The 45,441-nt window shown below is 36.0% G+C and carries 44 protein-coding genes (1 of these 44 cut by a window edge); 22 read left to right on the plus strand and 22 right to left on the minus strand.

Annotated elements, in window-relative coordinates; translation table 11 throughout:
* Both FY049_RS09995 and FY049_RS10000 read left to right on the plus strand, forming a co-directional pair.
* Window positions 1–122 carry the 3' portion of a DUF1311 domain-containing protein gene (locus FY049_RS09995; protein WP_419278946.1) on the plus strand. The gene continues 913 nt to the left of window position 1, outside the view, so 122 of the gene's 1,035 nt are visible here — the last part of the coding sequence; the start codon falls outside the window, past its left edge; the stop codon is at window positions 120–122.
* Window positions 123–213: 91 nt separating this feature from the next.
* A complete protein-coding gene (locus FY049_RS10000; RefSeq protein WP_333665036.1) occupies window positions 214–993 on the plus strand; it encodes a Rossmann-like and DUF2520 domain-containing protein in 780 nt (259 codons plus the stop codon).
* A gap of 42 nt (window positions 994–1,035) precedes the next feature.
* Here the strand turns inward: FY049_RS10000 and FY049_RS10005 are convergent, their stop codons facing one another.
* Both FY049_RS10005 and FY049_RS10010 read right to left on the minus strand, forming a co-directional pair.
* Window positions 1,036–1,194 (minus strand): hypothetical protein, encoded by a 159-nt coding sequence (locus FY049_RS10005; RefSeq protein ID WP_004721086.1) that lies wholly within the window; start codon window positions 1,192–1,194, stop codon window positions 1,036–1,038.
* A 129-nt stretch (window positions 1,195–1,323) separates the two neighbouring features.
* Entirely contained in the window at window positions 1,324–2,727 is a 1,404-nt protein-coding gene (locus FY049_RS10010) for an aminotransferase-like domain-containing protein (protein ID WP_446083658.1), read from the minus strand.
* 155 nt (window positions 2,728–2,882) lie between these two features.
* On the opposite strand from FY049_RS10010, the gene FY049_RS10015 reads away from it, so the two are divergent.
* Complete coding sequence (locus FY049_RS10015) at window positions 2,883–3,737, plus strand: hypothetical protein (protein WP_056510576.1); 855 nt, start codon at window positions 2,883–2,885, stop codon at window positions 3,735–3,737.
* Between the two features lie 111 nt (window positions 3,738–3,848).
* On the opposite strand, the gene FY049_RS10020 is transcribed toward FY049_RS10015, so the two are convergent.
* Window positions 3,849–4,733, minus strand: a complete 885-nt coding sequence (locus FY049_RS10020; RefSeq protein WP_004721080.1) for a LysR family transcriptional regulator — start codon at window positions 4,731–4,733, stop codon at window positions 3,849–3,851.
* Between the two features lie 435 nt (window positions 4,734–5,168).
* Here FY049_RS10020 and FY049_RS10025 point away from each other — a divergent pair, with 435 nt between their 5' ends.
* From FY049_RS10025 to FY049_RS10050, 6 genes are all read left to right on the plus strand, one after another.
* Window positions 5,169–5,855, plus strand: coding sequence for a hydrolase (locus FY049_RS10025; protein ID WP_004821006.1), 687 nt, complete (start codon window positions 5,169–5,171; stop codon window positions 5,853–5,855).
* Window positions 5,856–5,894: 39 nt separating this feature from the next.
* Window positions 5,895–7,769 carry an amidohydrolase gene (locus tag FY049_RS10030; protein WP_446083659.1) on the plus strand — a complete coding sequence of 625 codons (1,875 nt, stop codon included), beginning with the start codon at window positions 5,895–5,897 and terminating at the stop codon, window positions 7,767–7,769.
* A gap of 57 nt (window positions 7,770–7,826) precedes the next feature.
* Window positions 7,827–7,991 (plus strand): DUF1427 family protein, encoded by a 165-nt coding sequence (locus FY049_RS10035; protein ID WP_004721074.1) that lies wholly within the window; start codon window positions 7,827–7,829, stop codon window positions 7,989–7,991.
* Between the two features lie 35 nt (window positions 7,992–8,026).
* Window positions 8,027–8,707 carry a YoaK family protein gene (locus FY049_RS10040; protein ID WP_004721072.1) on the plus strand — a complete coding sequence of 227 codons (681 nt, stop codon included), beginning with the start codon at window positions 8,027–8,029 and terminating at the stop codon, window positions 8,705–8,707.
* A gap of 48 nt (window positions 8,708–8,755) precedes the next feature.
* Window positions 8,756–9,466, plus strand: a complete 711-nt coding sequence (locus FY049_RS10045; RefSeq protein ID WP_333665027.1) for a YoaK family protein — start codon at window positions 8,756–8,758, stop codon at window positions 9,464–9,466.
* A 263-nt stretch (window positions 9,467–9,729) separates the two neighbouring features.
* Window positions 9,730–10,992: a carbohydrate porin gene (locus FY049_RS10050; RefSeq protein WP_446083660.1), complete on the plus strand. Its 1,263-nt coding sequence runs from the start codon at window positions 9,730–9,732 to the stop codon at window positions 10,990–10,992.
* Window positions 10,993–11,181: 189 nt separating this feature from the next.
* On the opposite strand, the gene FY049_RS10055 is transcribed toward FY049_RS10050, so the two are convergent.
* Genes FY049_RS10055 through FY049_RS10075 form a run of 5 tightly spaced genes read right to left on the minus strand, consistent with a single transcriptional unit; the run spans window position 11,182 to window position 15,584 of the window.
* Window positions 11,182–11,892, minus strand: coding sequence for an aspartate/glutamate racemase family protein (locus tag FY049_RS10055; RefSeq protein ID WP_004721068.1), 711 nt, complete (start codon window positions 11,890–11,892; stop codon window positions 11,182–11,184).
* Between the two features lies 1 nt (window position 11,893).
* Window positions 11,894–12,916: a D-cysteine desulfhydrase gene (locus FY049_RS10060; protein ID WP_056510583.1), complete on the minus strand. Its 1,023-nt coding sequence runs from the start codon at window positions 12,914–12,916 to the stop codon at window positions 11,894–11,896.
* Between the two features lie 17 nt (window positions 12,917–12,933).
* Entirely contained in the window at window positions 12,934–13,725 is a 792-nt protein-coding gene (locus tag FY049_RS10065) for an ABC transporter ATP-binding protein (protein ID WP_446083661.1), read from the minus strand.
* Window positions 13,725–14,504: an ABC transporter permease gene (locus FY049_RS10070; protein WP_056510591.1), complete on the minus strand. Its 780-nt coding sequence runs from the start codon at window positions 14,502–14,504 to the stop codon at window positions 13,725–13,727. The genes FY049_RS10065 and FY049_RS10070 overlap by 1 nt, the downstream gene beginning before the upstream one ends.
* 9 nt (window positions 14,505–14,513) lie before the next feature.
* Window positions 14,514–15,584, minus strand: a complete 1,071-nt coding sequence (locus tag FY049_RS10075) for a taurine ABC transporter substrate-binding protein (RefSeq protein WP_056510594.1) — start codon at window positions 15,582–15,584, stop codon at window positions 14,514–14,516.
* Between the two features lie 668 nt (window positions 15,585–16,252).
* Here FY049_RS10075 and FY049_RS10080 point away from each other — a divergent pair.
* Complete coding sequence (locus tag FY049_RS10080; protein WP_446083662.1) at window positions 16,253–16,810, plus strand: TetR/AcrR family transcriptional regulator; 558 nt, start codon at window positions 16,253–16,255, stop codon at window positions 16,808–16,810.
* A 44-nt stretch (window positions 16,811–16,854) separates the two neighbouring features.
* On the opposite strand, the gene FY049_RS10085 is transcribed toward FY049_RS10080, so the two are convergent.
* From FY049_RS10085 to FY049_RS10095, 3 genes are all read right to left on the minus strand, one after another.
* Complete coding sequence (locus FY049_RS10085) at window positions 16,855–18,054, minus strand: multidrug effflux MFS transporter (RefSeq protein ID WP_224965358.1); 1,200 nt, start codon at window positions 18,052–18,054, stop codon at window positions 16,855–16,857.
* A gap of 607 nt (window positions 18,055–18,661) precedes the next feature.
* Entirely contained in the window at window positions 18,662–19,378 is a 717-nt protein-coding gene (gene trmB / locus FY049_RS10090) for a tRNA (guanosine(46)-N7)-methyltransferase TrmB (protein ID WP_446083663.1), read from the minus strand.
* A gap of 139 nt (window positions 19,379–19,517) precedes the next feature.
* Entirely contained in the window at window positions 19,518–20,441 is a 924-nt protein-coding gene (locus FY049_RS10095) for a LysR family transcriptional regulator (RefSeq protein WP_446083664.1), read from the minus strand.
* A 93-nt stretch (window positions 20,442–20,534) separates the two neighbouring features.
* Between FY049_RS10095 and FY049_RS10100 the strand changes: the two genes are divergently transcribed.
* The 3 genes from FY049_RS10100 (at window position 20,535) to FY049_RS10110 (ending at window position 23,496) form a co-directional block, all read left to right on the plus strand.
* Entirely contained in the window at window positions 20,535–20,957 is a 423-nt protein-coding gene (locus FY049_RS10100) for a PACE efflux transporter (RefSeq protein ID WP_004821026.1), read from the plus strand.
* Window positions 20,958–21,456: 499 nt separating this feature from the next.
* Window positions 21,457–22,716, plus strand: coding sequence for a putative DNA modification/repair radical SAM protein (locus FY049_RS10105; protein ID WP_151957965.1), 1,260 nt, complete (start codon window positions 21,457–21,459; stop codon window positions 22,714–22,716).
* Window positions 22,717–23,496 (plus strand): TIGR03915 family putative DNA repair protein, encoded by a 780-nt coding sequence (locus FY049_RS10110; protein ID WP_446083665.1) that lies wholly within the window; start codon window positions 22,717–22,719, stop codon window positions 23,494–23,496. It abuts the gene before it with no gap.
* A gap of 266 nt (window positions 23,497–23,762) precedes the next feature.
* Here FY049_RS10110 and FY049_RS10115 read toward each other — a convergent pair whose 3' ends face one another.
* From FY049_RS10115 to FY049_RS10125, 3 genes are all read right to left on the minus strand, one after another.
* Entirely contained in the window at window positions 23,763–24,572 is an 810-nt protein-coding gene (locus FY049_RS10115) for a siderophore-interacting protein (protein ID WP_446083666.1), read from the minus strand.
* A 152-nt stretch (window positions 24,573–24,724) separates the two neighbouring features.
* Window positions 24,725–25,240, minus strand: coding sequence for a GNAT family N-acetyltransferase (locus FY049_RS10120; RefSeq protein ID WP_056510607.1), 516 nt, complete (start codon window positions 25,238–25,240; stop codon window positions 24,725–24,727).
* A gap of 196 nt (window positions 25,241–25,436) precedes the next feature.
* Window positions 25,437–26,030: a TetR/AcrR family transcriptional regulator gene (locus FY049_RS10125; protein WP_446083667.1), complete on the minus strand. Its 594-nt coding sequence runs from the start codon at window positions 26,028–26,030 to the stop codon at window positions 25,437–25,439.
* Window positions 26,031–26,164: 134 nt separating this feature from the next.
* On the opposite strand from FY049_RS10125, the gene FY049_RS10130 reads away from it, so the two are divergent.
* Window positions 26,165–27,391, plus strand: a complete 1,227-nt coding sequence (locus tag FY049_RS10130; RefSeq protein WP_446083668.1) for an MFS transporter — start codon at window positions 26,165–26,167, stop codon at window positions 27,389–27,391.
* A 262-nt stretch (window positions 27,392–27,653) separates the two neighbouring features.
* Here the strand turns inward: FY049_RS10130 and dctA are convergent, their stop codons facing one another.
* Window positions 27,654–28,937 carry a C4-dicarboxylate transporter DctA gene (gene dctA / locus FY049_RS10135; protein WP_446083669.1) on the minus strand — a complete coding sequence of 428 codons (1,284 nt, stop codon included), beginning with the start codon at window positions 28,935–28,937 and terminating at the stop codon, window positions 27,654–27,656.
* Window positions 28,938–29,226: 289 nt separating this feature from the next.
* On the opposite strand from dctA, the gene FY049_RS10140 reads away from it, so the two are divergent.
* Entirely contained in the window at window positions 29,227–29,766 is a 540-nt protein-coding gene (locus FY049_RS10140) for a type 1 glutamine amidotransferase domain-containing protein (protein ID WP_154130725.1), read from the plus strand.
* A 46-nt stretch (window positions 29,767–29,812) separates the two neighbouring features.
* On the opposite strand, the gene FY049_RS10145 is transcribed toward FY049_RS10140, so the two are convergent.
* A complete protein-coding gene (locus FY049_RS10145) occupies window positions 29,813–30,085 on the minus strand; it encodes a putative quinol monooxygenase (RefSeq protein ID WP_446083670.1) in 273 nt (90 codons plus the stop codon).
* Between the two features lie 837 nt (window positions 30,086–30,922).
* Between FY049_RS10145 and atzF the strand changes: the two genes are divergently transcribed.
* Genes atzF through FY049_RS10160 form a run of 3 tightly spaced genes read left to right on the plus strand, consistent with a single transcriptional unit; the run spans window position 30,923 to window position 37,066 of the window.
* Entirely contained in the window at window positions 30,923–32,755 is a 1,833-nt protein-coding gene (gene atzF, locus FY049_RS10150; RefSeq protein ID WP_446083671.1) for an allophanate hydrolase, read from the plus strand.
* Window positions 32,756–32,767: 12 nt separating this feature from the next.
* Window positions 32,768–36,370 (plus strand): urea carboxylase, encoded by a 3,603-nt coding sequence (uca, locus tag FY049_RS10155; protein ID WP_446083672.1) that lies wholly within the window; start codon window positions 32,768–32,770, stop codon window positions 36,368–36,370.
* 3 nt (window positions 36,371–36,373) lie between these two features.
* Entirely contained in the window at window positions 36,374–37,066 is a 693-nt protein-coding gene (locus FY049_RS10160; RefSeq protein ID WP_004721035.1) for a GntR family transcriptional regulator, read from the plus strand.
* 571 nt (window positions 37,067–37,637) lie between these two features.
* Here FY049_RS10160 and FY049_RS10165 read toward each other — a convergent pair.
* From FY049_RS10165 to FY049_RS10185, 5 genes are read right to left on the minus strand one after another with little or no spacing between them, the layout of a single operon-like run.
* Window positions 37,638–37,967 carry a hypothetical protein gene (locus FY049_RS10165; protein ID WP_446083673.1) on the minus strand — a complete coding sequence of 110 codons (330 nt, stop codon included), beginning with the start codon at window positions 37,965–37,967 and terminating at the stop codon, window positions 37,638–37,640.
* Window positions 37,949–38,272 (minus strand): hypothetical protein, encoded by a 324-nt coding sequence (locus tag FY049_RS10170; protein WP_446083674.1) that lies wholly within the window; start codon window positions 38,270–38,272, stop codon window positions 37,949–37,951. The genes FY049_RS10165 and FY049_RS10170 overlap by 19 nt, the downstream gene beginning before the upstream one ends.
* Window positions 38,273–38,291: 19 nt before the next feature.
* The gene (locus FY049_RS10175) at window positions 38,292–40,061 is read right to left on the minus strand and encodes a DEAD/DEAH box helicase (protein WP_446083675.1); all 1,770 of its coding nucleotides are present in this window, start codon (window positions 40,059–40,061) and stop codon (window positions 38,292–38,294) included.
* Window positions 40,058–40,495 carry a hypothetical protein gene (locus FY049_RS10180; RefSeq protein ID WP_446083676.1) on the minus strand — a complete coding sequence of 146 codons (438 nt, stop codon included), beginning with the start codon at window positions 40,493–40,495 and terminating at the stop codon, window positions 40,058–40,060. Before FY049_RS10180 ends, FY049_RS10175 begins: the two co-directional genes overlap by 4 nt.
* A 53-nt stretch (window positions 40,496–40,548) precedes the next feature.
* Window positions 40,549–40,824, minus strand: a complete 276-nt coding sequence (locus tag FY049_RS10185) for a hypothetical protein (RefSeq protein ID WP_446083677.1) — start codon at window positions 40,822–40,824, stop codon at window positions 40,549–40,551.
* 985 nt (window positions 40,825–41,809) lie between these two features.
* Between FY049_RS10185 and FY049_RS10190 the strand changes: the two genes are divergently transcribed.
* The gene (locus tag FY049_RS10190) at window positions 41,810–43,093 is read left to right on the plus strand and encodes a tyrosine-type recombinase/integrase (protein WP_446083678.1); all 1,284 of its coding nucleotides are present in this window, start codon (window positions 41,810–41,812) and stop codon (window positions 43,091–43,093) included.
* The gene (locus tag FY049_RS10195) at window positions 43,086–43,745 is read left to right on the plus strand and encodes a hypothetical protein (RefSeq protein WP_446083679.1); all 660 of its coding nucleotides are present in this window, start codon (window positions 43,086–43,088) and stop codon (window positions 43,743–43,745) included. The genes FY049_RS10190 and FY049_RS10195 overlap by 8 nt, the downstream gene beginning before the upstream one ends.
* Here FY049_RS10195 and FY049_RS10200 read toward each other — a convergent pair.
* Window positions 43,742–43,960 carry a helix-turn-helix domain-containing protein gene (locus tag FY049_RS10200; RefSeq protein WP_234623910.1) on the minus strand — a complete coding sequence of 73 codons (219 nt, stop codon included), beginning with the start codon at window positions 43,958–43,960 and terminating at the stop codon, window positions 43,742–43,744. The genes FY049_RS10195 and FY049_RS10200 overlap by 4 nt on opposite strands.
* Before the next feature lie 349 nt (window positions 43,961–44,309).
* On the opposite strand from FY049_RS10200, the gene FY049_RS10205 reads away from it, so the two are divergent.
* Together FY049_RS10205 and FY049_RS10210 are read left to right on the plus strand one after the other, a co-directional pair.
* Window positions 44,310–45,149, plus strand: a complete 840-nt coding sequence (locus tag FY049_RS10205) for a DNA adenine methylase (RefSeq protein WP_446083680.1) — start codon at window positions 44,310–44,312, stop codon at window positions 45,147–45,149.
* Window positions 45,146–45,441 (plus strand): helix-turn-helix domain-containing protein (locus FY049_RS10210; protein WP_446083681.1); only part of this gene is annotated, 296 nt, incomplete at its 3' end. The genes FY049_RS10205 and FY049_RS10210, both read left to right, overlap by 4 nt.

The following is a 45,441-nucleotide window of genomic DNA, read 5'->3' on the forward strand; positions in this document are numbered from 1 at the left end:
AGCAACAACGTCAATATTGGGATGATGCGATGTCTCAACAAAACAAAGAGATGCAATATACCAAGTGTTTTAATAAACGTACCGCTGAGCGAATTATTTACTTAAACAATGCATTAAATTGATGTAGTCATCAAAATAATCTAAGAGGGATGAATTGATTCATCCCTCTTTTATTGGCATGCTGTAACTATATTTAAAGTTTTAGATGTCGATATGCGTATTAGTATTGTTGGTTCAGGTCGTGTTGCTACACATTTTGCAAAAGCACTGTCAAAACAACATCATATTGTTCAGATTTATAGTCGTAATTTAAACAATGCACACAGCTTAGCCCAGCAGGTGAATGCTCAGGCAATTGATGCTGTGCATTGTATAGAACCTGAAATTGATTTATTAATTATTGCGGTAAGTGACCAAGCCATTGCTCAAGTCATCCAAACGATTCATTCACAACTTTCGGATGTTTTGATTGTTCATACTTCTGGCAGTACCAATCTCAATATATTGACTGAACACCATGTAAAATCTGGGGTTTTTTATCCCTTACAGACTTTTAGCTTTGAACGTGAAGTGGATTGGCAGAATACCCCGTTGTTTATTGAAACGGCTTTGCAAGAAGATTTGCCTACTTTAACGACGCTAGCAAATAGTCTAAGTAATCAGGTTTATCCATATAATTCAGCGCAGCGGCTGAGCTTACATCTGGCAGGAGTATTTGCCTGTAATTTTACAAATTATTGTTATGACATGGCTAAACAAGTGGTCGATGCACAGCAGGTCGATTTTAATTTACTGTATCCATTAATTTTGGAAACAGCAAAAAAAGCCACCCAAAATGATCCTGAAACTATGCAGACGGGTCCTGCAAGGCGTGGAGATGTGAATATTTTAGATATGCATCAGCGTATGTTACAGGATATGGGGCGGGAAGATCTTAAAGATGCCTATACACTTTTAAGCCAACAGATACAGAAAAAACACTCACTTGATTAAGTGAGTGTTTTATCAATCGTATCTTTTGAAATCAATTGAGATCTAATTTAAAGCAGCGTGATCTGCACCGATTGTGACAATAACACCAATACAAAACAGGCTACAGTAGATAAAAAACCAGATGATCATGCGTTTAAAGGCTTTGTCTGAAATCGAGCTATCAGCATATTGTGGTTTTTTAGGGCTTTTGTCATCATTCATCGCAAAATCTCTTTCTGCTTAATATAGATTCATTATGGATAGAAAAGTGTTCACACTGTAGATACAAAAAATTAGAAAAAAACTATAACAGATAAGTAAGCAATGATGAATCTGTTATAAAAATTCAGCTTATGTCGTCACTGATTTACCAATAATATAAATCAATTGGTTTAATGCATTTTGAATCTTTTCATTCATTTCAAATGAACAATTCATCCGAATAAAGTGATTTTGTTGATTGCTAATATTAAATAAGCTGCTCGGCGCGACACTAACACCGTGTTCTAACATGTGCTGATAGATATCATTACTATCGACCTGTTCAGGCAATTCAATCCATAAAAAGTACCCGGAAGGATAATAATTGACATGGCATTGCTCAGGTAAATGGGTTTTTAAATAATTAAAATATTGTTTTTTATAGCGTTGTAAGGTGGAACGTAAAGTTTTTAAATGTTTTTCATAATGACGATGGGAAAGATATTCAACCAAGGCATTTTGGATAAATGAGTTGACTGAAAGGGTACTCATAAGTTGGGTGTGTTGAATATGTTCAGAGAATTTACCTGCATAGACCCAACCGATACGAAAACCGGCACCTAATGTTTTTGAAAAAGAAGAACAATGTAGCACCCAATTTTGTTGATCAAAATACTTCATCGAGAGGGGTTTTTTCTGATCATAGTAAAGTTCTTCATAGACATCATCTTCAATCAAATAAATCTGATATTGGTTGAGTAGCTTCGCCAATTTTAATTTAATTTCATCACTCACAGTAAAGCCAATTGGATTCTGACCATTTAACATCATCAAACACACTTTAATTGGATATTTTAAAATGGCATGTTCGAATGCGTCTAAATCAATGCCATGTTCAGGGTGCTCTGGGATGGTAATTACTTTTAATCCAAGTCGTTCAGCCGCTTGCCATGCCCCATAAAATATCGTTTGTTGTAATAAAATATAGTCCCCAGCTTGTGTAAGTGCTTGCAATGAAAGATTTAATGCATCTAAACCTCCAGACGTAATCACAATATCAGATGGATCAGTGGGGATGCCTTGCATAGCATACTTTTGAGCAATAATTTTTCTCAGTTGATAATTTCCGGGTGGGAGGCTGGGTGTTTGTTCATAGCTACGCCGTTGTCGAGCAAGTTGTCCAAGCGTTTGTATCAGTTTAGCGGAGTAGAGCAACTGGCTATTGGGAAAGGCAGAACCTAAAGGGATAATGTGTTCAGATTGTGTTGATTTTAAATATTTAAAAACAACGGAGTTAATTTCAACTGTTTCATTAATAACATGTAATGTAGTGGGGTGACCTGAGCTTTGTTCTACAACAAAATACCCAGACTTTTCTTTTGAATAAATCAGGCCTTGCGCTTCGAGCTCTTGATAAGCATTCATCACCGTAATCAGGCTTAAACCTGATTGTTCAACCTGTTGACGTAGTGAGGGTAACTTTTCATGTGCTTTCCACGTCCCATTTTCAATCAATAATTTTAGGCTATGGGCCAGTTGTTCAGATTTATACATAGGTCAATGCAAGTGGGTATTTAAAATAACTATAACAGAAGCAATCAGTACAGCTCTATCTGTTATATATTTTTTCTAAAATTTTGTGGCTATATTTCTTTTTGATTTCTTTCCAAAATAGTCGCACGCGATGCAGTATAGAATGAGGCAGGGATATGTTTGTGACGACTCAGTTGAATGTGCTCACACAAGTTTTATGTGAGCATGGTTGCTCTGAAAATGTGATAGAGCAACTCAATCAAAGATTTGTAAACTTAGAAGCAACATTGTTGCGTGCCAAAGTCTTACGTGAATTTTCAAAAAAGAAAAGTACAGTGATTATTCAATCTGCAATTACTTCAAATCATTTGAGTTTGGCTTATTTGTTTTCACCGTTTATTTTGGCGAATTTAAATCAAACAGTGCTTTACTCAACGCTTCTGACTGCACAAGTTCAAGATATTTTAAAACCTTACTATCAGGTGGAAAAAACCATGAACTTGACCAAGGATGATGTCGTTCTAGAAAGTTTAAATCTATTTTTAGACCTACAAGATCAAACATGGGATGCACAGGAATTTGTTTATTTTCAGTTGTTCAAAGCACTGACTCAGGCAGAAATTTATCGTATCTTTTTAATTACAGATCAACCGATCAATCCAGATTATTTGTTTGAAATAGAATGTTTTTTTAAGGTTCGAATTTTCTTGGTAAATCCCGAAAATGATCAAGATGGTCTAAATCTGCAATTAGATCATCATGATCATAAATTAAACATGCAGAAGCTTTTGTTTAAATATAAAGATGATTTTCATGTGGCTTTATGTCGTAAATTTTCAGAAATGAATGCTAAAATTTTAAATTTATCAGGTCTTTATGATTTAGCTCAAGCGCAAAACCTAGTCGAAGATATGTTTTATTCTGAACATATTTATGAAAAACTATCGGTTTATGCTGAATATATGCAAACACGATTACAGAACAATGTGTTTAGTCCAAAATTCAAATCTGTGTCAAGCTTGCAAGCTTAGATGCTGAATAATTGCATAAACAACACTTTGTTAAATTGCTATCTATAAAGATATGACATGAGCAGTGAATACTTAGTTATTAGGTTAAAGTCTAGTCTAAAGCTTTATATTTTAGCGATCAGATAAGTGTTTTTTGAGATGATCTAAAAAGAGCTTCACTTTTTTTGGAATCTTTTGTTGAGATGGTGTGATTGCATAAAAATAAAGTTGCTTTGAATGATAGTCTTCTAAACAGCGAACAATTTTTCCAGCATCTTGATCTTTTTTTGCTAAAAAATCGGGTAAAAATATAATGCCTTGATCTTGTTTACAAAAATCTAAAAGGAAATCGCCACTATTGCATGTCAATTTCGGCGTACAGTAAATAGTTTCTTCTTTTTTATTCTTATTCAGCACAATTTTAGTACTTGAATCGGTTTGTGAATACAACAATAAACTGTGCTGTTTTAACTCATCAATTGTATTGGGTACGCCATATTTTGCAAAATAAGCTGTAGTTGCATAAAAATGTCGATGATAGGTACTAAACAGGTGAGCATTACGCTGATCAATATCCTGACTGATTCTGAGAACAATATCATATTGATCTTCACTGATATTTAAAAACTTATCTGAAAGTAACAAGTCTATTTTGATGTTGGGATACTGTGTCATAAATTTAGAAATGATCTCGGTAAGATGCGCATGTCTAAATGAATGAGGTGCATTGATTCTGAGTTTACCCTCGGGATATTTCTGGTCGTGGGTAAAGTCACTGGTTGCCCATTCAAACTCACTCATAATGACTTTAGAGTGTTGATAAAATTTTTCACCTGAATGAGTTAAATCCATTTTGCGGGTATTGCGGATGAACAGGACCGTATTAAAAATAGTTTCCAAATGGCAAATTCTTTTCGCAACTTGATCTCTAGTAATGTTTAAGTGACGTGATGCACTGCTGAAATTTCCATATTCAACGACACTAATAAAAGTATTGATACAGTCTAATTTATCCATTTAATTTTAAAGTACTCTTCACTTGAATGATGAGGGGCTGTTGACATTTCATAAATGGCTTGCGTTGTAAGCTAAAATTGAGCAGACAAGGCATGAAACGAAAAGAATAGCGAGACTATTTTCGAGTTTCATAACGTAGGCTGAGATAATTTTAGCCACAACCCTTCGGGACTAGTGTGGTTTTTGCCGCTACTTCGTTACGAACTATTCATTTAGAATGACTAAATTTCATATTTCGTGCCTTGTATCATCTAAAAACCACTCGAAGTCGCAAACATAGACGAATTGTCAACAGCCCCTAAAGTAACGCATCATCCTACGCTGATCAATCATTGTATCTTTTTAGGATACAGTTTGTATTTAAAATAGTGTCTAGTGGTTTACGTGTATTTTTGCTTTTATATAAATTCCTTTATAAATGTGTTGCGAATCAAAATGAATAAAGCATTTTTAGAACAACTTACACCTCAAAACTGTCAAATCATCTTTATTGATCAACAACCACAAATGGCTTTTGGCGTACAGTCAATTGATCGTCAAACTTTAAAAAATAATGTGGTGGGATTGGCTAAAGCCGCTCAGGTTTTTAATATTCCAACCACCATTACAACAGTAGAAACAGAAAGTTTTTCGGGACACACTTTTCCAGAATTATTAAATGTGTTCCCTGAAGCACCTTTGCTCGAAAGAACCTCTATGAACTCATGGGATGATCAAAAGGTTCGTGATGCATTGGCAGCCAATCATCGTAAAAAAATTATCGTATCTGGTTTATGGACTGAAGTTTGCAATATTACATTCGCTTTTGGTGCAATGCTGGAAGGTGATTATGAAATTTATATGGTTGCCGATGCTTCAGGTGGAACTTCAAAAGAAGCACATGATTATGCGATGCAACGGATGATTCAAGCAGGTGTGGTTCCTGTAACCTGGCAACAAGTTTTACTTGAGTGGCAACGTGATTGGGCACATCGTGAAACTTATGATGCAGTGATGGACATTGTGCGTGAACATTCGGGTGCATACGGTATGGGCGTAGATTATGCATATACCATGGTACATAAAGCGCCAGAAAGAACCACAACGCAGCATGAAGTTATTGCACCTGTGTCAGCAAAATAAACCTTATGGATATAAATATTCATCTACATGGAGATGATCATGACAGATGTACAGTTAATTCTTAAGAACGGCAAAATTACTACGCTCGACCTGAAACAACCAGAAGTAGATGCAATTGCGATCGTTGACGGAAAAGTGTTTGCCACGGATGATGAAAATAGCATCATGAAGTTGGCCAAAGCCTCGACAAAAGTGATTGATTTAAATGGTCGTCGCGTTATTCCCGGTTTAAATGATAGCCATCTCCATATTATCCGTGGCGGGCTTAACTATAATATGGAGTTGCGTTGGGAAGGGGTTCCGACGGTTAAAGATGCTTTAAGCTTACTCAAAGAGCAGGCAGAAAATACGCCAGCACCACAATGGGTACGTGTTGTCGGTGGGTGGACTGAATTCCAATTCGCAGAAAAGCGTTTACCAACTTTAGCTGAAATCAATAAAGCTGCACCTGATACCCCTGTTTTTATTCTGCACTTATATGCAAGTGCAATGCTAAACAGAGCAGCATTAGATGTCTTAGGTTTTAATAAAGATACTCCTGATCCACCCGGGGGCAGAATAGAACGCAATGAAAAAGGCGAGCCAACAGGTTTATTATTGGCAACGCCTTCTGCTGCAATTTTGTATTCAACACTGGGTAAGGCACCCAAATTACCCGTCGAAGATCAAGTGAATTCTACTCGACATTTTATGCGTGAGTTAAATCGACTCGGTGTCACTTCTGCGATAGATGCCGGAGGGGGTGGGCAAAACTATCCAGATGATTATGCAGTCATCAATCAATTGCATGAAAAAGATCAAATGACCGTTCGTATTGCTTATAACCTCTTTGCACAAAAAGCCGGTGAAGAGTTAGAAGATTATCAACGATGGACAGAAATGACGTTTCCTGGTGATGGTGATGCATTATTGATGATGAATGGTGCGGGTGAAAACCTGACTTGGTCAGCTGGTGATTTTGAGGATTTTTATGAACCTCGCCCAGATCTTCCAGAAAAAATGGAAACTGAATTAGAAGCTATTGTTGAACATTTGTCTGAGAAGAAATGGCCGTTTCGAATTCACGCCACCTATGATGAAAGCATTAGTCGATTGCTCAATGTTTTTGAACGTGTCAATGGTAAAAAGCCATTTGAAACCCGTTTTATTATTGACCATGCAGAGACGGTTTCAGAAAAAAACATAGAACGGATTGGTGCCCTCGGTGGAGGAATTGCCATTCAACACCGTATGGCGTATCAAGGCGAAATCTTTGTTCAGCGTTATGGTGCCGATGCAGCCAAAGACACGCCTCCGGTAAAAAAAATGCTTGAGTTGGGTGTACCAGTGGGCGCTGGAACAGATGCGACGCGTGTTGCATCATACAATCCTTGGGTCTGTTTGGCATGGTTAACCACAGGTAAAACCGTGGGTGGTTTTACTTTATATGATGAGAAAGACTTACTTGATCGTCAAACAGCGTTAAGACTATGGACCAAAGGATCTGCTTGGTTTTCATGCGAGCAAAACCATAAAGGCGCTTTAGTCGCAGGGGAACATGCGGACCTAGTTGTACTCTCAGATGACTATCTCACTGTTGAGGGCGATGAAATTCAATTTATTGAATCAGTCATGACGGTGATGGACGGTAAAGTGGTCTATGCGGGTGCCGAATTTAAGCAACAAGATCCACCGATTCCACCCGCATCGCCTGATTGGTCACCAGTCAAGCGATTTGGCGGGCAGTGGCGCCACTCTGAAAATCGTAATGCGCCTTCCTTACAACCCTTACAAAAAGATTCAGCAGTGTGTGCATGTTCTAGCAGCTGTGGCATGCATGGACATTCGCATGCATGGATGCTTGATGTTCCTATCAATGATCAGGATAAAAAATCATTTTGGGGCGCATTAGGCTGTTCTTGTTTTGCTTTTTAAAACCAACCTAAAAAATTCCATCTGAAACTAGGTGGAATTTTATTGGGGGAGAAATTTATGAAAATCTATCTGATCTCTTTGGCCGTTGGGTTGTTGGTTGGCGTGTTGTATTACCTATTAAATGTGAAATCTCCAGCCCCTCCTTTTGTGGCCCTATGCGGTTTATTGGGGATGGTTATTGGTGAACAACTCATGCCAATGATTAAAAACTTATTATCCTAACGATAGGGTGATGCAATAACAGGAGAAAGGGGCAAATGATGCAATTCAGACTAAGTAAGTTATTGAGCTTCAATGCAGGCTATGTCGATACTGCAAGCTTTCTCGCATTGCATGGCTTATTTTCTGCCCACGTGACAGGTAATTTTGTAACATTAGGCGCGGCTTTAGTCTCCGAGAGTCAAACAGGTGCTTGGGCTAAATTGGCAGCACTACCGATGTTCTGTATTACAGTTTTATCGGTCAAATTGTTGGATCAAAAGTTTATCCGACATCAAAACAGTTCATATGCGTTTTTTCTAAAACTGATGTTTTTGCTTTTTAGTATAGTCGCCGTATGTTCCTACTTTTATTTGCCTTTTCCGAAATACGATACCATCATGAGTTTCACTGTAGGCATGTTGTTGGTGGCGGCTATGGCGATTCAAAACGCGATGCACCGTATCCATTGGACGAAAGAATCACCAACAACCGTGATGACGGGTGCTACAACACAATTGATGTTAAATATTGCTGAGCTTTTTTCCAAACCTTCTCAGGAAAAAAGACTGCAAATTCGACAGAGTATTGTTGCAATTTTTCCAACCATGTTGAGTTTTGCACTGGGATGCGCAGTTGCCGCAATCGTATATAAATTTGCACTACTGTGGTTATTTTTGCTTCCCCCAGTTTTATTGCTGATGATTTACATCAATCGGGATAACTATAAAAAAGCTTAGGTTTTGACAGGTCCTAATTCTAATTAATTATTGAATGACGAGTAGAACATGGAAAATATACAAACGACGCCGCCGAGTGGGTTTTGGAAAACATGTCGAGATCCTTTGTTATTGACAATTGTGGGTGGCGCAATTGATACCATTGGCTTTATCGCACTGTTTGGTTTTTTTACTGCGCATGTCACAGGAAACTTAGTCTTAGCTGGTGCTGCTTGGGTCAAAGGTGGGCCTGGGATTTGGATTAAGCTTGGGGCAATTCCCTTATTTATTCTGACTGTTGCCATCACCAAATATTGGATTGATCGTAGTGTACAAAAACATACCACCTTAAGTTATTTATTTTTGGGGGAAGCAATTTTTTTAATTGGGTTTATGCTTGCGGGTTTATATTTTGAACCGTTTAAAGATGCCAATAGTGTCACTGTCGCAATTACAGGTGGTTTAGGGCTGATCGCCTTAGCTATTCGTAACACTTCAAGTAAAACCTTAATTAAACATATTAGTCCGAGCACCATGATGACGGGAAATACAACACAGTTAGGTATAGATATTTCTAATTATTTAAGAGATCGGAACCATAGCAATATGCAAAAATTACAGCACAGTTTCAGCATTGTGGTGGGTTTTGTGATTGGCGCATTTTTAGGTGCTTTTTTATATGTGTATCTAGATTTCTGGAGTGTCGCTTTCTTTGTGGCACCCGTGTTGTATCTGTCTTATCTCGCAGCCCAGCAAAGATTTGTCCAACCAAGCCAGTGACTCAATGATGAATAAACGTCAATGAGTAATCATGCTTGATGGAGTTTTGTCATAATTATTGTGACCACGTAGGTGCTTAAAAATTCCCTAAAATATTTATTGGAACAATCGTCTTTTAGTTAAATCAAGCCTTGATTGATTTAACTCGCATTCATCATTCACATTTTTGAGAAATCCAAAAATTAAACCATGTTTTGTCGAATAGCAAAACCAGCATCTGTCATTTATTTAAATTATGGACTTTGCAAAATTAAGGTAAACCTATGTCAAATTTGATTAAATTTACAATTTCTCTTGTTTCATTGCTCAGTATACAGTTACATGCTGCTCAATACAGCTTAGACAAAAATAGCCCTTATTTGTTTGGTGATTGGCAGGGGATGCGGACTGAACTTTTAAAGCAAGGCATTAAATTAGATGCAAACTTGATTGTAGACAGCGCTTATTTAGTTGATGGTGGCTACAATCCGGGGAGTGATCCTAAATATGCCAGTCAATTTTTAATTGGTTCAACTTTAGATTTAGAAAAGCTGGCAAACTGGGAAGGGATGACATTAAGAGCAACAATCACAGCAAGACAAGGACAAAGTTTATCTTCAGAAGATATTTCTGATCCATCCGCACCACAGCTTGCCAATGTTCAAGCAAATTATGGTCGTGGCAACAGTAAAAGTCGATTGACCGAGTTTTCTTTGGAGAAAAACTTTAAAGAACAGGGGCTCAGTATTAAATTAGGGCGTTTGGGAATGGGTACAGATTTCAATGTGATGTCTTGTGAATTTCAAAATAATTCATTTTGTGCTGCGCAAATGGGAAAATGGCAAAGCGGAATTTGGTATAACTCTCCAATTTCTCAATGGGGTGTTCGTTTAAAATATCAATTTCACCCAGAACTCGCCTTACAAATCGGTGTTTATGAATATAACCCTCAAAATGCTTTAGAACGGCATGGCTGGAATCTGAGTACCCATCAAGCTGATGGTATCACTATTCCCATAGAGATGATCTGGCGACCGAAATCATTGATCAATGCATTAGCAGGAACTTATCGTGTAGGGGCTATGTATAACACTGCAGATGAAACTAAAAATCAAAAGGATATACGGACGGGGCAGCGACAAAATCATACCTATGGCGCTTGGTTTAATTTTGACCAGCAACTTACTTCAGTTGGTGTAGGAAAGCAGGGCTTACACAGTTTTGCAAATTTTACATTCCATAGCCGTACCACCAACAAGGTGGATCAGTCTCAACAGATCGGTCTAAAGTATTATGGGGTGATAACCAGCCGAGCTGAGGATAATTTGGGTTTTGCGCTTAATCGTATTCATATCAATAATCGTTTTGCAGATGATAAGAAACAATTTAATGCTGATGCCGAATATAATATTGAATTAAATTATAGTTATTATCCAACAAAATGGCTGATGTTACGTCCAAGCCTGCAATATATTGTTCATCCTAGTGCAACACATGATATCAACAATGCTTGGGTCTTGGCATTGGGGACAAAGCTTAACTTTTAGAATCAAGAATAGTTAATTAAATTTTATCAATGCATACTGATGTTACGAACACTAGGTATTTATCTATATTGATTATAGATGGGTTTATATACTGCTTGATCCATGCTTATGCCATATAATATAAGGCAATAAAAAGCCGAAAATAATTCAAAGTATTCTCTTAAATAGAAAATGAAGACTGATTTATTTTTAGTAAAACCACCTTACACAAGCATCTGCTAAAAGTTGCGTAGTATCGAAGCTTACATTTAAAATTGGAGATTGAATGGCGTGTAAGCCCAAGGGAATTTCTGTACAGGCTAAAATAATTGAACCTGCACCTACATCTATAAGCCGTTGACTGAGTTCTTGAAAAATGATACCTGCTTTTTCTGATTCATTCCGTTTTACAGCATAAACTGCAGGCATAAATTTTTTTTCAATTTCTTCTTCAGAATTCATTACATAAGGGATGTTATATTTACTTAATTCACGTTGATATAACTCGGTAGAAAGGGCGCCTTTGGTTGCTAAAATTCCAACTTTATCACCATATTTATAATGATCCAAAATCTGTTGTACAGTAATTTCAATCATATTTAAGATTTCAATATTGGTCTGTTGTTGTAAGTCAGCATGCCAAAAATGTGCGGTGTTACATGGAATTGCCACTTTAGCAACACCACTACGTTCTAAAATTTTTAAACCATGTAACATGGCTTTGAAAGGACTTTCACCTAAGTTTTTAAGTGCAAGTTGTCGGTCAGGAATTCCACCATGATTCCAAACAATAGTTGGAATATGTTCCTGATCTTTAGTTGCAGGGCTTGCATCGAGCAGGCGCTGTTGAAAATCAACTGCAGCACCTGGCCCCATGCCACCTAGGATTCCGAGCGTAGGAAATTCTGAAAAATCAATCATTTTACAAGCGGTATGCGTCTTTGTGAGAGAATGCTTTACGGTACCCAAATAAGCCTACAGCACCACCAGTATGCAGAAAGATCACTTTATCGTTTTTAGTGAAATAACCTTGGCGAATTAGGCCTACTAAACCTGCAAAACCTTTACCTGAGTAAACTGGGTCAAGCAAAATACCTTCAGTTCTGGCAAGGAGTTCAACAGCTTCAACCATGCTGTCTGTTGGGATACCGTAACCATCGCCAACATAGTCACTATTTGCCACAACTTTTTCACGTGCGATAAGATCAGCACTCAAACCAAGATGTTCTAAAGTTGAGCGAGTAAGTTTATAGACGTTTTCTTCTTGTTTAGATTTTTCAGCACGAACGCTGATACCTAACACAGGTAAGTTAGAATTTGTTGCAACAATACCCGCTAAAAGACCTGCTTGAGTTCCAGTACTCCCTGTTGCATGTACAAGATGAGTTGGGGCAAGTTGGATCTGGTTGAGTTGGTTAATTAATTCAATTGCAGTAGATACATAACCTAAAGCACCAATAGCGTTTGAGCCTCCACCTGGAATAATATAAGGGCGTTCACCTTGTGCTTCTAATTCTTTTGCTTTTGCTTCTAAAGCAGCAGCCATGTCTGTACCGCCAGGAACAACTTCAATTGATATGGCACCTAAAATTTCGTCCAGCAATAAGTTCCCATTGTTGTAATATTCATCTGCAGCATCACTGACGCGTTGTTCAAGTAAAACAGATGCTTTTAAGCCGAATTTATTTGCTGCAGCAATGGTTTGACGAACATGGTTAGATTGAGTTGCACCTTGAGTAATCACATGTGTTGCGCCTTTTGCAATTGCATCGCCTATTAGAAATTCTAATTTACGGGTTTTATTTCCACCAGTAGCAAGACCTGTTGCATCATCGCGTTTGATATAAATTTCAGGACCGTTTAATGCTTTGGTTAAGTTAGGTAAAAACTCAAGAGGAGTAGGTGCATGAACAAGTTTAACGCGGGGTAAATGACTTAATAACATAAAAGTGTCCTGTAGATTTAGTGTATGTAATCAATCATGCGGTTAACTTCTTTGCGCATAATTTCTAAAATATGTTTTTTGGCTTCAATGAATTCTGGCTGTGGAGCAATATTTTCAATCGTACGTGTATGGGGTAAATTGACTTGAATATCTTCTGCAATACGCCCAGGATGTCCTGCCATTAAGATAATGCGATCTGCTAAAAGTAAAGATTCGTCTATATCATGAGTGACAAATAAAACGGTCGTTTTGTTATTTTGCCAAAGCTTAGTTAATGTTTCCTGCATCAAAATACGTGTTTGAGCATCCAAAGCACCAAAGGGTTCATCCATGAGTAAAATTTTTGGTTTCATGACCCAAGCACGGGCAAGTGCAACACGTTGTTTCATCCCCCCTGAAATTTGCCAAACGCGATGATTTTCAAATTTTTTTAAACCTGTTTTTTCTAAGTAATATTCAGTTTGTTCGGTAATGTATTTAGGCTCTCCCTTTAATTGCTTAAGGGGAAAATAAATATTTTCTTTCACTGTAAGCCAAGGGAATAATTGTGCTTGTTGGAATACAACAGCTCGATCAATGCCTGGTGCTGAAATAGGTTGACCATCTACATAAATGTTACCAGAGCTAGGTTTTTCAAAACCTGCAAGTAAGTTCAAAATAGTTGATTTACCGCAGCCAGATGGACCAAGTAAACAAACGAACTGACCCTCAGAAATTTCTAAGTTAATGTCTTTTAGAACCGTATTTTCAGATTTGTTTTGCTTGAATGTTTTTTGAACATTATTTAGCTGAATAAATGTTTGAGTCATTATACTTTTCCTGTCCAAGGTGCCCATTTTTGCTGTGCTTTTACAATGAGCCAATCTAAAATAAAGCCAATTGTTCCAAGTAAAATAATACCGACAATCACAACATCAGTACGCAAGTATGAGCCCGCGTTAATGATCATCCATCCTAAACCTGACGTTGCAGCAACCATCTCAGCCGCAATTAATGAGGTCCAACCAATACCAATCGATAAGCGAATCGTGGTGAAAATTTCAGGAAGTGAAGAGGGTAAAATGACACGAAATAAGATTGATGCTTTTCCTAGTCCCATTGTTTGTGCAGCTTGAATTAAACCCTGTGGAACGTTTTGGCTTGCTGCAGTTGCGCCAACAATTACACTAAGTAAAGTAGCAATAAAGATTAGGAAAAATTTTGATGCCTCACCAATCCCCAACCACACAACAACTAATGGGATTAAAGCAATTTTAGGAATAGGGCGTAAAAATTGTACGAATGGATCTAAAATGGCATTGAGTACAGGACTACGGCCCATTAATAACCCCAAAGGAACACCAATAATAATGGCAATGAAAAATGCAAAAAATGCACGTGCCGTACTCACTAAAATGTGTTGATAAAATGGAGCATCTCGATAACCGTTTTGAAATAAATCTAAAACTGTATCTACTATTTGTAAGGGGGATGGCAATAAAATGGGTGACACAAGTTTAAACGTACACACAAGCTGCCAAATAACAACAAAAGTGATTAGTGATAATGCACTAATTACTTTTGCTTTAAACGGGTTCAACTGACTCATTCTATAACCTTATTTAGTTGCTTCGATAAGGTATTTACTGTCGATATTGGGCGCATAACTTTTTGGAACATCAGACTGTTTTAGCTCGCCGATACCGACTAAAAATTTAGCAATATCTTGAGTTGCTTTTGCCAAGCCTGAGTTTTCATCGTTTGATGTTGTACCTAGGTACTTTTCAGATGCTTGATCTTTCAAAGGAATGTAATCAATACCTGCCAATGTAGTTTCAACTTGCTCGTATGGAAGGTTTAAGTATTTAGAAATTTTTTCAGAAGCTAATTTCGGATCTTTTTTATATTCATCAACTTGTTCTTGGTATGCTTTTAAAAACTTAATCACAAGATCGGGGTGTTTTTCTGCAAACTCTTTGCGGACAGCGAAGTTGTTATAAACCAAAATGCCTTGTTCATTTAGTGTCGTTGTACGATAAATCTCTTTGCCACCTTGTTTTTCTAATTGTTGTGTAAATGGGCCCCAAACATAGGCAGCATCAATATCGCCACGAGTCCATGCAGAAACAATTTCAGCAGGTTTAAGTGGTAATAATTTGATTTTTGATTTATCAATTTTATTTAATGTAAGTGCTTGTTCTAATGCATATTGTGCAGTTGAGTTTGCAGGGAAAGCAACTTTTTTACCCACTAAGTCTTGTAGAGTTTTAATTTCAGGTCGAACAATCAAACGCTCTGCACTTGAAATTAGACCCTCTAAGCCAATGACTTCAATGGGTAATCCGCGAGTGATCCCTGCAACAGCAGGACTTGAACCAAAACGGGCGATATCAATTTCATTGGCAGCAAAGTAATTAATCACATCTGCTCCCGATGCAAATTCAACCCACTTAATTTTGGTGCCTAAAGCTTTTTCAAAATCTCCGTCGGCTTTACCTAGGACCCAGACACGGGGACCACCACCCCAAGCAAAACGGACCTCTTGTGGTTGTTCTGCTGTTTGTGACGCTTCAGCTTTGGGTTCATTGTTTTGTGGCGATTTATTTCCACAACCAACTAAAAGTGTAAAACTGAGAATACCGAGGGACAAAGCCAAATTTTTAAAATGAAAACCTGTTGTATTCAACATTTTTCTTTCCAGTGTTTTTGAAATTTCTCCGATCTTAATGAGAATTTTAAATTAATAAAAATATGAAAAAATGGAATAGTTATATATAAAATAGATGTTATCTTTATGAATAAAAAAGAAATATTTATAGTTTTTAAAAGTAAAGATTATACCTTGTAGTCAAATTTTTAAGATGATGTGCTTTTAAAGCATAGGTAGAAATTTGATTATAAAATCATTTATTTAAATAATTGATGATCACATTCTGATTACTTCAAGTAAAAAATATCAAAAATACACATGCTGGTTTTCGTATTGATAAGTACTTTCGGACCAAGCCTATAAGTTTAATTAAAAAGGGTGATTAAAATGAGAATGATCAATTAACAAACAAACTAAAATTTGGTTTGATTAACATTCATTTAACTTATCTAACTAGGTATATGAATTTTAAACCATTATTAGATTAGGAGGTAATGAACATGTGCTTGATCAAAATTGTGGAATATTAAAGCCAATCAGTTACGCACAAAAAATGTATAAGTAATTAGCCTCTCCATTAAAAATATATTATTGAATATATCTTTAGTGATGGCTTTATAAAATGAAGTCAGGTGACTTTAGCTTAAATTCTTCTTTAATGATGATAATTTTAATATAATAGGCAAAATTTTTGTTAGGTTTCATTTGTGACAGCACAAAAAATTCAAAGTATTGCATTGCAGCGATTCGCAAAACAAGGCTTTACTGCAACATCAATGAATGAAATAGCCGAAGACGTTGGCATTAAAAAACCCTCTATTTATGCACATTTCAAAAATAAAGATGATTTATATTTGAGTCTAATTCCGATTATGATTAATCATGAACTGACTTATGCAAAAAATACATTAACTGGTGGAGAAAATTTTCATCAACAACTTTGTGCGTATTTCTGCAGCATAGGTGAACGATTTGATGCTTCATATGATGTACAATTTTGGATGAATGCGCTCATTAACCCACCACAGCATATTTATGATCAAGTGATTGATCCGATGCATATATTTATGGATGATTTGGAGAATATCTTTAAAAACGTATTCGCTGAAAATATAGAAAACAAGAAGTTTGATTCAACAACTTTGGCTCGACTGTGCATGTGTTTTGTAGATGCTTTGCAAAGTGAGCTCATTTATGGTGGTAAAGATAAATATAAAAAAAGATTAGATGCGATCTTAAAAGCACTTGAGGTGTTAATCGGTTAAAAGGTGCTAAATATCTAATATTAGATATTTAGCACTATCTATTTTTAAGCATTTTTATGAGCAATTGTATTTAATATAATCATACAAAAAGCACATATAAGTAAAGTTACAGGAAGGACGAGGATATTTTCTGTTGCAAGACTGGCAATAAAACCAATAACTGCTCCGAAACTATATTGAAGTAAGCCAATTAAAGCTGAAGCGATTCCTGCTAAGTGATGTTGTACCTGTTGCATGGTCAGTGCTGTAAGATTACCAAATAAAAGCCCTGTAGAACTAATAACCACAGTCAGTAATAGGGTGTAAGCCCATAAACTTGGTGTATACAGTAACGTTACTAGGCTAAGCATAAGTGTAAAAAACATTAAAATAATAGAGCCTAGCTTTAAAACTTGGTAAGCAGACCATCCTCTATTCAATAACCAAATTGAAAGCTGACCAAAGATGATGAAACACAGTGCATTGAGTGCAAAGAGATAACTATAATGTTCAGGGCTGACTGAGTAATGTTGAATAAAAATATAGGGTGAATTGCTAATGTAGAAGAAGAACCCACCGAGTAGAAAGCCTCCAGCAAGGGTAAAACTGAAATAGCTTTTATTTCTACATAGAAGATAGTAATTTTTGAAAATATTTTTTAGATTTAAGGGTTGTCTATTCGAAAGAGCTAATGTTTCTGGAACAGATATACTACTCCACACCAATAACATAAAAGATAGTAAGGCTAATGTATAAAAAATAATATGCCATGTGCCGTAGTTCAAAAGTTGACTTCCAACCAAAGGGGCAATGATTGGAATGACCATCATGACTTGCATTAACACAGAAAAATGGCGAGCTGCATCTTGCTCATTACAAATATCGCTAATAATTGCTCTAGGTGTGACCAGACCAGATGCAGCACCAATGGCTTGAAGAAAGCGTGCGAACAATAATAGTTCAAGTGAAGTTGCGACTGCTGCGAGCAGAGAACCCAAAATAAAAATAATTAAACCAATTAATAATGGAATTCTTCGACCAAAACGATCAAGAAATGGTCCATATAAGCCTTGGCCAACAGCTAAACCTACTAAAAAAATTGATAATGTTTGTTGGATTTGACTGGTAGATACCTGTAATGAGGTCGCTATCACTGGAAATGCGGGCACATAAATATCAATTGCTAAGGCATCTAAAGCAGTTAATAGTGAGAGTAATATGATAAATGAAGTACTCATTTTGTGAGTCTGTAAGTGTCCTTGCATAAATTTCACCCAAGTTTGTATAATTAAAACTACCTAACGGTAGGTAGTTTATTTTGTTTGTTTTTAAAATCAACCAAAATACGATTTTTAATGGAGTTAAAGAGCAGGGCGCCAAAGGTAGCTTTATATGTATAAAAAGAATCCTTACTGAATAATCTTTTAAAATGAACCAACTATCGTCATTAAATTACAACATATAAAATAATAGTCACGCTGAGTGAATACTGAAAGTATTAGTCAAAGAGCTTGATGTAAAATTACATGCAAGTGGAGAATGTTGTTTTAGAACCGGTTTCAATTTGTAGCCGTTCAGACTTTGATCTGACAATTATCAATATTTGTTTGAATATCAAAAAATGACCATTATTTAATTGACCTTTAGCCCTGATTTCTTCTCTTGATTCCTATCCGGCTGAATTTTGCGCTGAGTAGAGACTATGGCTCGTATGAGGTCTTATATTTATGTTTTGATTGTTTGAATTAATTATTTTTAGAACAAGAATTAACTCGAATAATTACCTCAATTTAGATGTAAAAATAGGGTTAAATAATTAATATTTAACCCTATAATGTTTAATTGTAGACTCAGTCTAGTTTTCTTAGATCATTAGTTTATTTTCTTAAAAATAAAGTCATTAATCTTATGGCCTGCCTCAATACCACGACGTTCAAACTTGGTTTGTGGACGCCAGTCCGGACGAGGATAGCTATTGCCTTTGCCTGCTAAGTTTTCTAAACGAGGGCGATTGTCTAAAACATCGAGCATCCATTCAGCATAGGGTTCCCAGTCTGTTGCAGCATGGAATGTACCACCAATTTCAAGTTTTTCTTCAACCAATGGCATACGATCATGAGAAACAAAACGGCGTTTAAAATGTCGTTTTTTCTGCCAAGGATCAGGGAAATAAAGTTGAACCGTATTGATACTATTGTCAGGCATTTCTCGTAAAACTTGAATTGCATCTGCATCTAAAACACGTAGGTTTTTAACTTCCGCCATTCCTGCTTCATAAACACATTGCGCAATACCAGGTACATGCACTTCGATTCCAACAAAATTACGTTCAGGATTGGCTTTTGCCATCAGGACCAAAGAGCGGCCCATACCAAAACCAATTTCTACCGTAAGTGGGCGTTCAGGATGTTCAAAGTGTTGACGTAAATCGCCGACAGGGTATTCCAAAATTAACTCACGATGTTGTTCAAGCGCAGTACGTTGTGAAGTATTGAGCGGTGACGATCTACGCATAAATGTCACAATTTCACGGTGTTCTTGCAAATTGTCTAATTCTACAATTTGTGCTTCAATTTGATCGTTTGACATGATTTAGGTAATACTAGAAATCTAAAAGGCGTATTGTAAGTGCTGAGCTTCGCAAGTCAAATTTTTTATAGAATTTCATTCAATTCTAATAAATTTACAATGAAAACTGGATAAAATAAAATGACTATCGAGCGCTGAATCAGAGAGTATTGCTGTTACTCAACGCGTCGTTATGTTCATTTAGACTTTGTCTAATTAGCTCGATTAATTCGCGCGATGCTTTAGGTAGTGCTTTATCTTTTAACCAAATCAGATAAATCGGAACAGAAAGTTGATTGTAGGTATTTTTAAAATCAATTTGGATTAAACGCCCAGCATCAATATGTGATTTGACCAATGAATATGGGAAATTTCCCCATCCCAAGCCGATCTCAACCATATCAATCGCCGTTTGTAGATCATTGGTTCGCCAGTAAGATGCAGCAATTACCGATCTCAAATCTGCAATATCAAGCGCACTACTCGCGACAACAATTTGCCGAACATTAACCAAATCCTCGATATAAATAGGATGAACTGCTTGATTCATCAAGGCATGATTTGCAGATATAGTTGCAACAACAACCTCCATGCTGACCAACTGCAAATGTTCTTGCATTTTGATATGTTGCCCTGAACCCGCTAAACAAATTGTGATTTGTTCTGAATACAGTAAATGCAAAATATCATCTTGTGGCGCAGTAATGATTTCGATATTGAGCAACGGGTATTTTGCTGCAAGTTTATCAATAGATTGTAAAAGTTTTTGATTGTTTACATCTGATACAACACCTATTTTTAAAGTACTCTCCAAACCTAAGGACAGTTCATAAGCATGCTTACTCAATTGTTTTAATTGTTCTGAGATGATTCTTGCCTGTGGGGCTAGGGCAAGTGCTGACGCTGTCGGAATCACTTTGCGCGGTGTTCTTTCAAACAGTAGTAAGCCTAATTCTGCTTCGATATTTGCGATGCCCATACTGACGGCTGATGGTACTCGATTTAAGGCACGAGCCGCAGCAGAAAAAGAGCCTGTATCCAGTACTTTTACAAATAATTCTATATTTTCGCTGGTGAAATTCATAATTGGTATCAGTCAAACTGAAAGCTATTGTCTTTATCTATTATTATAACTGAAATTAAAATAGCTTTTTTGAAAATCTGTTTGGGTAAGTTTATGCAAGGTCTTAAACGTAGAGTAATTTATGTAAGTACTTATGAAATCATTGGATTAGGTATTTCTTCTTTAGGGCTGGCACTACTTTCGGGTACACAATTAACCCATACGGGGCCTTTGGCTTTCCTGATTACCACGATTGCTGTGAGCTGGAACTTTATTTATAACTTAATTTTTGAAGCATGGGAAAAACGCCAAACTTTACGTCAACGTACAGTAAAACGCCGTGTAGCTCATGCGATCGGATTTCAATTAACCTTGGTGGTTTTTCTTATTCCATTGATTGCATGGTGGATGAATATTAGTTTTCTAGAGGCATTTTTATTAGATGCGGCTTTAATTGTTATCATTCCAATTTATACCTTTATTTTTAATTGGTCTTTTGATCGTTTATTTGGTGTTCCACTTTCTGCTCAAGCTTAAAATGTAGTTGTTTCTGCTTAAGTTATTTGCCCATTCAATTGAATGGGCAATAATTCAGGTTTTTTCTAGCACAATAATTTCTATTTAGGGTCTGTTGACATTTCATAAATGGCTTGCGTTGTAGGTTAAAATTGAGCAGGCAAGGCATGAAACGAAGAAAATAGCGAGACTATTTTCGAGTTTCATAACGTAGGCTGAGATAATTTTAGCCACAACCCTTGCAGCGCAAGGCGCAGCGGGGGACTAGCGTGTTTTTTGCCGCTACGTTGTTACCTTGCGAAACGATGTTTCTCATCATTTAGAATGACTAAATTTCGTATTTCGCGCCTAGTATCGCCTAAAAAACACACGTAGTCGCAAACATAGACGAATTGTCAACAGACCCTAATGCTTTAAATTTATACGACAGCTCATGTCGCAACAATAAAGAAATAGCCGTTGTTGACCGCTCATAATTTATATAATCACTAAAGTTCATTCGGAAAATTAGGTGTGAGTGATGACAGAGCGTATTAGAGAAAAGCTGCAAATTTTAGCAGATGCTGCGAAGTATGATGTGTCATGTTCATCCAGTGGCAGTAACCGTAAAAACAAAGACAGTGGGCTAGGCAATACGGGGGCTGGAATTTGCCATAGTTATACCGAAGATGGTCGATGTGTGTCGCTGCTTAAAATCTTATTTTCCAATGTGTGTATTTTTGATTGCTCATATTGTGTTTCTCGCCGTTCTAATGATGTCAAACGAGCTGCTTTTACGGTACAAGAAGTTGTTGATTTAACCATTAATTTTTATAGAAGAAATTATATCGAAGGCCTTTTTCTCAGTTCAGGAATTTTTAAGTCAGCAGACTATACCATGGAGCGCATGCTACAAGTCGTTAAAAAGCTACGATTAGAAGAAAACTTTAATGGCTATATTCATCTTAAAACGATTCCAGGTGCTTCACAGGAGATTATCCATGAGGCAGGGCTTTATGTAGATCGGATGAGTATCAATTTAGAAATGCCTACCGCGGAAGGCCTTAAAAAGTTTGCTCCTGAAAAAACCCATGATGAAGTGCAAAAAGATTTGGGCATTGTTCGAGATCGTTTGATTCAATTTAAAGATGAAAGAAAAATTATAAAAACTGTGCCGAAGTTTGTTCCAGCAGGACAAACAACTCAAATGGTGGTGGGCGCACATAATGAAACGGATCAGGATATTATCTTAATGGCTGATCATCACTACAAAGAATTTAAACTAAAACGGGTATATTTTTCGGGCTATATTCCGATTAATGATGAAGAAAAAGCATTGCCTTCAGTGGGTTCAGCACCGCCATTACTGCGTGAAAATAGATTGTATCAATCTGATTGGTTAATGCGATTTTATGGTTTTGAAGCGACTGAAATTGTCAATGCAAAGCATCCAAATTTAGACTTAGATATTGACCCCAAACTGAGCTGGGCACTACGTCATCCTGAACAATTTCCTATCGATATCAATCAAGCTGAATATCGAATGATCTTAAGAGTCCCTGGAATTGGGGTGCGTTCAGCTAAAAAGATTGTTCAAGCACGTCGCTTTGGTAAAATTCATATTGATCAAATCAAAAAATTGGGGATTGCTTATAACAGGGCCATGCATTTTATTCGTTGTGCAGATACTCCACCATTTTTAAAAGATCAATTACCCAGTCAAATTCGCCAGAAAATATTACAGACAGGGCATTCAAAATATACTCAACAACTTTCACCCCAGTTGGACTTGTTATTCTAAATGGTGAAATATATTTTTGATGGGACCATGACAGGGATTTTGTGCTGTGTATTTCGTGCATTTCAATTTAAAGAGTTTGATGTCATTGTCTCAAGTGAAAACAACACCCAAGCCGCTTTATTTGATGAAACGATTTTTGTTGAATCCAATGACGCTCAAGCCAATAGAGTTTGGCAAGGCCTAAAGTTAAAAGTTTCAGCAAGTGGTTTACGTAATTTTTACTATACTTTTTTATCTGAACAGGAAGATGCTTTTCAACATCTGTTTAATTTTAGTGTTTATGCATTCTTCGCTCAAAAAGCGATTGATCGAGATTATGGTCATCCAGATGTTTTGGCACTGTCAAAATGGGCCAAACAAGTGGGAAGAGAAAAACATCGTATGGAAGCTTTTGTTCGCTTTAAAAAGTGTAAAGATGAATTATTTTTAAGCTTGGTTAAGCCAGATTTCAATGTTTTGCCTTTGATCGAAAAGCATTTTAAAACCAGATATCAAGATCAGCGCTGGCTTATTTATGATGAAAAACGAAATTTTGGTATCTATTATGATTTAAGACAGGTTCATCAAGTCAATATGAATGTCTTAGAAATTGATCAAAATATTCATCAAGGCTCTAGTCAGGATTTTAGTGTTGAATTAGATCATCAAGAGGTTCTATATGATCAGCTTTGGAAAGATTATTTTAACAGTGTAAATATTTCAGCGCGAAAAAACATTAAACTGCATATTCAATATGTACCAAAGCGATATTGGCGCTATATGAATGAGAAAACGATTTAAATATTTTTAAATCAATAATATGAGTTTGGTTTTGATGTCTAGCTGATTTTCTCTATTACATTCATGAATGAGTTTGGAAATTTGTCAGTTCTTAGGTATTAAACTTGATTCTCTAATTATTCTATATTTCTAAGACTCGTGTTTTTTCAATTGAGTTTTTTTGGGAATCAAAAACCTTATAAACGCTAGTTTATAAGGTTTTAATGCATCTATCCGAAATAATATAAATCAGATATTTCGGGATTGATCATTTATTCACTTTGGGCTTAATCATCTAACACTTTAGACTGTCGTTCATTATCTGCTTTCCCAATCTGCCAGTAAGAACAGGCATAACAATCTTCTTTGCCCCAATCACTTTGCTTTCTTAAGATATTACGACATGCCCGTACGGCTTGTAGTTCAGCGGTAATATGTGCAAAACGGCTTGCTGGTAGATTAATGAATTCAGGATGGCGTAACAATTCGTCAGCCAATAAACTTTGCTGAAGCGGGTTCGGATTGAACAGCCATGTTTGCTCTAAATCAGCTTGTGTATGTAGTTCGATTTGATCTTCTACAGTTGCCACTTCTGCAATGACATATACTTTGGCATCAGCTGTTAATTTTTCTAAGATCACTTGAGTGACTGCAAGTCCCGTCCCATCGGTGATAATGAGATAATGATTTAGTCCTGTAGGGATTGAATTTTTAGCGGCAGTAGACATGGTTACGCCAATTTGATCTCCAGGTTGAGCACGATCTGCCCAGTGACAAGCCACCGTATCTGTACCATGCATTGCAAACTCGATGGTTAGAGTTTTATTGACTAAATCAATATCACGATGGGTATAAGTCCGAATTTCTGGCATCATCTCAGGATTACTGACAATCCATTTACGTTGATTAAAATCAAAATCAGGAATTTCTATTGTGGTTTGATCATGCCTTGGAATAAAAATTTTATTGTTATCACCAATACTGGTGTGTTTGAATTTCTCAACATCTGCACAGTCAAAAATAATACGGATATAGTTTGGACCTAGATATATTTTCTCTTTCACTTGAATAAAAGTGCGATGTGCATTCAGCGCCATGATTTATTCCATATAAATAACAATAATTCTCATTATCGTATCGACTTTTACATGAAAATGCCACCATTACCGCGTGAGTTGATTGCAAAACTGCAAATATGCTCAGTATCCATCATCAATAAATCATAAACAATTCAATCTATCCATTGGTATTATGCAGTATGAGGAGGAATAGCATAGGTTACAGAATCATATTTAGGTTTCTTTTTATACTCAGAAATAACCCCACCTAAAGATTCCGCGATATGGCGACTGGCATAATTTTCGACAGCTACAGGATAAATAAAATTTTTAAAACTCAAGTTAACAGAAGCCCAATGAACCATGCTTGTTACCGCATCTTTACCAAATCCTGACTTATGTCGATCTTCTCGAATCCAAATGCCTAATTCAGGTGTTTCCGTTTGTATTTGATGCAATCCTGCAAGGCCAAGAAACTCATGATTGGCAATGTTTCTGACGACGAAAATTAACTCATTCCCATCTTTAATATTCTCTAGCCATTTATGCCAAATCTCATCAAACTCTTGACGGCTTTGCGGAGGATCCCAAGCCATATATCGAGTCAAGGTGGGAGTAATATGCTGAAATACCTCATCAGCATCTAAAGATGTAAATGGTTTTAAAACAACTTGAGAAAAATGGATCTCTATATTATTCCAGTTCAAAAAAACCTCGAAAATTCAGAATTACAGTTAATTTATCGTATAGCAGACAAAAGATACATAGTTAAAATCAGGATCGGTTTAAGCTAAAAACTATCCTAAATTGAAGTCATCAATAGGGATATCGATCCTAGTTTTCTGACTTTATTCTGAATATCGAGTTTCAATTTAATCCCTGAACTCATAGCAATCAGAATTTTTATTGATCCGCTTTAATCAATAACCCGCGGAGTAAAAGGTTTAGTGCTGTTCTTCCAGACTTGAGTCTTTGATTATGGTCGTCACCATCAGCTATCCAAAATGCGGTTTCAGCTAAACTGCCATAAATTAAGCAGGCGAGTGCTTGCGGATCAGCTTGCTCAATGATTCCTTGCTGGATAAGTTGTGCTATCTGTCTTTGCATAGAATCAATACAGTGTTGTTGCGAATCTATAGATGCGCCACCCAATACCGCCCGTGCATCACGCAGTACGATGCGTTGATATTCTGATTCTATTGCCATGTCCAGATAAGTATGACAACGCTGATTAAATCCCGACCAAATATCTTTAGCTTGTTCGGAGATCATATCTAAACGTTGATCCATTTCATGATCGATTTGTGCAACGACTGCAGCCAGTAATCCTTTTTTATCACCAAAATGGTGATACAACGCACCACGAGTGAAACCTGCTTGTGCGGTGAGATCATCCATTGAGGTATCGGCATAACCGCGTTCACTAAAGACTTTTCGAGCCATTGTAATCAGTGCAGCACGGGTTTCTTCCATTTCAATACGTGTACGACGAACCATCAATTTCTCCTTACATACATTTCGTATGATTATTTACATACATTTCGTATGAATGTATGCTTTATTCATACGCAATGTATGTATTTTTACTGAATCCTTATATGTTTGCAAGAGATTGTATTCAGGAGAGTCTGATGATTGGTCCATATAGAGAACTATTTTTTGTCGCAGGGACCCAAGGTTTTGCTTTGGCTGGGCTATTGGCTCGGATTGCCTTACCGATGACCGGCATTGGTATCATTGTTATGTTGTCTCAAATGAGGGGGAGTTATGCGCTGGCAGGTGGAGTATCTGCGGTATTCGTATTGACATACGCATTAGTGTCGCCCCAAGTATCAAAGTTAGTTGATCAATATGGACAAAGCCGCATACTGCCTATCGTAACAACGATCAGCAGTATCGGTTTACTGATATTGGTATTTGCTTCATGGTGGCGGGCAGCTGATTGGACGTTGTTTGTGGGGGCATTATTGGCGGGTTTTATGCCCAGTATATCTGCCATGGTAAGGGCGCGTTGGACGGCAATATATGCTGGACAAGCTCAATTACAAACCGCTTACTCACTAGAAACAGTACTAGATGAAGTCACCTTTATTATTGGCCCGCCATTGTCTGTTGGCTTATCGGTAGCAGTGTTACCACAAGCAAGTTTACTGGTTGCAACATTGTTGTTGATTATCGGTGTATTTTTACTGGTGTTACAACGAGGTACAGAACCCCAAATCGACACACAAGATTTAACTCATAAGCGTTCCGGCTCAATCATTATGTTTGTTCAGATACGCTTGCTGACATTGTTAATGGTTGGAATGGGGATCATTGTAGGCACGATTGATATCGTTAGTGTCGCCTTTGCTGAACATTTTGGTCAGCCTGCAGCTGCTAGTTTGGTGCTTTCTGCATATGCGTTAAGTTCATGTTTAGCTGGCTTATTATTTGGTGCAGTTAAATTGAAAATGTCTTTACAGCATCTTTTATTACTTGGAGGTGTGGCAACTGCAGCGAGTACATTACCCTTATTATGGGTGAATAGTATTACGCTGCTGGCAAGTAGTGTTTTACTGGCAGGAGTATTTTTTGCACCGACGATGATCGTCGCAATGGCACTGGTTGAGCGCATTGTGCCAAAACATCGCCTGACGGAAGGTATGACATGGTTACTGGCTGGGTTAAATGTTGGTGTGGCACTAGGAGCAGCAATCTCTGGACAAATGGTTGATGGCTATGGGCTAAGATCGGGTTTTCTCGTTGCATTATGCGCAGGGGGTATGGTGTTGGTGATTGTATTATGGGGACATTACCGTATGGCTAATGACAGCATAGATAATCACAGCATAGCCATATCAAATGATCCGTCATGATGATCAGCACGATTTTTTGTGTGTGCTTCCTGGAATGGTCTTCGATTGAGGGCTTTAGTTTAAGTGAATAACTGTGATTCATAAAAAACCATTTCAGCGACTCAATGCGGAAATGGTTTTTATGAAATATGTGTGCTTAAGATAGCGTTAAAGGATTTTATCTAAAGCGTATTGTGTTGCTAATAGTGCGTTGGTTATGTAGTGCATTGGTTTTGCTACATAATAAAACTCTAATTTTTCCCCACTATGTGTTAATTGCGTTTTAACTGCTCAATTCATTTTTTGCCCAGTTCGGATCATCTAACATTTGATATACACGTTTCTTATCAACATCATTTTCCCATACACCAATCACTAAAGTTGCGACACAATTACCAATCAAGTTGCTTACTGCTCTTAAAATACCAATCAGCCAATCCACTGAAAGGATCAATACCAAGCCAATCGCTGGGATAACAGGAAAGCTGGATAAAGTCGCAGCGAGTACAACGATCGCTGATGCAGGAATGCCATGTGCTCCTTTTGAGGTAAATAAGGTGATTAAAAGAATCATGATGAGGTCTGAAATTGTTAGGTGAACACCTGTCGCTTGCGCGATAAATACAACAGCAAGGGTGAGATAAATTGAAAAGCCATCTAAGTTAAAAGAGTAACCCGATGGAATGACTAGGCTTACAGTGGAGTCTTTTATCCCTAATTTTTTTAGTTTATACATCACTTGCGGTAATACTGAATCAGAAGATGATGTTCCACATACGATGGTGATTTCTTCTCTAAAATAGCGAATGAGCTTAAAAATATTGAAACCTAGGAGTTTTAATACCAGACCAAGTATGACGATCACAAAGAAAATCACAGTTGCATAATAAATTAAGACCAAATAGCCCAAATTAAGTAAAGTTTCTATTCCAAATTTTGCCACGGTAAAAGAAATTGCACCAAAAACGCCGATAGGAGCCAGTTTGATGATGATGGACATGATTTTAAAAATAACTTGAGATATTTTGTCAATAAAAGAGGCGACAGGTTCACTGACATCTTTAGACAGCATAGATAATGCAACGCCAAATAAAATTGAAAAGACAACCACTTGCAGAATATCATTCCCTGTAAATGCGCCCACAGCGGTTTGAGGAATCATATTTAAAAAGAAATCAGATACGCCTGTAACTGCATGGATATTTTCATTGTACTTGGTCATTTGGGACGCATCTAAAGTTGAAATATCCACGTGCATACCATGCCCAGGTTTAAATATGTAGGCTGCGGCTAATCCTAAAATTAAAGCGATAGTGGTCATGATTTCAAAATAAATCAGCGTTTTTATTCCCACTTTCCCAGCTTTTTTTAAGTCTCCTGCACCATAGATTCCCAACACAATGACACAGAATATAAGCGGTGCAATCAGCATTTTGACAAGTTTGACAAAGCCATTACCAAACACTTGAAAATTGATCGCAATATGTGGCAAAAAGTAACCGAATAAACAACCAATCACCAATGCAATCATCACTTGTAAAAATAAAGAGCGTTTAATAAGCTTCATTGAGGAGATTCATAACTAAAAGGTCACTTGAAAAAGCAATAGTTATGCCATTTTTTGAATGAATAATTTTTGGTCTTTTCTGTAGTTTTTGTTATGGCGGTATTTGATGTTTAATACATAGGCTGCTTAATAGTGGTATTTAATTATTTATAGATCAAAAAAATAAAAGGATATATAACAAGCCTTAAAACAATATCCTAAAACATTTAACAATAAGAAGCTAAAACTTGTACATCTACAATCGTATTTTTTGTTAGCTTGAAATATACCGTATTGTTGGAGTAAGAAAATGACTAAAAAAGTACTATTCATCACTTCCAATTCTGGCGTTGAGCATGATGAGCTTAAAAAACCTTTGGACTTTTTGACGAGCAAGGGCATAGAAAGCATACACGCTGCGATTGAATTAAACGATGTACGAACCGTTGTTCATGATGATGAAAAATCGGTGTCATATAGTCCGCATGCGATTTTGGAAAAAGTAGATCCAAGTGATTATGACCTGCTGGTTATTCCAGGGGGAACGGTCAATGCCGATCAATTGAGAATTGATGAGAATGCTAAGAAAATCATTCAATCCTTTACAGACCATAAGAAACCGATTGCTGCCATATGTCATGGACCATGGGCTTTAATCAATGCAGAAAGAATTAAAGATAAAAATTTGACTTCATATAAAAGTATTCGTATAGATTTAGAGAATGCAGGTGCAAACTGGATCGATGAAGAAGTTCATCGTTGTAATACGGGTGGATGGGTACTCATTACATCGCGTAGTCCAGATGATATTCCTGCCTTTAATGAGGCGATATTAAAAGAGTTGGAATAAGTGAATAGAGCAGGCTAGGCAAAGTTTAAATTTTTGAGATAGCCCTCTAATCGAGGGTTATTTCATACAATCTTTGAATATGTTGGGTTTTAATTCCCCACACAGAACCTGATATTCTACGTTGATGATTTTCAAAACTTTGTCGATTCTCAAAAACTTCATGCACATCCCAAATTAAGGGATTTTGGCTTTGTTTGACCTCAAAAGAAACACAACCTTGTTCTTGTCTGGTTAACTTGATATGTTCTGGAAGACATTCGATTACGATATTTAATTCTTGTTCAGACACACAGATTAACTGACCACTTAGCTTAACCATAGCATTCTCATTGATAAAATATAGCTGTTGTTTTATGTAGGCGTAGGACGAGTCTTATATATTATAGGGTCTGTTGACAATTCGTCTATGTTTGCGACTACGTGTGTTTTTTAGGCGATACTAGGCGCGAAATACGAAATTTAGTCATTCTAAATGAGTAGTTCGTAACGACGTAGCGGCAAAAAACACACAAGTCCCGAAGGGTTGTGGCTAAAATTATCTCAGCCTACGTTATGAAACTCGAAAATAGTCTCGCTATTCTCTTCGTTTCATGCCTTGCCTGCTCAATTTTAACCTACAACGCAAGCCATTTATGAAATCTCAACAGACCCTATTTATTGCGTAAAAATTTAATACGCATTTTTTATTGGATTGCTCACATATTACTTATAGAGAAGTGATACTTAAAATATAAGGTTAATATTTAGAGCGTACATCGTCATATTCCTCAGCATAAAAAATAAAAACTTGTAGGAAAAGTCATAAAAAACGTAAAAGATCGCCACGATAAAATAAAGTTAAATCATAAAAAAACTTGAGCTTTTGAAAGAGCATAAAGGCGATGCTGACTCACTCTAAAAAACAGTTGACCGCTACAGACTTCAATCTATTCAGATGACCAAGTGGATGAAGTTGCCTAAGTAGAGCACCAATTTTATAAACCATCCTATATTGCACTCATAAATAGCAAGCTTGCATTTTGACTAAAAAAAAATGATCTAAATTATTGCATATCAGTCTCACATATATAAAAAAGATATAAAAAACAGTTTGTTATTTTTTGGCATGGATCCTGCAAATGCAATTCAAACTTGTATACAAGATGGGATTCAAAAAATGTACTTAGAAAAAATGAGTGGCTGGACGATTAGTGATTGGCAACGGGCTTACCAAACTGGTGAAATTAATATCGAAAAATTGTGTGACTTAGTGAGTAACTTTGATCCGCAGGACAATGCATGGATTTCAATTGCGACTGTCAAACAAATCAAACAACAGATTGAAGATCTTCAAATCGATACTCATGACTTAGAGAATATTTATCAGCAATTTCCGTTATATGGAATTCCATTCGCAGTTAAAGACAATATTGATGTAAAAGGATTTGTGTCTACTGCGGCATGTAAGATCATCTCTCATCCTGCTGAACAAGATGCTGCACTTGTCCACTTATTGAAAAATGCTGGCGCGGTTGTCGTTGGTAAAACAAATTTGGACCAATTTGCAACTGGATTAGTTGGCACTCGATCTCCTTATGGCGCAGTTAAAAATAGCTTTAATCCAAATTATGTAAGTGGTGGATCAAGTTCCGGTTCAGCGAGCGTAGTGGCTCGTGGTCTGGTGCCTTTTTCATTGGGAACTGATACTGCAGGATCTGGCCGTGTTCCAGCTGGTTTTAACAATATTGTGGGTTTAAAACCAACCAAAGGGCGTTTTTCAAATCATGGTCTATTGCCTGCCTGTAAGACTGTTGATTGTATTTCGATTTTTGCTTTAACAGTTGTAGATGCTGAATATGTTGCCAATCTATTAGAAAAATATGATGCGCGAGATAGTTACTCGCGGAAAAATCCAAAAACAGCGCCAGCACGCTTTACCTCAAAACTCAATTTTGCAATACCCGACACTTTAAATTTTTTTGGCGATCAGCAATCGGAACAAGCGTTTAGCCAAGCAGTTAAATTACTTGAGTCTTTTCAGGCTTCTATTACAGAGATTGATTTTACGGCTTTTGAAAAACTCGCAGTACAACTTTATCAAGGACCTTGGGTGGCTGAACGAACTGCTGCTTTAGAAGATTTTATCGAACAAAATCCTGAAGCATTTGATCAAACAGTTTTAGAAATAGTTAAACAGGGATATCAATACACAGCAATTGATGCTTACAACGCAGAGTATCTAAAACAAGATTTGGCACGTGAAATTCAGGAAAAATTGGCTCAGTTTGATGCTTTGATCGTACCAACATCCCCCACAATTTACACAATCGAAGAAATGAAAATTGAACCCATTAAGTTTAACTCTCATTTTGGTACATATACTAATTTCACCAATTTGGCTGATTTAAGTGCACTGGCTTTACCCGCAGGGTTTCGAGAAGACGGCTTACCTTTTGGAATTACTTTAATTGCACCTGCTTGGCATGATGCTGCATTAACTCATTTTGGAAAACTCTGGCAGCGATATCTCGATTTAAAGTTAGGGGCAACACAAGCAAAATTGAAATCTACTCAACTGGATTTAACCCGATCTGATCATCATATCCGTGTGGCTGTTGTTGGGGCTCATTTAACAGGTATGCCACTGAATTTTCAATTGACCAGCAGAGATGCTGTACATATTGAAACGACCAGAACTGCCAGTAAATATTCTCTATATGCATTGAATGGGACAGTGCCGCCTAAACCGGGCCTTGCACGTAATCAAGCTGAGGGGAAAGCCATTATTGTAGAACTTTGGGATATTCCAACTGCTCGTTTTGGGGAGTTTGTTGCAGAAATCCCGACACCACTGGGTATGGGAAATGTGGAACTTGAAGATGGGCGCTGGGTAAAAGGCTTTATATGTGAACCTTATGGTTTGGACGATGCAGAGAATATCAGTCATTTGGGAGGATGGCGGGCATATATCCAACAGCGAAATAATCCAGTACCAGCTGTATCGAATTAAGGGGAAAGCATCATGTTTCATACTGTATTAATTGCAAACCGTGGTGAAATTGCTGTAAGAGCCATTCGAACCTTAAAGAAATTAGGCATCAAAAGTATAGCTGTCTATTCAGACACAGATCGTTATGCTCAGCATGTATTAGATGCAGACCACACAGTTGCTTTACAGGGGATTAAGCCAGCAGATACTTATTTGAGTATTGAAAAGTTAATCCGAATTGCAAAAGACACAGGCGCACAAGCGATTTTCCCTGGTTATGGTTTTCTTTCTGAAAGTGCTGAGTTCTCGCAAGCATGTGAGGAAAACGATATTGCATTTATGGGGCCTACAGCCGAACAAATTTTAGAATTCGGACTAAAACATCGTGCACGTGAACTGGCGGCCATAGCCAATGTGCCAATGACACCCGGAACAGGTTTATTAAATAGTCTAGATGACGCACTCGAAGCTGCGGAAACAATTGGTTATCCGATCATGTTGAAAAGTACCGCAGGTGGTGGCGGTATTGGTTTAACCCGCTGTGACTCAAAAGATGCCTTAATGGAAGCTTATGAAAGTGTGAAACGCTTAGGTGAGCAATTTTTTAAGGATGCTGGCGTCTTTTTAGAACGCTTTATAGATAAGGCTCGTCATGTAGAGGTACAGATATTTGGTGATGGTCAAGGTCAAGTGGTTGCTTTGGGAGAACGGGATTGTTCACTACAACGTCGTAACCAAAAAATTGTTGAAGAAACACCTGCAGCAAATTTACCTGACGCAACACGAAAAAAACTACATCAAGCTGCAATTGAGCTCGGAAAATCGGTTCAATATCGTAGCGCTGGAACCGTTGAGTTTATTTATGATGCAGCACGAGATGAGTTTTATTTCTTAGAGGTCAATACTCGACTACAAGTTGAACACCCTGTAACAGAAATGGTAACAGGGCTGGATTTAATCGAATGTATGCTAAAAGTCGCATCAGGGGATCGGTTGGATTGGGATGACTTAGCGCATATACAGCCCCAAGGTGCAGCTATAGAAGTTCGGGTCTACGCAGAAGACCCAGTTAAGAATTTTCAGCCGAGTCCAGGTGTTTTAACCGATGTTTATTTCCCTGAAGGGATTCGGGTTGATACATGGGTATCAACAGGCACTGAAATTTCTCAATATTTTGATCCCATGATTGCTAAGATCATCGTTCATGCTGAAAATCGTGAGGCTGCGATACAAAAGTTAAAACAAGCATTAGTTGAAGCACGACTCAACGGTATTAGTACCAATCTTGATTATGCGCGTGAGATTATTTCAGATATTCGCTTTGAAAGTATGCAAATCTGGACACGGATGTTAGACGATTTTAAATATACACCTCGGGTGATTGAAGTGGTTCAGCCAGGAACATTAAGTTCGATTCAAGATTATCCTGGGCGTGTTGGTTATTGGGATATTGGCGTCCCACCATCAGGCCCTATGGATGATTTTGCTTTCCAATTGGCAAATAAAATTGTAGGCAATGATGCTAAAGCTGCGGGTTTTGAATTTACCTTGATGGGGCCTACGTTAAAATTTCATGCTGATACCACCATTGCATTAACAGGTGCGCCATGTTCTGCATATCTTGACGATCAAGCTATTCATTTTTGGCAACCGATTACAGTCAAGTCTGGACAGATACTTGAGTTAGGGCAGGTTGAATCCGGTTGTCGAACATATCTTTCAGTACGCGATGGTTTGGATGTCCCAGTATATTTAGGCAGTCGCTCGACTTTTGCATTAGGTAATTTTGGAGGTCATGCTGGTTGTACACTTCGTGCAGGTGATACGATTAAAATGGTGAATCCGACTTTACTTATGAATGAGTTACCTATTGCCATTGCACAACCACAAGCATTGTCTAACCACTTAATTCCAAGCTATAGCACCGAATGGAAAATCGGAGTGCTATATGGACCACATGGCGCACCAGATTTTTTTAAACAAGAATATATTGAAGAATTCTTTGCTTCAGAATGGACGGTTCATTTTAACTCAAACCGTTTAGGAATTCGTTTAAGTGGGCCAACGCCAAGTTGGGCACGAGAAAATGGTGGAGAAGCTGGATTACATCCTTCCAATGTACACGATTGTGAATATGCCATTGGCGCAATCAACTTTACAGGTGATTTCCCTGTTATTTTAGCTAAAGATGGACCAAGTCTTGGTGGGTTTGTTTGCCCAGTAACGATTGCTAAAGCAGAATTATGGAAAATCGGACAACTTAAAGCAGATGATAAAATCTCTTTTTATCCATTAAGCGTAGAACAAGCGAATCAATTAGAACAACAGCAGCTAGATTTGATTGAAAACTTTTCAACTGCTGTTCCAGATGTAGCCCCTATTTCTAAAGCGGAAATGGGTACGACGATTTTGGCACAGAGAGAGGCTATGCAGCTTTCTCCAAAAACAGTTTATCGTCAAGCCGGAGATAGTTATATCTTACTTGAGTATGGTGACAATATTCTGGATCTTTCCCTTAGATTACGTGTCCACAAATTGATAGAGCTGATACGTGCTCACAATATCGCAGGTATTTTAGAATTATCACCTGGTGTTCGTTCCTTGCAAATTAAATATGATGGTTTGATCATCCTGCAAAAAACTCTAATCGTTGAACTGCTCTATTTAGAAGAACAAATGGGTGATCTAAGCCAAATAAAAATACCATCACGTATCGTTTATTTACCCATGGCATTTGAAGATAGTGCCACCCTGAGTGCAGTTGAACGATATCAGGAAAGTGTTTGCGCCAAAGCACCGTGGCTTCCAAATAATGTGGATTTTATTCAGCGAATTAATGGTTTGAAACACCGTGATGAAGTTAAACAAATCTTATTTAATGCAAATTATCTTGTGCTTGGATTAGGAGATGTTTATCTGACAGCCCCTTGCGCAGTACCGATTGATCCGCGTCATCGTTTGTTAAGCTCTAAATATAATCCAGCGCGTACATTTACCGCAGAAGGTACTGTTGGGATTGGTGGTATGTACATGTGTATTTATGGAATGGATTCACCAGGTGGATACCAATTAATTGGTCGCACATTACCGATCTGGAATAAATTTAAAAAGAATAAACAATTTGGCGATAAACAATGGTTCCTGCAATTTTTTGACCAAATCAAATTTTTTGAGGTTACTGAAGCTGAATTAGATCAGTGGCGTTTAGATTTTGCCAATGGTCAAGCTCAAATTCAAATTGAAGAAACTGAATTTGATTATGCGCAATACTGTAAATTTTTAGAGGATGAAGCTGACAGCATCGAGGTCTTTAAAGAAAAACAACAGTTTGCTTTTAAAACTGAAGTTGAACGATGGAAAGAAGATTTTATCCATCCAGAAGAAACCCAAAAGGATTACATTGAACAGCAAGATTTTAGTCACTTTGTCGCTTTAAATGCATCAATGACAGGCAATATATGGAAAATATTGGTTGAACATGGTCAAGTGGTGAAGAAAGGTGAAACTGTAGCGATCATCGAGGCTATGAAAATGGAATTACCTGTATATGCATCTGAAGACGGTATTGTAAAAGCTGTGACTTGTCGCGCTGGTCAGACAGTACATAGTGGTGAGCCATTGGTCTATATGGAATAGGATATGACTGAAATAAAGAATTCTTTAAAAAGCTCAGACAATTTGTCTGAGCTGGTTTATCGAAGAATCAAGAATGATATTTTTGATTTTAAACTTATGCCGAGTGAGCGTTTTACTGAGTCAGAAATTGCTAAAACTTATCAAGTGAGTCGTACCCCTATACGTCAAGCTTTATATCGTTTACAGCAGGAAGGTTATGTAGAGGTCAGTTTTCGAAGTGGTTGGCAGGTGAGACCACTGAACTTTAGATATTATGAAGAACTGTATGATGTTCGCATCATTTTAGAAAAAGCAGCCATCGAAATACTTTGCGCTCATATTGGGGAGCCATCAATTGAGTTGGCCGTATTAAAAGATTTATGGTGTATCGAACCTGAGCAATACCTAAAAGATATTAAGGCGCTTTCTCAACAAGATGAAGATTTTCACTGTTCTCTTGTTCGTGCAGCAGGTAATCAGGAAATGGCACGAATACACCGAGAACTGAGTGAAAAAATTAGAATTATTCGTCGCTTAGATTTCTCCAAACAATATCGTATAGAGGCAACTTATGCTGAGCATCAGACTATTTTAGGTTTTATTTTTAGAAAAGAGCGGGATTCTGCGCTAAATGCGACTACAGAGCATATCAAACAGAGCCGTGATGAGGTAAAGAAAATTACATTGCAAATGCTAGATTCTAGTCAATTTATTTAAGCTAAAATTTTGATTAATTGACTTATACTTCAATGCTTTTAAGGGAAGGATGATGAATATTTGTTGTAAATTGAGAGAAATGCATAAATGCGGAAAGGGAGGGGCGCAAGTTCCACACTTTGATTAAAAGAAAAAAGCTAATTGACGATAAAGCAGATGTAAAATAGTTAATCAAGAATAGCAAACAACAAAAAACCACTTAGGATGAATGCACCTAAGTGGTTGTCTTATTTGGTGGGTCCACCCAGACTTGAACTGGGGACCAACGGATTATGAGTGGAGATATATTTTTATATTTTACTATAAAAAACAATATTTTGGATTTATTGTGAATAGTCAAATCGAATAAAACCAACAAGACCGCGGATAAATCTGGAAGTATAAGAAAACTAAGATTTTTAACTTTTCTAAGATGAAGATGAAGAAAATCTGAGTTTTTATATAAGAATAATAAGCTATTTTTTGTACAAAAAGCTCACTAAAACCGCAAAAAGACCGCGGTCTACTACAGGACAGCAAAAATAGACCACAGAAATACAATAATTTTTTTATAAACCATAAAGATAAAAAATTAAGTAATAAATTTTGAGAGTTCAAATCTGAATAAATCATCTTGATGATGCATAAATTTTTTAAATTCATCGTTTGCCCTAATAGCACCATTTTTGCTCAAAACTAAGTTTTTGAGTTGATCATTTCTTTCTAAAGTAACAACAACGTTACTACTTAAACCCAATCTAATATAATCATTACTTTCTTTATTAATTGTACCGTAGATAAATAAATTATATTCATCCTCAGTCAGTAAATTAATATCAAATAATACATTAGCAAACTTATATATATGAAATGATAAAAAATCCGACTCCATTTTTATTTTAACTAATGCAATATTAACCATTTCCTTTTCATTTTTTTTGAAAGATCTATATAGTTTTTTAAAAAACTATCATTTGAAATCGCAAACTCGCCATAAGATGAACCAACATAAAAGTTTTTACCAGCGTATTCTTCTCTAATCGAGTAAAAATATTTAAGCATATTCTTAATATTTTCACTCATATTTAGTTTATGTCTATTTTCATTAAAAACTCTATAAAAGTTTTTGGCTTTTTCTTTAGATAAACGTAATAAATTCTTTTTAGTAATCTCATCTTCAAAGTCTTCAATAAAAAACAGTGATATTTTATCTAGAGCATCTTTCATACGCCATTCAGGATTGTTTTTATAAATTTTGAGTTTTTTTCTCCAAAGCAGTATAGGTTTTATCAAAATTTTTATATATAGAATCTATATTAGATTCAATCAGAGAACACTTTAATTTAAACATTTCATTAAGATCATTTTCGATTAAAAAATCTTCTCTAATTTTGATTGTGCTTTCTAATTCAATTATTTCACTGGAATTAGTTCCTGTATTATTTTTATTGAGTTTTTTAGAATCATAATTCAATAAAACTGGGTTAGCTACATCATCAGTAAAATCACCAGATTTAATTTTATAAATTGTATTTCTTAATTTTGAATTTTTATTAGTGAAATTTTCTGCATATACAAAGTGAACATCAGGATTTAGCTTATTAAGATTATTATTCCTTAAATCAAAAACTTCATTTAATCTATTGACACGACCCATAAGGTTTATTAGTTTCTTTGAGTCTAAACCATAAGTATTTAAAATATATAAATTATCAATTGGAAGATTCACGCCTTCCAAAATAACAGAATTAGAAACCAAATATTTAATTTCAAGTATATTCTTAAATTTATATTCAAGATATTCTTTAATTATATCAGGTAATTTACCATGTAAATATACTAATCCTTTTTTTATATAATCAACGCAATAGAAATCCTTATGGACATTTTCAGATAAACTTTTGCTAATTACCTCTAGATCTTTAGATGTATTGTAGCTTTTATTAGAACAAATTTTTTCTGCAAGTAATTCTACACTTTTAGGTTTTCTTAGATAAAAAAAGTTTTTATTTTTTTCATTGAAAAAAATATAATCTAAATAATTTTGATATTGTTTAATGTCATAATATTTATTAAAATATCTATTGTAGATGTAATGAATTTGATCTTGATCATAGAGATGAATTGATGGTTCCTTAATATTAAAATCAATCTTTCTCTCAAAAATATTCTGATTGTAGCTGTACTTAATGTTTTCAATATTTGAAATTAATGGCGATAAATATAGGATATTGCTTAATTTGTTTCTAAATTTATTTCGCCTTATTAAGCGTAATAATAAAATACTTCTTACATCATTATCCATTAAATTATGTGCTTCATCTATTACGAGAAGATCAAAACTTAAATCTTTATTTTTACTTAGTAATCGTAAAGCTCGTTCTTGAGTGAATATCGAAATAAATTCATTTTCTCCCATATACATTTCATCATGAAAAATTATTTTTCTTTCATTAAATAATTCTTTAACAGTATTAAAAGTTTGTGTTAAAAGAGATTTTGTTGGAACGATAATAGCAATTTTTTTATATTTCCTTCTTCTTAAAAATTCTTGAATAAGTTTGCTTTTTCCAAAAGATGTTGGTGCAATATATGCTTTTTCTTCAGTGGAGGAATTTAATAAATCGATTCTATTGTTTTTTTGCTTATATGTTTCAATAATACCATCAAATTCATATTTATCAACTCTTGCATCAGAAACTATTTGAGATAAGTTAACTAAATTAATTAAATTTTTTTCAAAAATAAATCTAGAAATTGGATACCATCCCATGTTTACTGAAATATCATACAGTGGAGTATAGTAATTGTTAACTAAAGCGACTTTAAGAATTATAAAATATGCAAAAGAAAGGCAATTTTTTTCCTTTTTATCATTTTCATACTTTTTTATAAAAAGAATAGAGCAGCTTAGTAAAAATGTTAATTCACTTTCACTGAGTTTTTCTCTTAAGAATAATTTTTTTATATTTTCTGAAAATACTTCATCATCTTTTAATTGTGATAAATTAATCATTTCTTTGTTTCCGATTCTAAAAAATCAATAAAATTCAATAATCTTAATTTGGTAAGTGTTATTAAATCAATTTTTTTAGCTGTGAAATTTTTTAATTGATCAGTCGAAGCTAAAAAATCATTAATAAAATTATCACTCCAATGACTATCTAAAAATATTGTTGAGCAAGGGATTATATTGTATTGTTCAATATTTCCAAATGATTCATCATCATATAAGTTTGCGAGAGTTTTTATTTGTTTTTTTAAAGAGTCTCTAGCTTTTATATCACCATGACTTGCATGATTATATGCATTTCGCCATGGATTATTATTACCTTTATCACTTGAGCCATCAAAATATTTTTTTAAATCAGCATAAGCTTCTTTTAGTTTGCTGATATGAGATATACCAGCTGTACTTTCAAAACCGGACTTACTTTCTAATATATACATTTCATTTTCTTTTGTGTAAACACCATCAAACCCTTTTTTTATTGATGTTTCTTCTAAGTTAAAAAAAGAAATTCTTGTTTATAATTGCAATCATTTAAATATAAATGTATAAAAAACTCTGCTACAGCACCCATTCTTGTAGTTTCATGTTTTTTTAATATAAATTTTAGTAGTCTTTTTTTTACTCTAGTAATATCTTCTGAATCACCTCCCTCACAAATTTTAACTAAGTATTTATTTATTAATTCTATTAGTTTCTTATCGTAAGTATTTATCTTTAAGACGTGTAAATTTCTTCCTGTTTCTATTTCTTTTGAAAAAACTTCCATACTACCTCATAAAAAACTTTAAAGTTTTATTCTAAATAGATTTTTCACCAATTTTGACCTAAAAACATGTTTTAAGTTTTTCTATGGCTGTTCATTAAAATATAGATTTTATACTATTTTTTTTAATTTGTGTTAAATATTATACCTTCATCTAATTCAGTATTTTTGATTTTAGGAAATGAAAATTCCGTATAAGTATTTTACAATACAAGGTGTTTACCAGTATAAGCATTATAAGATTTACAATCCACTATGACGGTACTTTAGAAGTAAGATAGTTACCTTGCCGTGACTTTAGATTCGTATACTCAAGGTGATCAAAAGCTCAAATATGAAATTTTAAATAGGTTCGCTTCATTTTTGTTATAATTTTGACTTTAAAGCAAATAGCTAAAAAGTTAAGAGTTTTACTATTATCAATTACAAACGATTCAGATACTTTACAATCCCCCCATCCCTTTGATGAAACATAATATTTTTATCTAATGGTACCTGTACTGCTTTAAGGATCTATAATTCAATCATTTGTAGTTCAATAAGTCTATTTTTATCCTCTTAGTATGGATCTTCATAATAAAACAAGAACAAGAACAAGAACAAGAACAAGAACAAAGTATAAATGTTGAAAAATGGGATATGGGGCACAAATCACATTTCAGTTAAAAAAAGCTGATTAAACGATAAAGCAGATGATTTCTAAAATATATTGAAAAATGGCCATTCTAAAATCACAGACAATAAAAAACCACTTAGGATTAATGCACCTAAGTGGTTGTCTTATTTGGTGGGCCCGCCCAGACTTGAACTGGGGACCAACGGATTATGAGTCCTGAATTTTTCGAGTTTACTACTGTTGATCAATGTTGATTAAAATTATATTTTATCTTTAATTTTAATAGCTTACTTGATATCTGTATTTATCAGTGTTGACTGTTATTGATTTAATTTGCTTACATACCGCTTACACAGAGTTCGATGTAAGCAAATGAAGCTAAAATTCACAACAAATAAGGTAGCAAAGCTAGAAAAACCAGAAGAAGGTAAGAATCAAGTTTTTTACTGGGATATTGATACGCCTGGTCTTTCTGTGCGAGTTACCCAAAACGAGAATAGATCTTACATTTTTCAAAGTCGAGTTACAGGCAAAAGTTTACGCATAACTGTGGGTGATGTAAATGTCTGGTCGCTAGATGATGCACGAAAAGAAGCAAGACGCTTACAGCAACTTTGTGATCAAGGGATAGATCCAAGAAGAAACAAGGCTGAAGAAGATCAGAAAAATGAAAATTTTGCTCAAGAAAAGCAAAATGAAAAAATAACTTTTGGTGATGTCTTTTTTGAATATGTAAACGCGAATAAGCACCTGTGGTCAGAGAGACATCTTAGAGATCATATTGATCTATCTCACCGTGGTGGTGAAGAGAAAGTACGCGGGAAAGGTTTAACAATACCAGGGGTTTTAGCTTCGATACTTGATGTACCACTTGTAAAGGTATCATCAGATACATTGATTGCTTGGCAAACAAAGGAAGCAGAAACGAGACCTGGAAGGGCAGCATTAGGATTTAGGATTGCTAGATCTTGTATAAATTGGTGTCAAGAGCATGACATATATATGCACTTGATCGATGCTAAAGTGCATCAAGCCAAACGAGTGCGTCGAGCAGTGCCAGTTTTGAAGCCTGTAAAAAATTCTGTGCAGCGCAATCAATTAAAAGATTGGTTTTTAGCTGTAAATGAAATCCCAAACATAATGCATAAAACTTTTCTACAAATTAGTATTTTATGTGGGCCTCGCTCTGAATCAATGCGTTCTTTGACCTATGCGCAAGTTGATTTTAAATGGAAAACAATAAGCATTTGGGACAAAGTAGAGCAGGAAAATCGTATTATCCCGATGACTCCTTATGTTGAAAAGCTTTTATCACAATTGCCAAAACACCCTGAGTCAGATTTTGTCTTTTGGTCAGAGCAATCGGAGTCAGGACATATTACAGATATTCGAAACAGTTATTATGCAGCTCTCACAGAAAAGGGCCTGCCAAAATTTACTATCCATGATTTGCGTAGATCATTTTCAAACTTAGCAGAGTGGTTAGATATACCAACTGGTGTGGTTGCTCAAATTATGGGGCATAAGCCAAGTGCCACAGCAGAGAAGCATTATAAAGATAGACCAGTCGATCTTTTGAGAATGCATCATACAAAAATAGAAAATTGGATTTTAGAAGAAGCTAAGATATATAACATGAGAGACAAAAATGCCTGATTTATTTCCATCATTTTCAGTATTTGAGTATATAACTTTATTTTTAACGATAATGTCTTGTTTAGCAGGTATATTTGCTGCTTTATATACGTATTTATCTTATTTTTTATCAACAAACTCAAAAAAAGATACAGTAAAGAAATATTTAGAAATAGAAGAATATTATAGAAATTTTATAAATATCCCATCAAGCGTAAAAACGAACGAATTACTTAAAAAAACTGCAATATTATCTGTTAACGATGGGGTAGATCTACCACTAGAAATTACTGATAGTTTGACAACAAAATACGCGTCTGAATACTTTTATTTAGTTTCAAAACTAAAAAGGACTTCAAGGTATTTTGAGGTAAATGATAATGTTATAAGTTGTAAATATACAGAAAAAGGATTAATTAAAAAGGGAGCTTTATGGGGGGTTCTGTATTTGATCTTTGGGTGTATAGCTGTTTATCTTATACAAACTTACAGTTGGTACCAAGAGACATTTACAACAGGAAAATATGATTTAAATTTTATAAGTACATATATATTAATCACAGTAATTTGCTCGGTAGCATCAATTACATCTTTAGTTTCAATTTTTCATATAATCAATGTGGGTGAGGTTTCGAAAATTATTAATAAAATAAATATAAAAAAGGGGCTTTAAGCCCCTACCAAATTTCGAATATCTGTCAATCGCCACTTAGCACCATTTCCTGTCATTACAGGTTTTAGATCACCTTTACCTTGGCTTGCCCAGACTCTAAGAGTGTTTGGTTTATAACCAAGTATTGTTGCTGCATCCGTGGTGCTTACAAGACTGGCGCCTGAATTAATGAGTTGGGCTAATTTCTCTTCAGGCTTTAGTTTAATTGCTCCCATACTATTCTCCTCAACTGACCGTTCTTTTGGCTTGTGCAAATACCTGTAATTCATTATGTCTTTTTAATTCTGCAGCTGAATTCATCTCACCAACTCCACATTTCAAATGTAATAACTACTAAACAGTTCGTATAAATCATGATTTCAAGCAACAAGAGAAATATTTCCATTAAGATTTACCTCTGCTGTTATGTAATCGGGTGAAGCTAACCAAGGAAGAATTGGCCCAAAAGATGGCTTATCGATTCAAGATCACGATTTGGTTATCACATCAGGTTATTACGAGCTTGATCAAAGCTGAACAGGTCATTTCATTTGGTGGGTACGTAAAGCCTAAGGTCGGTGAATTATGACCACTATAAATCACCCGCTTATTAGATATCACGGTGGAAAATTTCGTTTAGCATCATGGGTAATTAGTCATTTTCCTAAACACACTTGCTATACCGAAGTATTTGGTGGGACAGCTGGAATTCTTTTACAAAAGCCACGCGCTTATTCTGAGGTTTATAACGATCTCGATGGGGACATCGTTAATTTATTTGCAGTACTTCGCTCTGAAAGAAATCGCACCAAGTTAATCGAGCAATTGATTTTTACCCCATACGCTAGAGGTGAGTTTGAGCTTGCTTGGGAGTATACCGACGATGAAATAGAACGTGCACGACGAGTCATTATTCGTGCACAAATGGGATTTGGTTCAGCAGGAGCAACTAAAGGTAAAACAGGCTTTCGTATAGATACAAAACGAAAATACGGCACTGCACAATCATTATGGCGTGAATATCCTGAACATTTAGCTTTTATTGGTCAAAGGCTATCAGGTGTGCTTATTGAGAATCGTCCAGCTGTTCAAGTTCTTAAAGATCACGATGGGCCAACAACACTCCATTATGTAGATCCACCATATATGCATGAAACACGTTGTATAGGTTCTAATGGGCACTACTATCGCTTTGAGATGGATGACGCACAGCATCTTGAATTACTTCAAACATTAATAAATCTTGAGGGAATGATTGTGCTGTCAGGGTATGAGAGCAGTATGTATGACGATTTTCTAAAGGGATGGACCAAGAAAACCACTCAGGCACGTATAGCTTCAAATCGTGGTGCCGGATTACGAACAGAATGCTTGTGGATTTCGCCAAATGCACAATATACCGACTTATTTGGAGGTGTCCTATGAGTTTAGATGCAACTGTATGGGCTTGGAAAACAACTGTGGATGGTGCTAGTCAAAAGCTAGTACTTCTATCACTTGCTGATCGAGCTGGTGATGACCATAAGTGTTTCCCAAGTTTAAAACGGTTAGAGAAAGACACCACTTTAAATCGCAAAACGATTATCAAAGTTTTAGACGAACTTGAGCTTAAAAAGTTGATTAAATTTACAGGTGAAATTAAAGGAAATGGCGTAAAAGTCTATCAATTAATTGGTGTCTTTGGACGTGAAGATAATTCAGATACCAATACCAAAAA

The sequence above is a fragment of the Acinetobacter sp. 1125_18A genome (assembly GCF_052824985.1).

Coding starts and splice junctions, on each gene's coding strand:
- FY049_RS10000 (WP_333665036.1), top strand. CDS start 214: ATGCGTATTAGTATTGTTGGTTCAGGTCGTGTTGCTACACATTTTGCA.
- FY049_RS10005 (WP_004721086.1), bottom strand. CDS start 1,194: ATGAATGATGACAAAAGCCCTAAAAAACCACAATATGCTGATAGCTCG.
- FY049_RS10010 (WP_446083658.1), bottom strand. CDS start 2,727: ATGTATAAATCTGAACAACTGGCCCATAGCCTAAAATTATTGATTGAA.
- FY049_RS10015 (WP_056510576.1), top strand. CDS start 2,883: ATGTTTGTGACGACTCAGTTGAATGTGCTCACACAAGTTTTATGTGAG.
- FY049_RS10020 (WP_004721080.1), bottom strand. CDS start 4,733: ATGGATAAATTAGACTGTATCAATACTTTTATTAGTGTCGTTGAATAT.
- FY049_RS10025 (WP_004821006.1), top strand. CDS start 5,169: ATGAATAAAGCATTTTTAGAACAACTTACACCTCAAAACTGTCAAATC.
- FY049_RS10030 (WP_446083659.1), top strand. CDS start 5,895: ATGACAGATGTACAGTTAATTCTTAAGAACGGCAAAATTACTACGCTC.
- FY049_RS10035 (WP_004721074.1), top strand. CDS start 7,827: ATGAAAATCTATCTGATCTCTTTGGCCGTTGGGTTGTTGGTTGGCGTG.
- FY049_RS10040 (WP_004721072.1), top strand. CDS start 8,027: ATGATGCAATTCAGACTAAGTAAGTTATTGAGCTTCAATGCAGGCTAT.
- FY049_RS10045 (WP_333665027.1), top strand. CDS start 8,756: ATGGAAAATATACAAACGACGCCGCCGAGTGGGTTTTGGAAAACATGT.
- FY049_RS10050 (WP_446083660.1), top strand. CDS start 9,730: ATGTCAAATTTGATTAAATTTACAATTTCTCTTGTTTCATTGCTCAGT.
- FY049_RS10055 (WP_004721068.1), bottom strand. CDS start 11,892: ATGATTGATTTTTCAGAATTTCCTACGCTCGGAATCCTAGGTGGCATG.
- FY049_RS10060 (WP_056510583.1), bottom strand. CDS start 12,916: ATGTTATTAAGTCATTTACCCCGCGTTAAACTTGTTCATGCACCTACT.
- FY049_RS10065 (WP_446083661.1), bottom strand. CDS start 13,725: ATGACTCAAACATTTATTCAGCTAAATAATGTTCAAAAAACATTCAAG.
- FY049_RS10070 (WP_056510591.1), bottom strand. CDS start 14,504: ATGAGTCAGTTGAACCCGTTTAAAGCAAAAGTAATTAGTGCATTATCA.
- FY049_RS10075 (WP_056510594.1), bottom strand. CDS start 15,584: ATGTTGAATACAACAGGTTTTCATTTTAAAAATTTGGCTTTGTCCCTC.
- FY049_RS10085 (WP_224965358.1), bottom strand. CDS start 18,054: ATGCAAGGACACTTACAGACTCACAAAATGAGTACTTCATTTATCATA.
- trmB (WP_446083663.1), bottom strand. CDS start 19,378: ATGTCAAACGATCAAATTGAAGCACAAATTGTAGAATTAGACAATTTG.
- FY049_RS10095 (WP_446083664.1), bottom strand. CDS start 20,441: ATGAATTTCACCAGCGAAAATATAGAATTATTTGTAAAAGTACTGGAT.
- FY049_RS10100 (WP_004821026.1), top strand. CDS start 20,535: ATGCAAGGTCTTAAACGTAGAGTAATTTATGTAAGTACTTATGAAATC.
- FY049_RS10105 (WP_151957965.1), top strand. CDS start 21,457: ATGACAGAGCGTATTAGAGAAAAGCTGCAAATTTTAGCAGATGCTGCG.
- FY049_RS10110 (WP_446083665.1), top strand. CDS start 22,717: ATGGTGAAATATATTTTTGATGGGACCATGACAGGGATTTTGTGCTGT.
- FY049_RS10115 (WP_446083666.1), bottom strand. CDS start 24,572: ATGGCGCTGAATGCACATCGCACTTTTATTCAAGTGAAAGAGAAAATA.
- FY049_RS10125 (WP_446083667.1), bottom strand. CDS start 26,030: ATGGTTCGTCGTACACGTATTGAAATGGAAGAAACCCGTGCTGCACTG.
- FY049_RS10130 (WP_446083668.1), top strand. CDS start 26,165: ATGATTGGTCCATATAGAGAACTATTTTTTGTCGCAGGGACCCAAGGT.
- dctA (WP_446083669.1), bottom strand. CDS start 28,937: ATGAAGCTTATTAAACGCTCTTTATTTTTACAAGTGATGATTGCATTG.
- FY049_RS10140 (WP_154130725.1), top strand. CDS start 29,227: ATGACTAAAAAAGTACTATTCATCACTTCCAATTCTGGCGTTGAGCAT.
- FY049_RS10145 (WP_446083670.1), bottom strand. CDS start 30,085: ATGGTTAAGCTAAGTGGTCAGTTAATCTGTGTGTCTGAACAAGAATTA.
- atzF (WP_446083671.1), top strand. CDS start 30,923: ATGTACTTAGAAAAAATGAGTGGCTGGACGATTAGTGATTGGCAACGG.
- uca (WP_446083672.1), top strand. CDS start 32,768: ATGTTTCATACTGTATTAATTGCAAACCGTGGTGAAATTGCTGTAAGA.
- FY049_RS10160 (WP_004721035.1), top strand. CDS start 36,374: ATGACTGAAATAAAGAATTCTTTAAAAAGCTCAGACAATTTGTCTGAG.
- FY049_RS10165 (WP_446083673.1), bottom strand. CDS start 37,967: ATGGTTAATATTGCATTAGTTAAAATAAAAATGGAGTCGGATTTTTTA.
- FY049_RS10170 (WP_446083674.1), bottom strand. CDS start 38,272: ATGAAAGATGCTCTAGATAAAATATCACTGTTTTTTATTGAAGACTTT.
- FY049_RS10175 (WP_446083675.1), bottom strand. CDS start 40,061: ATGATTAATTTATCACAATTAAAAGATGATGAAGTATTTTCAGAAAAT.
- FY049_RS10180 (WP_446083676.1), bottom strand. CDS start 40,495: ATGTATATATTAGAAAGTAAGTCCGGTTTTGAAAGTACAGCTGGTATA.
- FY049_RS10185 (WP_446083677.1), bottom strand. CDS start 40,824: ATGGAAGTTTTTTCAAAAGAAATAGAAACAGGAAGAAATTTACACGTC.
- FY049_RS10190 (WP_446083678.1), top strand. CDS start 41,810: ATGAAGCTAAAATTCACAACAAATAAGGTAGCAAAGCTAGAAAAACCA.
- FY049_RS10195 (WP_446083679.1), top strand. CDS start 43,086: ATGCCTGATTTATTTCCATCATTTTCAGTATTTGAGTATATAACTTTA.
- FY049_RS10200 (WP_234623910.1), bottom strand. CDS start 43,960: ATGGGAGCAATTAAACTAAAGCCTGAAGAGAAATTAGCCCAACTCATT.
- FY049_RS10205 (WP_446083680.1), top strand. CDS start 44,310: ATGACCACTATAAATCACCCGCTTATTAGATATCACGGTGGAAAATTT.